This window comes from Marinobacterium litorale DSM 23545 (genome assembly GCF_000428985.1).
Classification (GTDB): Bacteria; Pseudomonadota; Gammaproteobacteria; order Pseudomonadales; family Balneatricaceae; genus Marinobacterium_D; species Marinobacterium_D litorale.
This window is the reverse complement of sequence record NZ_AUAZ01000003.1, coordinates 110995-167697: the sequence shown is the minus strand read 5'-3', so window position 1 is coordinate 167697 and position 56703 is coordinate 110995. Positions and strand designations below refer to the sequence as shown.

Annotated in this window: 57 protein-coding genes and 1 riboswitch (2 of these 58 cut by a window edge); of the genes, 33 read left to right on the top strand and 24 right to left on the bottom strand. The window is 57.3% G+C overall.

The features are described from left to right. Both G403_RS0103840 and G403_RS0103835 read right to left on the bottom strand, forming a co-directional pair. Positions 1–930, bottom strand: partial view of an argininosuccinate synthase gene (locus G403_RS0103840; RefSeq protein WP_027852816.1) — the 5' portion only. It extends 297 nt beyond the left edge of the window; only the first 930 of its 1227 coding nucleotides appear in the window; its start codon is at positions 928–930; the stop codon falls past the left edge of the window. 110 nt (positions 931–1040) lie between these two features. After that, the gene (locus G403_RS0103835) at positions 1041–1907 is read right to left on the bottom strand and encodes a flagellar protein MotY (protein ID WP_027852815.1); all 867 of its coding nucleotides are present in this window, start codon (positions 1905–1907) and stop codon (positions 1041–1043) included. A 185-nt stretch (positions 1908–2092) separates the two neighbouring features. Here G403_RS0103835 and rnt point away from each other — a divergent pair, with 185 nt between their 5' ends. Beyond that, positions 2093–2737 carry a ribonuclease T gene (gene rnt, locus G403_RS0103830; RefSeq protein WP_027852814.1) on the top strand — a complete coding sequence of 215 codons (645 nt, stop codon included), beginning with the start codon at positions 2093–2095 and terminating at the stop codon, positions 2735–2737. A 78-nt stretch (positions 2738–2815) separates the two neighbouring features. Here the strand turns inward: rnt and G403_RS0103825 are convergent, their stop codons facing one another. Together G403_RS0103825 and grxD are read right to left on the bottom strand one after the other, a co-directional pair. After that, the gene (locus G403_RS0103825) at positions 2816–3418 is read right to left on the bottom strand and encodes a peroxiredoxin (RefSeq protein WP_027852813.1); all 603 of its coding nucleotides are present in this window, start codon (positions 3416–3418) and stop codon (positions 2816–2818) included. Positions 3419–3540: 122 nt separating this feature from the next. Beyond that, complete coding sequence (gene grxD / locus G403_RS0103820) at positions 3541–3891, bottom strand: Grx4 family monothiol glutaredoxin (protein ID WP_027852812.1); 351 nt, start codon at positions 3889–3891, stop codon at positions 3541–3543. 275 nt (positions 3892–4166) lie between these two features. Here grxD and G403_RS0103815 point away from each other — a divergent pair, with 275 nt between their 5' ends. The 8 genes from G403_RS0103815 to G403_RS0103780 all read left to right on the top strand — a co-directional run bounded on the left by G403_RS0103815 (position 4167) and on the right by G403_RS0103780 (position 11473). After that, positions 4167–5360 (top strand): aspartate aminotransferase family protein, encoded by a 1194-nt coding sequence (locus G403_RS0103815; protein WP_027852811.1) that lies wholly within the window; start codon positions 4167–4169, stop codon positions 5358–5360. 58 nt (positions 5361–5418) lie between these two features. Then, complete coding sequence (gene argF, locus G403_RS0103810; RefSeq protein ID WP_027852810.1) at positions 5419–6330, top strand: ornithine carbamoyltransferase; 912 nt, start codon at positions 5419–5421, stop codon at positions 6328–6330. 108 nt (positions 6331–6438) lie between these two features. Continuing rightward, positions 6439–7356: a LysR family transcriptional regulator gene (locus tag G403_RS0103805; protein ID WP_027852809.1), complete on the top strand. Its 918-nt coding sequence runs from the start codon at positions 6439–6441 to the stop codon at positions 7354–7356. A 119-nt stretch (positions 7357–7475) separates the two neighbouring features. Further along, positions 7476–8831, top strand: coding sequence for a class II 3-deoxy-7-phosphoheptulonate synthase (locus G403_RS0103800; protein WP_027852808.1), 1356 nt, complete (start codon positions 7476–7478; stop codon positions 8829–8831). Beyond that, on the top strand, positions 8828–9154 hold the full coding sequence (locus G403_RS0103795; protein WP_027852807.1) for a YqcC family protein: 327 nt from the start codon (positions 8828–8830) through the stop codon (positions 9152–9154). The genes G403_RS0103800 and G403_RS0103795 overlap by 4 nt, the downstream gene beginning before the upstream one ends. Positions 9155–9226: 72 nt before the next feature. Further along, a complete protein-coding gene (locus tag G403_RS25820) occupies positions 9227–10723 on the top strand; it encodes a DUF1538 family protein (RefSeq protein WP_027852806.1) in 1497 nt (498 codons plus the stop codon). Further along, positions 10720–11073, top strand: coding sequence for a hypothetical protein (locus G403_RS0103785; RefSeq protein WP_027852805.1), 354 nt, complete (start codon positions 10720–10722; stop codon positions 11071–11073). Before G403_RS25820 ends, G403_RS0103785 begins: the two co-directional genes overlap by 4 nt. 13 nt (positions 11074–11086) lie before the next feature. Then, on the top strand, positions 11087–11473 hold the full coding sequence (locus G403_RS0103780) for a CBS domain-containing protein (RefSeq protein ID WP_027852804.1): 387 nt from the start codon (positions 11087–11089) through the stop codon (positions 11471–11473). 21 nt (positions 11474–11494) lie between these two features. On the opposite strand, the gene G403_RS0103775 is transcribed toward G403_RS0103780, so the two are convergent. Continuing rightward, positions 11495–13063 carry a cation:proton antiporter family protein gene (locus tag G403_RS0103775; RefSeq protein WP_027852803.1) on the bottom strand — a complete coding sequence of 523 codons (1569 nt, stop codon included), beginning with the start codon at positions 13061–13063 and terminating at the stop codon, positions 11495–11497. 232 nt (positions 13064–13295) lie between these two features. On the opposite strand from G403_RS0103775, the gene G403_RS0103770 reads away from it, so the two are divergent. Next, positions 13296–14375: a DUF3549 family protein gene (locus tag G403_RS0103770; protein WP_051298509.1), complete on the top strand. Its 1080-nt coding sequence runs from the start codon at positions 13296–13298 to the stop codon at positions 14373–14375. Here G403_RS0103770 and G403_RS22120 read toward each other — a convergent pair. From G403_RS22120 to purU, 3 genes are read right to left on the bottom strand one after another with little or no spacing between them, the layout of a single operon-like run. Further along, positions 14361–15203 carry a replication protein P gene (locus G403_RS22120; protein ID WP_027852801.1) on the bottom strand — a complete coding sequence of 281 codons (843 nt, stop codon included), beginning with the start codon at positions 15201–15203 and terminating at the stop codon, positions 14361–14363. The genes G403_RS0103770 and G403_RS22120 overlap by 15 nt on opposite strands. Beyond that, complete coding sequence (locus G403_RS0103760; RefSeq protein WP_027852800.1) at positions 15121–16005, bottom strand: DnaT-like ssDNA-binding domain-containing protein; 885 nt, start codon at positions 16003–16005, stop codon at positions 15121–15123. Before G403_RS0103760 ends, G403_RS22120 begins: the two co-directional genes overlap by 83 nt. Before the next feature lie 51 nt (positions 16006–16056). Further along, the gene (gene purU / locus G403_RS0103755; RefSeq protein WP_027852799.1) at positions 16057–16911 is read right to left on the bottom strand and encodes a formyltetrahydrofolate deformylase; all 855 of its coding nucleotides are present in this window, start codon (positions 16909–16911) and stop codon (positions 16057–16059) included. Positions 16912–17089: 178 nt separating this feature from the next. Between purU and G403_RS0103750 the strand changes: the two genes are divergently transcribed. From G403_RS0103750 to G403_RS0103730, 5 genes are all read left to right on the top strand, one after another. Further along, the gene (locus G403_RS0103750) at positions 17090–18622 is read left to right on the top strand and encodes a thymidine phosphorylase family protein (protein ID WP_027852798.1); all 1533 of its coding nucleotides are present in this window, start codon (positions 17090–17092) and stop codon (positions 18620–18622) included. Further along, on the top strand, positions 18619–19512 hold the full coding sequence (locus G403_RS0103745; RefSeq protein WP_027852797.1) for a ribose-phosphate pyrophosphokinase: 894 nt from the start codon (positions 18619–18621) through the stop codon (positions 19510–19512). The genes G403_RS0103750 and G403_RS0103745 overlap by 4 nt, the downstream gene beginning before the upstream one ends. A gap of 119 nt (positions 19513–19631) precedes the next feature. Further along, on the top strand, positions 19632–20369 hold the full coding sequence (gene nfsA / locus G403_RS0103740; RefSeq protein ID WP_027852796.1) for an oxygen-insensitive NADPH nitroreductase: 738 nt from the start codon (positions 19632–19634) through the stop codon (positions 20367–20369). 79 nt (positions 20370–20448) lie between these two features. After that, the gene (locus G403_RS0103735; RefSeq protein ID WP_027852795.1) at positions 20449–20772 is read left to right on the top strand and encodes a hypothetical protein; all 324 of its coding nucleotides are present in this window, start codon (positions 20449–20451) and stop codon (positions 20770–20772) included. A 70-nt stretch (positions 20773–20842) separates the two neighbouring features. Then, the gene (locus G403_RS0103730) at positions 20843–21859 is read left to right on the top strand and encodes a GTP-binding protein (RefSeq protein ID WP_027852794.1); all 1017 of its coding nucleotides are present in this window, start codon (positions 20843–20845) and stop codon (positions 21857–21859) included. Positions 21860–21925: 66 nt separating this feature from the next. On the opposite strand, the gene G403_RS0103725 is transcribed toward G403_RS0103730, so the two are convergent. Continuing rightward, a complete protein-coding gene (locus G403_RS0103725; RefSeq protein ID WP_027852793.1) occupies positions 21926–22138 on the bottom strand; it encodes a cold-shock protein in 213 nt (70 codons plus the stop codon). 775 nt (positions 22139–22913) lie between these two features. Here G403_RS0103725 and G403_RS0103715 point away from each other — a divergent pair. Continuing rightward, on the top strand, positions 22914–24908 hold the full coding sequence (locus G403_RS0103715; RefSeq protein WP_027852791.1) for a methyl-accepting chemotaxis protein: 1995 nt from the start codon (positions 22914–22916) through the stop codon (positions 24906–24908). On the opposite strand, the gene G403_RS22115 is transcribed toward G403_RS0103715, so the two are convergent. Next, entirely contained in the window at positions 24905–27157 is a 2253-nt protein-coding gene (locus G403_RS22115; RefSeq protein WP_051298503.1) for a YgiQ family radical SAM protein, read from the bottom strand. The genes G403_RS0103715 and G403_RS22115 overlap by 4 nt on opposite strands. 175 nt (positions 27158–27332) lie before the next feature. Here G403_RS22115 and G403_RS0103705 point away from each other — a divergent pair, with 175 nt between their 5' ends. The 4 genes from G403_RS0103705 to G403_RS0103690 all read left to right on the top strand — a co-directional run bounded on the left by G403_RS0103705 (position 27333) and on the right by G403_RS0103690 (position 31942). Beyond that, on the top strand, positions 27333–28085 hold the full coding sequence (locus G403_RS0103705) for a transporter substrate-binding domain-containing protein (protein ID WP_036232452.1): 753 nt from the start codon (positions 27333–27335) through the stop codon (positions 28083–28085). Between the two features lie 12 nt (positions 28086–28097). Next, positions 28098–29741 (top strand): GGDEF domain-containing protein, encoded by a 1644-nt coding sequence (locus G403_RS24315; protein ID WP_051298500.1) that lies wholly within the window; start codon positions 28098–28100, stop codon positions 29739–29741. A gap of 132 nt (positions 29742–29873) precedes the next feature. Then, the gene (locus tag G403_RS0103695) at positions 29874–31574 is read left to right on the top strand and encodes an ATP-binding protein (RefSeq protein WP_027852789.1); all 1701 of its coding nucleotides are present in this window, start codon (positions 29874–29876) and stop codon (positions 31572–31574) included. A gap of 2 nt (positions 31575–31576) precedes the next feature. Then, positions 31577–31942 carry a hypothetical protein gene (locus G403_RS0103690; protein WP_027852788.1) on the top strand — a complete coding sequence of 122 codons (366 nt, stop codon included), beginning with the start codon at positions 31577–31579 and terminating at the stop codon, positions 31940–31942. 7 nt (positions 31943–31949) lie between these two features. Here G403_RS0103690 and G403_RS0103685 read toward each other — a convergent pair whose 3' ends face one another. The 9 genes from G403_RS0103685 to G403_RS0103645 form a co-directional block, all read right to left on the bottom strand. Continuing rightward, positions 31950–32339 (bottom strand): c-type cytochrome, encoded by a 390-nt coding sequence (locus G403_RS0103685; protein ID WP_027852787.1) that lies wholly within the window; start codon positions 32337–32339, stop codon positions 31950–31952. 178 nt (positions 32340–32517) lie between these two features. Continuing rightward, positions 32518–34023 carry a fumarate hydratase gene (locus tag G403_RS0103680; protein ID WP_027852786.1) on the bottom strand — a complete coding sequence of 502 codons (1506 nt, stop codon included), beginning with the start codon at positions 34021–34023 and terminating at the stop codon, positions 32518–32520. A 139-nt stretch (positions 34024–34162) separates the two neighbouring features. After that, positions 34163–35047: a prenyltransferase gene (locus G403_RS22105; RefSeq protein WP_084403921.1), complete on the bottom strand. Its 885-nt coding sequence runs from the start codon at positions 35045–35047 to the stop codon at positions 34163–34165. 8 nt (positions 35048–35055) lie between these two features. After that, a complete protein-coding gene (trhP, locus tag G403_RS0103670) occupies positions 35056–36417 on the bottom strand; it encodes a prephenate-dependent tRNA uridine(34) hydroxylase TrhP (protein WP_027852785.1) in 1362 nt (453 codons plus the stop codon). 19 nt (positions 36418–36436) lie between these two features. Further along, positions 36437–37024: an RNA 2',3'-cyclic phosphodiesterase gene (gene thpR, locus G403_RS0103665; RefSeq protein WP_245578194.1), complete on the bottom strand. Its 588-nt coding sequence runs from the start codon at positions 37022–37024 to the stop codon at positions 36437–36439. A 66-nt stretch (positions 37025–37090) separates the two neighbouring features. Next, entirely contained in the window at positions 37091–37972 is an 882-nt protein-coding gene (locus G403_RS0103660; protein ID WP_027852783.1) for a hypothetical protein, read from the bottom strand. A gap of 113 nt (positions 37973–38085) precedes the next feature. After that, positions 38086–39729 carry a chaperonin GroEL gene (gene groL / locus G403_RS0103655; RefSeq protein ID WP_027852782.1) on the bottom strand — a complete coding sequence of 548 codons (1644 nt, stop codon included), beginning with the start codon at positions 39727–39729 and terminating at the stop codon, positions 38086–38088. Positions 39730–39787: 58 nt separating this feature from the next. Next, positions 39788–40081, bottom strand: a complete 294-nt coding sequence (locus tag G403_RS0103650; RefSeq protein WP_027852781.1) for a co-chaperone GroES — start codon at positions 40079–40081, stop codon at positions 39788–39790. 228 nt (positions 40082–40309) lie between these two features. Further along, positions 40310–40807: an FxsA family protein gene (locus G403_RS0103645; protein ID WP_027852780.1), complete on the bottom strand. Its 498-nt coding sequence runs from the start codon at positions 40805–40807 to the stop codon at positions 40310–40312. Between the two features lie 286 nt (positions 40808–41093). On the opposite strand from G403_RS0103645, the gene G403_RS0103640 reads away from it, so the two are divergent. The 3 genes from G403_RS0103640 to G403_RS22095 all read left to right on the top strand — a co-directional run bounded on the left by G403_RS0103640 (position 41094) and on the right by G403_RS22095 (position 43732). Then, positions 41094–41855 (top strand): SDR family oxidoreductase, encoded by a 762-nt coding sequence (locus G403_RS0103640; RefSeq protein WP_027852779.1) that lies wholly within the window; start codon positions 41094–41096, stop codon positions 41853–41855. Between the two features lie 154 nt (positions 41856–42009). Further along, positions 42010–43413: an AmpG family muropeptide MFS transporter gene (locus G403_RS22100; protein ID WP_051298498.1), complete on the top strand. Its 1404-nt coding sequence runs from the start codon at positions 42010–42012 to the stop codon at positions 43411–43413. Positions 43414–43474: 61 nt separating this feature from the next. Continuing rightward, positions 43475–43732: a PA4570 family protein gene (locus G403_RS22095; RefSeq protein ID WP_036232446.1), complete on the top strand. Its 258-nt coding sequence runs from the start codon at positions 43475–43477 to the stop codon at positions 43730–43732. Positions 43733–43770: 38 nt separating this feature from the next. Here the strand turns inward: G403_RS22095 and G403_RS0103625 are convergent, their stop codons facing one another. Continuing rightward, the gene (locus G403_RS0103625) at positions 43771–44253 is read right to left on the bottom strand and encodes a YajQ family cyclic di-GMP-binding protein (protein WP_027852778.1); all 483 of its coding nucleotides are present in this window, start codon (positions 44251–44253) and stop codon (positions 43771–43773) included. 112 nt (positions 44254–44365) lie between these two features. Here G403_RS0103625 and G403_RS0103620 point away from each other — a divergent pair, with 112 nt between their 5' ends. The 5 genes from G403_RS0103620 to G403_RS0103600 all read left to right on the top strand — a co-directional run bounded on the left by G403_RS0103620 (position 44366) and on the right by G403_RS0103600 (position 49188). Next, positions 44366–45277 (top strand): ketopantoate reductase family protein, encoded by a 912-nt coding sequence (locus tag G403_RS0103620; protein WP_027852777.1) that lies wholly within the window; start codon positions 44366–44368, stop codon positions 45275–45277. Then, the gene (gene ppk2 / locus G403_RS0103615; RefSeq protein ID WP_027852776.1) at positions 45274–46050 is read left to right on the top strand and encodes a polyphosphate kinase 2; all 777 of its coding nucleotides are present in this window, start codon (positions 45274–45276) and stop codon (positions 46048–46050) included. Before G403_RS0103620 ends, ppk2 begins: the two co-directional genes overlap by 4 nt. A 58-nt stretch (positions 46051–46108) precedes the next feature. Further along, positions 46109–46308: riboswitch (cobalamin riboswitch) on the top strand. Between the two features lie 32 nt (positions 46309–46340). Continuing rightward, on the top strand, positions 46341–48263 hold the full coding sequence (locus G403_RS0103610) for a TonB-dependent receptor (protein ID WP_027852775.1): 1923 nt from the start codon (positions 46341–46343) through the stop codon (positions 48261–48263). 51 nt (positions 48264–48314) lie between these two features. Beyond that, positions 48315–48926 (top strand): cob(I)yrinic acid a,c-diamide adenosyltransferase, encoded by a 612-nt coding sequence (locus G403_RS22090; protein ID WP_051298497.1) that lies wholly within the window; start codon positions 48315–48317, stop codon positions 48924–48926. Beyond that, complete coding sequence (locus G403_RS0103600) at positions 48901–49188, top strand: hypothetical protein (RefSeq protein ID WP_027852774.1); 288 nt, start codon at positions 48901–48903, stop codon at positions 49186–49188. The genes G403_RS22090 and G403_RS0103600 overlap by 26 nt, the downstream gene beginning before the upstream one ends. A gap of 5 nt (positions 49189–49193) precedes the next feature. Here the strand turns inward: G403_RS0103600 and G403_RS0103595 are convergent, their stop codons facing one another. The 3 genes from G403_RS0103595 to acuI all read right to left on the bottom strand — a co-directional run bounded on the left by G403_RS0103595 (position 49194) and on the right by acuI (position 52711). Continuing rightward, on the bottom strand, positions 49194–50744 hold the full coding sequence (locus G403_RS0103595; protein ID WP_027852773.1) for an HDOD domain-containing protein: 1551 nt from the start codon (positions 50742–50744) through the stop codon (positions 49194–49196). Positions 50745–50859: 115 nt separating this feature from the next. Further along, positions 50860–51684, bottom strand: coding sequence for a cobalamin-binding protein (locus G403_RS0103590; protein ID WP_027852772.1), 825 nt, complete (start codon positions 51682–51684; stop codon positions 50860–50862). Between the two features lie 43 nt (positions 51685–51727). Continuing rightward, complete coding sequence (gene acuI / locus G403_RS0103585) at positions 51728–52711, bottom strand: acrylyl-CoA reductase (NADPH) (protein ID WP_027852771.1); 984 nt, start codon at positions 52709–52711, stop codon at positions 51728–51730. Positions 52712–52881: 170 nt separating this feature from the next. Between acuI and G403_RS0103580 the strand changes: the two genes are divergently transcribed. Then, the gene (locus G403_RS0103580) at positions 52882–53622 is read left to right on the top strand and encodes a FadR/GntR family transcriptional regulator (RefSeq protein WP_027852770.1); all 741 of its coding nucleotides are present in this window, start codon (positions 52882–52884) and stop codon (positions 53620–53622) included. A gap of 68 nt (positions 53623–53690) precedes the next feature. Next, positions 53691–54299: a Z-ring associated ZapG family protein gene (locus G403_RS0103575; protein ID WP_027852769.1), complete on the top strand. Its 609-nt coding sequence runs from the start codon at positions 53691–53693 to the stop codon at positions 54297–54299. A 36-nt stretch (positions 54300–54335) separates the two neighbouring features. Here the strand turns inward: G403_RS0103575 and G403_RS0103570 are convergent, their stop codons facing one another. Further along, positions 54336–55109 carry a Nif3-like dinuclear metal center hexameric protein gene (locus G403_RS0103570; RefSeq protein WP_036232443.1) on the bottom strand — a complete coding sequence of 258 codons (774 nt, stop codon included), beginning with the start codon at positions 55107–55109 and terminating at the stop codon, positions 54336–54338. An 80-nt stretch (positions 55110–55189) separates the two neighbouring features. Here G403_RS0103570 and G403_RS22085 point away from each other — a divergent pair, with 80 nt between their 5' ends. The 3 genes in view from G403_RS22085 to G403_RS0103555 are tightly spaced (each overlapping or abutting the next) and all read left to right on the top strand, a layout consistent with a single transcriptional unit that may run on beyond the window. Next, entirely contained in the window at positions 55190–56335 is a 1146-nt protein-coding gene (locus G403_RS22085; RefSeq protein ID WP_211232634.1) for a S1C family serine protease, read from the top strand. Beyond that, positions 56325–56606 carry a hypothetical protein gene (locus tag G403_RS0103560; protein WP_027852767.1) on the top strand — a complete coding sequence of 94 codons (282 nt, stop codon included), beginning with the start codon at positions 56325–56327 and terminating at the stop codon, positions 56604–56606. The genes G403_RS22085 and G403_RS0103560 overlap by 11 nt, the downstream gene beginning before the upstream one ends. Continuing rightward, positions 56599–56703 carry the 5' end (the start) of a hypothetical protein gene (locus G403_RS0103555; RefSeq protein ID WP_027852766.1) on the top strand. The gene runs 282 nt beyond the window's last position, so the window shows 105 of its 387 coding nt (coding positions 1–105); the start codon lies at positions 56599–56601; the stop codon falls past the right edge of the window. The genes G403_RS0103560 and G403_RS0103555 overlap by 8 nt, the downstream gene beginning before the upstream one ends.

Below are 56703 nucleotides of genomic sequence, written 5' to 3'. Positions count from 1 at the left end.
CGGCATCAGCTCATCTTTCAGGTGCGCCGCTTCACGATCCAGAGTGATGGATTCGATACCACGGTGAGCGGTCAGCATGATGGTGCCCCCCGGAGTCTCGTAACAGCCGCGCGACTTCATGCCGACAAAGCGGTTCTCGACGATATCCAGGCGGCCTACGCCATTCGCACCGCCCACCTTGTTCAGGTACGCCAGCACTTCAGCCGGGCTCATTTCCTTGCCATCGATGGCAACGATATCACCCTTGCGATAAGTCAGCTCCAGATAGGTCGGCTGATCCGGCGCCTCTTCGGGAGCGACGCTCCAGCGCCACATATCGGCTTCGGCTTCGGCCCAGGGATCTTCGAGAATGCCACCCTCGTAGGAGATGTGAAGCAGGTTCGCATCCATGGAGTAAGGCGACTTCTTCTTGTTCTTGGCGAAATCAACCGGGATATCGCGCTCCTCGCAGTACGCCATCAGCGTTTCGCGGGAGGTCAGGTTCCATTCACGCCAGGGCGCGATCACTTTAACGCCCGGCATCAGCGCGTAGGCGCCCATCTCGAAGCGAACCTGATCGTTACCTTTGCCGGTAGCGCCGTGAGAAATTGCGTCAGCGCCGGTTTCCTGAGCGATTTCCACCAGGCGCTTGGCGATCAACGGACGTGCGATTGAGGTACCCAGCAGGTACTCGCCTTCGTAAATGGTGTTGGCCCGGAACATGGGGAACACGTAGTCGCGCACAAACTCTTCACGCAGATCTTCGATAAAGATCTCTTTGACGCCCAGCGCCTGAGCTTTGGCTCGGGCCGGCTCGACCTCTTCGCCCTGCCCCAGATCGGCGGTAAAGGTCACTACTTCACAGTTGTAGGTGTCCTGCAGCCAGCGGACGATAACGGATGTATCCAGACCGCCGGAATAAGCCAGCACGACCTTCTTGATATCGGACATGTTGCGACTCCAGATCACGAAATGCCGGTCACAGCGACCGGACGAACAAGCGGGAAAGCGCGAAAGTATATCAGATCACCGACACCGGCAGAACCACCGATACCACCTGTTTAGCGGGCGGTGCCGCCCTCGCGCTCCAATCTGACGGTCACGCGTCGGTTACGGGCTCGATTTTCAGCCGATGTATTGGGCACCACAGGATAACGCTCACCATGGTAACGGGTGACGATCTTATCTTCAGGTACTCCAAGCTGTACCAGATAACGCGTCACAACTTCGGCGCGGCGTTTGGAAAGATCCCGGTTCAGCAGCCGCCGGCCCAGGTTATCCGAGTGGCCATCTACATAGATCGACTGAATGCTATCGTCCGCACTGACATACAGCGCAATCAAGTCCAGCCTTTCCCGTGTCGCCGGAGACAACTCGGAAGCTCCCGAAGGGAAGAGAATGGCGGTACGGGCGATCTGTCGGAAGTTGACCGGTAATAAGCCGGCCACGCAATTCAGATAGTCGGTGTAGGCCGACTGAAAGTTAGCCGCGGAGATCCCGACCTTCAGCGTATCGGGTGTTCCATACCAGTTCTCGGTATTGAACGTTGGCGTCATACCGCGAAACAGCGCCGCCAACATGTTTTGCGCCAACTCCGGAGCCACCTCGATCAACCCGGACTCCGCCGGCTCAACCTGCCCCAACACCTGGGGTTCGATACCGGGTTGCCAGTCAGACGCCTCCGCAATCAGCGTTGCGCGGCCGACGACCTGCTCTTTCTGAATCGGTGTCAGGGCGAAGCGGACCGCCTCACCGGCGGGATGTTCAAAAGTCGCTATACCGTATGCCGGGACCTCCTGACGCAAACGGCAGCTAAAGCGTGATGACTCCATCTCCCAGCGCGACTCATCAATTGAGGCCCGAAAGGTAACCGCACCCACTTCTATTGAGGCAAACAGAGCCAGCAGGCTTAAAACAGCTAAACGCATCCACGTTGTTCCACGTATAAATACCGCCAAAACGGAAAAGACCGGACATACTATCGCTTTATCGGCTGCGATACGCGGGGCTTAAGCAACCGCGCTTCGCACCAACGTCATTGGATGCCCATGTCGGGACTGATAGAATGATTGATCAGGCTTTAGCCCGCAACCGAATCAAGTAAGGAACAGGTTTGTCTTCCGCCCCCAAGCACCCTCTTTCAGACCGTTTTCGCGGTTTTCTACCGGTCGTCATTGACGTTGAAACCGCAGGCTTCAACCCACGCACTGACGCACTTCTCGAAGTTGCAGCCGTTACGCTGACCATGGATGAAAACGGCTATCTGATAATCGACAAGAGTTTTGATGCTCAGGTTCAACCGTTCGAAGGTGCCAACCTGGAAGCCGCAGCGCTGGAGTTTACCGGCATTGACCCTTTTGACCCTGAACGGGGTGCAGTGTCAGAGCAGGCAGCCCTGGAGTCGATTTTCAAACCGATCCGTAAATCAATTAAATCACACGATTGTAAGCGGGCTGTTCTGGTAGGGCACAACGCTGCGTTCGACCACGGATTCATTCTTAATGCGTCCGAGAGAGCCGACATTAAACGCAACCCTTTCCACCCTTTTTCGACCTTTGATACCGCAACCCTGGCCGGTTTGGCATTCGGACAGACTGTCCTGGCCCGCGCCTGCGAAGTCGCCGGCATCGAGTTTGACGGTAAGCAGGCCCACTCCGCGCTATACGACACTCAAAAAACGGCGGAACTGTTCTGCATGATCGTTAACCGATGGAAAGATCTGGGCGGCTGGGAAATGGTCTTGGCTACGCGGGACTGAAGCATCCTCCGCCTTTAATGCCATACAGCACCCATAAAAAAACCCGCCGAAGCGGGTTTTTTTAGTTCACGACTCAGCTTAGAGCTTGTCGGACTCTTCAGACAGGTACTTGGCAACGCCGTCCGGAGACGCGTCCATACCCTTGTCACCTTTGTTCCAGCCGGCCGGGCACACTTCGCCGTGCTCTTCGTGGAACTGCAGTGCATCGACCAGACGAATCAGCTCGTCCATGTTACGACCCAGCGGCAGATCGTTCACGATCTGAGAACGCACGTTACCTTCTTTATCGATCAGGAAGGCACCACGGAATGCAACACCGGCATCCGCCTCGACGTCGTACGCCTGGCAGATTTCATGCTTGGTATCCGCTACCAGCGTGTACTTGACCGGCCCGATACCACCATCGGCAACCGGCGTGTTACGCCATGCGTTGTGGGTGAACTGAGAGTCGATGGAAACACCGATCACCTCTACGCCACGCTCTTTGAACGCGTCCATACGGTGATCCAGTGCGATCAGCTCTGAAGGACAAACGAAAGTGAAGTCCAGCGGATAGAAGAAAACCAGACCGTACTTACCCTTGATCGCTTCACTCAGCGTGAAGGAATCGACGATGCTGCCATCACCCAGTACTGCCGCTGCTGTAAAATCCGGTGCTTTTTTACTTACGAGTACGCCCATGTTCTTGACTCTCCTTGCTTCAGTTGAGTGTTTTCAAGCGTTAAATCAGACGCTTATAAATTACCTGAATAGTTGTAAGGGATCTAATAAAGGCAGGCTATCTTGCCGATAAAGGCAGCCTATCAAGCCGAGCCTTCACCCTCGCCCGAGGCCGCCTCTTTCTGGGCCGCCGCAGAAACCAGCTCTTTAAGTTCACCGCTCTCCGACATTTCACAAATAATGTCGCAGCCACCCACCAGCTCACCGTTGACCCAAAGCTGAGGAAAGGTGGGCCAGTTCGCATACTTGGGCAGCTCGGCACGAATCTCCGGCGCTTCGAGAATATTCACGAATGCAAAGCGTTCACCGCAAGCAACCAACGCTTCCGACGCCCGCGAAGAAAAGCCGCACTGCGGAAAACGGGGAGTGCCCTTCATATATAGCAGAATCGTATTGTTTTCGATCTGCTCTTTGATGGTATCGACTACGCTCATGGTTACACCTTGCTGTTTAATTCCTGTGAATCGCGAACCGGTTTTGCCAAATCCGCTTAACATGGCCTCAATATACCCGACCTTTTAACTCGGATAAAGAGTCACCGCGCCGCTGGGATGTCTATGGGGTCGTAAAGAGACAAGTTCAAGTCTCATGTCGCCATTTCCAGTCCCGGAGTAAGGATAAATGATTGCCAAACCCACTACCCCCACATAGAATGCTTGTTTTTTCGGCAGCTGTGGCTGCCTTTTTGCGTTGTAGGGGGATCTGCTCCATGTCGTTCCAGCCACTGATGAATACCTATAACAGGCTTTCAGTCGCTTTTGAGCGCGGCGAAGGCGCGTGGATTTACGACACCGACGGTAACAAATATCTGGACGCACTCTGCGGTATCGCCGTCACGGGTTTGGGCCACGCTCATCCGGCGGTGACCAAAGCGATCAGCGACCAGGCCGCTCGCCTTATCCACTGTTCCAATCTTTATACGATACCGTTGCAGGAGCAGCTTGCAGAGAAGCTGACGACTGTTTCGGGTATGGATAACGTTTTCTTTGGCAACTCCGGCGCCGAAGCAAATGAAGCGGCCATCAAGCTGGCACGACGCTACGGCCACAAGAAAGGCGTGGAGACTCCAACGATTATTGTGATGGAGAACGCCTTTCACGGCCGTACGCTGGCAACATTGAGCGCCACCGGCAACCGCAGTGCCCAGGCCGGTTTCGAGCCTCTGGTCAGCGGCTTTGTACGTGTTCCCTATGACGATATGGAAGCCATTCGCCAGATTGCCGGGAAGAACCCTAATGTCGTCGCCATTCTGGTTGAGCCGGTGCAGGGCGAAGGCGGGGTCCATATCCCTGCCCCGGACTACCTGAACCAGCTCCGGTCGATCTGCGATGAGAACGAGTGGCTGCTGATGCTGGATGAAGTTCAGACCGGCAACGGGCGCACCGGACGTTACTTTGCGTTTCAGCACACCGATATCATGCCCGATGTGGTCACCACGGCCAAAGGACTTGCCAATGGTGTGCCCATCGGTGCCTGCCTGGCACGGGGCGAAGCGGCAGAGCTGTTCACGCCCGGCACCCATGGCACCACCTATGGCGGCAACCCGCTGGCGTGCGCTGCAGCCCTGGCCGTGGTGGATACTATTCAGGCCGACAACCTGTGTAAGCATGCCGACGAGCTGGGCCAGTATATTGTCGATCAGTTTCAACAAAAGCTGGGCGACGCGCCTTATATCAAAGAGATCCGCGGCAAAGGGTTGATGATCGGTATCGAACTCACTGAAGCGGGCTCCGAACTGGCTGTTCTTGCCAAGGTCAAAGGCGTACTGTTAAACGTAACCGGTGGAGGACGGGTCGTGCGTATGCTGCCCCCACTGATTATGAGCCGCAACGAAGCCGACCTACTGATACACACCGTATCTCAGCTGATCCGGGTTTACGCCGGGGACGAGCGTTCAGACTGAACACTGAGACTTCTATCACTGACATCTGGAACCGGCGGCCTGGCCGCCTGTTGATATTATGAGTACTAGACACTTTCTGACCCTGCTGGATCTGACCCCGGCGGAACTACAAGGCGTAATCGAACGGGCTATCGAGCTCAAGCGCATCCGTAACAACGGTGAGATTTATGAGCCGCTGAAAAACCGGGTAATGGCGATGATCTTCGAGAAGGCCTCTACCCGGACCCGAGTCTCGTTCGAGGCCGGCATGGCGCAGTTCGGCGGCCATGCCATGTTCCTGTCAAGCCGCGATACGCAGCTGGGCCGCGGCGAACCCGTCGAAGATAGCGCTCGAGTGATCTCCAGCATGGTTGATGTGGTGATGATCCGTACGTTCAGCCACGAGGTAGTAGAAACCTTCGCTGCCAATTCCCGTGTGCCCATCATCAATGCCCTGACCGATGACTTCCACCCCTGTCAGTTGCTGGCTGACATGCAGACATTCCACGAGCTACGCGGGTCCATCAAGGGCAAGACCGTGGCCTGGGTGGGCGACGGTAACAACATGTGCAACTCCTACATCAACGCCGCACAGCAGTTTGATTTCAGCCTTAACGTAGCGTGCCCCGAGGACTTCGCGCCCAACGCCGAGCTGGTTCTTAAAAACGCCGACCGGGTTCGTGTGTTCAACAGTCCAGAGGAAGCCGTAGACGGTGCCGACCTGGTCTGCACCGATGTCTGGGCTTCCATGGGCCAGGAAGATGAGCAGCGCCAACGTATCCGTGAATTCCGCGGCTATCAGGTCAGCCCGGCTCTGCTGGACGCCGCCAACAAGGATGTGCTGTTTATGCACTGTCTGCCGGCCCACCGGGGCGAAGAGATCAGCGAAGATATGCTGGATGACCCGCGTTGCGTGGCCTTCCAACAGGCAGAAAACCGACTTCACGCCCAAAAAGCGCTGCTGGAATTCCTGCTCGTCACCAGCGCCTGATGTCTCGCCCAGCGAACACCGCCCCTCACCTCGCCAGAGTGCCGGGGGCGGTCTATACTGGCCGAAAGCGCCCGTCTCCGGGGCAGGAGCAGAGAGAGTCAGTCAGGCATGATAGAACTACGTCACTTGAAAACCCTGGCCGCCTTGCGTGACGCAGGAAGCCTTGTCGAAGCCGCCGAACGGGTCCATCTGACGCAATCCGCCCTCTCCCACCAGATCAAGGATCTGGAAGAGCGCCTGAACTGCTCCCTGTTCATCCGCAAAACCAAGCCGATCTGCTTTACCAGCGCAGGCCAGCGCCTGCTGGCACTGGCTGACGATGTGCTGCCGATGATCCGCAATGCCGAACGTGATATTTCACGTCTGGCCGGCGGTGCTGCCGGGCGACTGAACATCTGTATCGAATGCCACAGCTGCTTTGACTGGCTGATGCCTACCATCGATCACTTCCGCCAGAACTGGCCGGAAGTGGAGCTGGACCTGTCCACCGGCTTCACGTTTCAGCCGTTACCGGCTCTGGCCCGCGGTGATCTGGACCTGGTCATCACCTCCGACCCCGAACCGCGTAACGGCCTGCACTATGTCCCCCTGTTCAGCTACGAATCGGTACTCGCCCTGAGCCGACAGCACCGGCTGATCGCCCGCAAGTTTATCCACCCCCGCGATCTGGCGCAGGAAACATTGATCACTTACCCGGTCGACACCAATCGTCTGGATGTCTTCACTCGCTTTCTGGACCCTGAGAACGTGGAGCCGGCGGAAGTACGCACCGCCGAGCTGACCGTCATGATGGTGCAACTGGTCGCCAGCGGACGCGGTGTTGCCGCACTGCCTAACTGGGCAGTGCACGAATATCTGCAGAAGGACTACATCGCTACCCGGCCACTGGGCGAAAAAGGGCTCTGGTGCACGCTGTATGCCGCCATGCGCGATGATCAGAAGGATGTCGACTTCATGACCGACTTTCTGAGTACGGCCCGGGATATCACTTTCCGTAATCTGAACGGTATCCGCTCCGCCTCCTGAGCCACACCCGTTACTCAATTCCCGCTTAGCGCCTTTGTTTGCGGCGCTCGATCACATACACTTACGGCTGCTTTTTAATCCGCCCCCACTGGGCCGTTGTATAAATGGACATCGCTACTATGCAGAACTGGAGCCCCTCAACCTGGAGAGAAAGACCGATCGTGCAGCAGCCGGAGTATCCCGACCGTGCTGCGCTGGACACCGTGGAGTCCACGTTGTCCCAGTACCCTCCCCTGGTCTTTGCCGGTGAAATTCGTTCCCTGAAAGAGGAGCTGGCCGCCGTCAGCCGAGGTGATGGTTTTCTTTTGCAGGGGGGTGATTGCGCCGAGAGCTTCGCGGAGTTCAATGCCAATAAAATCAAGGATACTTTTCAGCTGCTGCTGCAGATGGCTATTGTCCTGACCTTCGCCGGTAGCTGCCCCGTGGTCAAAGTGGGCCGTATGGCGGGCCAGTTTGCCAAGCCCCGCTCAGCCGGCACCGAAACCATCGATGGGATCGAGCTGCCCAGCTACCGGGGCGACATCGTCAACGGTATAGACTTCACAGCAGAGGCCAGAACGCCGGATCCTCAGCGCCTGCTGGCGGCCTACCATCAGGCTTCCGCCACACTGAACCTGCTGCGAGCTTTTGCTGGTGGTGGCCTTGCCGACCTGCATCAGGTTCATAAGTGGAACCTGGGCTTCGTGGCTCAAAGTCCAGCCCATGAAAAGTATGAGCACCTGGCCTCCCAGATCGATCAGACCCTCGCCTTCATGAAGGCGTGCGGCCTGAATCCGGATAACACGCCGCAGCTCAAGGAGACCGCGTTTTTCACATCCCATGAGGCGCTGCTGCTGAACTACGAACAGGCATTGACCCGGCGCGACAGCCTCACCGGTGGCTGGTATGACTGTTCGGCGCATATGCTCTGGATCGGCGATCGCACCCGACAGCCTGACCATGCTCACGTGGAGTTTCTGCGTGGCGTCTGCAACCCGGTGGGTATCAAGGTTGGCCCCAGTACCGACGCGGATGATCTCAAGCGCCTGCTCGATACGCTCAACCCGGCCAATGAACCGGGCCGTATCACCCTGATCGCACGGATGGGTGCCGAAAAGATCACTGAAAAGCTACCGCCGCTGGTGCGAGCCGTGCAGGCCATGGGCGCGAATGTGGTCTGGAGTTCTGACCCCATGCATGGCAACACGATTAAAGCTTCAAACGGCTATAAGACACGCAACGTCAACGCCATCCTGCATGAGATGAAAGGCTTCTTCGAAGTTCACCAGGCCGAGGGCAGCTACGCGGGCGGTGTCCACTTTGAAATGACCGGCAACGAGGTGACCGAGTGTATCGGCGGTGCCTATCAGGTTACCGAGGAAACATTGGCGGACCGCTACGATACCCACTGCGACCCCCGCCTGAACGCGGATCAGTCTCTGGAGCTGGCTTTCATGATTGCCGACACTCTGAAAAGTGCGAGGAGTCAGCGGTGAGTCACGCGCAACAGATACTGAGTCTGCTACTGGAGATCGAGCGTGAAATGCGCTCGGTCAATCTCTGGTCGGAGACTATGCCCCCAGCCGAAGCACTGATGAGCCAACAGCCGTTTTGCGTCGACACCCTGGAATTCCACCAATGGGTTCAATGGTTACTACTGCCACGCCTGGAACAGATTGTGATTGAGCAGCGTACTCTGCCGGAAACCTGCTCCGTTGCCCCCATGGCGGAAGAGGCATTTCGGCAGGTAGATGCCCATACCGATCAACTGGTGATACTGCTCGAAAGACTTGATGAAAGCGTCACCAACGCTCCCTGAACTCCTGCTTCCGCTCGGCTTCCCAGGCTGATAAGTTAAGCTTGTGGGAACGACGGGAGATTTCACACATCTATGCGGTACTTTGAGGCGTTTGGTCTCAGTTTTCTTCATGCCCTGAAGAATCTGCTGCCGATCATTCTGGTGGTGCTGCTTTTCCAGCTGCTGATTCTGCAGCAGATGCCGGACGACAGTCTCACCATGGCCGCAGGGCTGATTATCGTCGCGCTCGGTGTGGCCCTGTTCCTGCAGGGGCTGGAGCTGGGCATCTTCCCTGTCGGTAAAAGCCTGTCCAACCAATTCGCACGACAGGGATCGGTGCCTGTATTGCTGGGCTTCGGCTTCAGTCTGGGTTTTTCGGCGGTGGTGGCCGAACCCGCCCTGATCGCCGTAGCCCAGCAGGCCGAACAGATCAGTGAGGGCCGTATCGATGGCCTGACCCTGCGTCTGCTGGTGGCAGCTTCGGTGGGCGCCGTCACCGCCCTGGGCGTGTTTCGTATTATCTTCGGCCATCCGATCCACCATTATATGATCGTCGGCTATATCCTTGTGGTCATCGTCACCTTCTTTGCACCTCAGGAGATCGTCGGACTGGCCTACGATTCCGGCGGCGTCACCACCAATGTGGTCACGGTGCCGCTGATCGCTGCACTCGGCATCGGGCTGGCCGCCTCGATCCGTGGCCGCAGCCCGCTCAAAGACGGGTTCGGCCTGGTTGCCATGGCTGTCATGGTGCCGATGATCAGCGTGCAGCTCTATGGCACCTGGGTCTACAGCCAGCCGACACCTGCCGAAGGATTTCTTGATAGTGGTGCCGATCACAGCGAAGAACCTTCCCCCCCGGTACTGAAGGTACTGCTCGACCTGGCGACCATGGTGCGCGACGTCCTGCCGATTATTATCACCATTCTATTCTTCCAGTATCTGGTGCTGCGCCGCCCCCTGGCGAACCTCCGGCAGGTGGTCTTTGGTTTCGTGCTGGTGATCGTCGGGCTGTATGCCTTTGTCATTGGACTGAAGTTGGGCCTGTTCCCCATCGGCGCCAGCATGGCAGAACAGCTGGTACAGCAGCATAATCAGCTGTTGATCTATCTGTTCGCGTTCCTAATCGGCTTCGCCACGACAATGGCGGAACCGGCTCTGCTGGCGATCGGCCGCCAGGCGGAAGAAGCGGCTGCCGGCCAGATCCATGCCGGTACAATCCGGATTCTGGTGGCGCTCGGCGTTGCCATCGGCATCACGATCGGCGTCTGGCGGTTGATCCACGGCGACCCAATACACTATTACATTATCGGCAGCTATCTGGTGGTGATCCTGCTGACACTGGCCGCGCCACGCTATATTGTCGCCCTTGCCTACGATCTGGGCGGTGTTACCACATCGGAAGTCACGGTTCCATTGGTCACAGCACTGGGTATCGGCCTGGCCTCCCATATCGAGGGCCGCAGTGTTCTGATCGACGGCTTCGGCCTGATCGCTTTCGCGTCGATCTTTCCAATTATCACGGTAATGCTCTATGCGCTCTGGGGAGAATGGTGCAGCCGGGCAAACCGAACGGAGGATTCTGTATGAAGTTCACGGCTTTGGTCGCCATCGTGCCGGAGGATCTGGAGCAGGAGTGCATCGACAAGGCGCGGGAGCTGGGTGCCGGCGGCATCACGCTGATTCAGGGACGGGGTATCAGCAACGAGACGCGCAAGACGTTTTTCGGCTTCGCCTATGACGGGAATCAATCGGTGTTGCTGATGGTACTGGAGAAGCAGCTATCGCTGGAGGTCCTCAAGGCTTTCGATGCGATCCTGCACGAGGGAGACCCGTCCAATTCGCGCGGTCTGGTATTTAATTTCCCGATCGAACATCTGCGCGGTCTGGATCTGGCGCAGATCCAGAAGTTCGAGCAGCACCTCAAAGATTCGCTGTGACAGGAGAACAGGCATGCTGGTAAAAGACGTGATGGTCCGTGACGTGGTCACGATTTCACCCTTTGCGACACTGCGCGAGGCGATGAGCCTGATGAAACGGCGCGGAATCAAGTCACTGGTCGTCGACAAGAACCATGACCACGACGCCTACGGGTTGATTACCTACACCAATATCGTCAAAACGGTGATCGCCGAGAGTGGCGATATCGATCTGCTCAATGTTTACGACATCTGCGCCAAACCGGCTCTGACCCTGGGGCAGTCGCTGGCGGTGCGCCATGCCGCCGAAATCATGACCCAGCACCGCCTGAAGCGGATACTTGTTGTGGACGATAACCAGCTGGTCGGCCTGGTGACAATGAACGATATGGTGGAGATCCTTCTCCAGGATATCGACTGACCCAAACGTTCCCAACTCGGGTCAGCTATCTTCCAACGCAGCGATCCGGTGCCGGGCCTCCGCGAACACGTGCTCGGCCAGACCCACCCCGGTCTCAGCCATGGTTTGGTAGGTGTGATCGGCCCCGGCCGCGGTAATCTTATCTGCATGATCGGCGAACATACTGTGTGCGACTATCACACCATCAAACCCTGACTGGCGTAGCTGGCGGGCAGCCGTAATCTTAGCCTCCACATCGCTGGCAGCCAGGATCACATAGCGCAGGGCCGGCGCCTTGAGATTCTTCCACAGCTGGACATCCTCAGCATCGGCAAACACTACATGACGTCCGTTGGCCACATGGGACTCCACCTTTGCCGGGTCGGAATCCAGCGCCATCAGAGGCAGACCTTTGGGCCGCAGATGATCATACGCGGCGGTCCCGGTACGCCCCATACCGATAATCAGCACCTGCGCATCGCCCAACGACAGCGGTTGTTCATCCGGGTGAAAGCCCTTGCGCTCAAAGCGAGACAGGCGTGATCCCAGGCGCTCATACAAAGGATGTGCGGCCCGATAGAGCGGTGCGGAAACCACGAACGAGACGGAGACGGCAATCGCCAGCGGAATCAACCACTGGGGCAACACAATACTGGCCACGATCAAGCCGAACTCGCTGTAGTTGGTCAGGCTCAAACCGGAGAGGAAAGCGCTGCGAGCGCGCAGCTTGAACAACAGTAACAGGAAGAAGAAAAGTATACCTTTGAGCGGTAGCAAGGCCCCCATGACAATGGCAAAGATTAACGCATCCTGGTCCGGCAGACCGCCCATGCCGATCTGCAGGAAGAAACCGACCAGGAACACCTCTTTGATGCTCCAAAGCGACTGCGAAAGCTCCCCCGCACGCTTGTGGTTAGCCAGCAATGCACCGAATGCCAGAGCCCCGAGCTCCGAGCTCAGACCCACACTTTCAAAGCCCTCGCCGCCAACCACCAAGGCCAGCAACAAACCGAGCAACACCAGCAACTCATCGTGACCGCTGATATCGAGCAGTTTATAGAGCGCGGGACGCAGCAACGGAATACCGAACACAACCAATGCCCACATTGACGGGGTCTGACCACTGGCCAAGGCCATAACCAGCAGCGCCAGCAGGTCCTGTACGATCAATATCCCGATCGCCACCCGACCGTGAAATGCCCGCAGTTCACGCTTGGATTCCAGCACCTTCGCCGCCAGCACCGTACTGGAGAATGAAAGCGCAATGGCCAACATCAAGGCGGTATACCAGTCCAGACCGATAAAAAAATGCAGCCCGGGGGTAAACAGCAGTATGGAGATCCCGAAGTGAAGCGCACCGCCACCAATGACCTCAGGACGGACCAGATTGCGCAACTTCAGCTTTAAGCCCACGGTGAACAGAAGCAGCAGAACGCCAAGATGGGCAATGTGTTCGAGCACTTCAGTGCCCTCAACCGGTATGCCCGCAACCTGACCGGCACCAACAATAGCAAAACCAGCAGCCAGATAGCCGATCAAGGGGGGCAAGCCCACCATCTTGACGCCTATTCCCAACACGAAGGCAAATACGATCCAGACCGCTTCAAGCACGACAGCTTCCTTAATCAATCAAACAGGTGCCACACCAGGCCGAGACCTGTTAGCACTTCCTAACAAACCGTCTGCATGCTTCACCGGCGCGATGCAGAACCCGCGAGCCAATGTTATCACCAACAATGCGTAAATCGGCACCGTCGTCGCGAAAAAGGTACAGGGCTCAAACTGGCCCCGCACCGATGATCAGCGGTAGAATCCGTTCAGCCGAAATCTGCCAGGAGAGTCCATGCCCGCCGACCATACCCCCTCACAGCCCCTGTTTATCGAATTACTTCGTCACACCGGTGCTGCGATCCGAATCTTCGATATGGGACGCCGTGTCAGCAAGCTGACCACCGACAGCTTCGAGAAGATCGAGCAGGCACGCACCCCCTATCCGCTCCCTTTTCTGCATCATGCCTGGGTTGGCGTACTGATCTGGGAACCGAAACAACCGGAACAAAACGCGATCTGGTTTTTGAAGCTGCCCTTGGATGAACAGGGTTTCCTGGTTCAGGCGGCTCGGGATGACCTGGTGCGCCGGCTGCTTGAGAACGCTCGCAACCGACAACAGGGAACACCAGCGGAGGATGCGCTTAAGGATAATCCCTTCGCCTTTAAACCCGACGCGGAAAAAATGGCGATCTTCCACGCCCTCGCGGCCAAAGCCACAGGAGCCCCGGCATCGGCGTACTTCGAAACGGCCCAGGCGTACTGCCATGGCCAGATCCCACTGGAGCGCTGGACCGACCTGGCGGTTCAGGGGCTGGCCGACCTGGTAATCAGACTCGATGAAAGTGATAACGAACAGGCACTGGCCGCCCGGGTGAAAGAGATGCCTCTACCTGCCCTGAATGCCATTGCCACGCTGCTGGAACACGTCCAACCGCGGGTAGCACTGAGAGATGCATTGATCACGCGCCTCGATACGCTGTTAGCCAGCGACGACGATAACGCCCTGGCCGTTGCTGCGCTGGCTCGCGGGTTATCCAATATCGCCGATGAGCGCTGTAAACAGCAACAGATGTTAAAAATAGTGCAGACAGCCCACGCCAAAGAGCCGGAAGTGATTGTTGCCATTGCGAGCCGCGCCACCAGCGCATTACAGGCGCCCGAGGTCTTACTGCCCTTTCTGGAAGTGCTGGCGGCAGGGAAAGGCGGTCAAAGTGCGTTCAGTCGGGTGCTCGCCGATCTCATGTTTATGCCGGCCATGCGGGCACTGATCATGCAGGCGCTACGTAGCCCACAACGCAGTGAACAGCTGGCTGCGGCTGTTGGAGAGATGTTCGGACAGGGGTTCGCAAACGTCCCATCAGGCCGGCAATGATCCCGGTTTATCCGGCAATTTGAGGCCCGGATGGATTTGTTCCAACCGCGCCTGCGCCTGCGCCTGCAAGCGCTGCCGAACTTTGCTGCCCTTGGGCAGGGTCAGGTAAAACAGCAGACTGCATGCCTCGCTCTCTTCCAGACCATGTTGCTCAGCGAAAGCCAGCATAAAACGCGCCAGGGTACTGTCCTGCTTGTTTTCGATAGCGACGGGGACCGGTAGCTCCAGCTCTTCGCCCTGCCGCACCCGACGACACAGGGTTTCATACTGGTAGGCAAAACGGGGAAAGACCTGGGCTTCATCTTCGCTGCGCAGCTCAAACCAACCGGTGCTGCGCCCTGCGTGATAAACGGCCGGGTGACTCCAGTCATGCTCCATGGGCTGATCGGCATGAAAGCACGCTTCCTGGTAAGCATCCCGGGTCGAGGGCAGGCCGAAATCGCCACCGATATCCCGTAAAATACCCAGGAATTCGGAAATCGTCGGCATCCAGGCCAACGTTTCCTTGCATCGGTTTACGGCCGCGACCAGCTCACGCTCACCATAGCCACGTAGACTCAGCGCCCACTCCCGCTTGGCGATACGCAGCTCATCATCGGTTTCATAACAGCTTTTGTATTTGTAGCCGTAGATCGCCATAAAACGGGCGAAGATCATGTTCACCAGGGTTTTGGTCTGATCCGGGATGCTGTTCTGGTCACGCGCATTGTCACCGTAGCCCGAGCCGGACTCGCGAACCTCTCGCTCACCAGTCGATGTTCTTGATGTCCATCGTGGCTGCGGTAATCCGTTTGCGCTTTTCCCGAGTATCTGATCGGGTGTTTTCATGTTGTGCCGCCCCAGTTGAAGAAGATTCACGCTCCTGCTGATATCGCTGCTCGCGGGCATCCTGGGTTTGTTTCTTCACCCACTCCCGTTTGACCCAGGCCAGAAACTTCTGATCCCAGTTACTCTCCTTGCGATCCTTATCCAGAAAGTAGAGCACAAATTCGTCGATACAGCCCTCTGCAAAATCTGCCGGAATCGCGTATCGGGGCAGGGTCTGATGAAACAGCTCGGAGGGCTGCCAACCGATATACATGGCCTGGAGTTTCTGATTGCGCTGCTCGGCCTGTTCAAAAATCTCCTGCAGCTCATCTTTCTGCTTGCGCCAACCGATACTGCCCCCAAAAGTAGGGGCCGGACCCCGGCGCCGGGCCAGATTGGCAGAGCCGGAATGCCCGGAAGGACGGGCCGGCGGCTCATCGACCACCGGAATCCGCGCCACTGTCTCCGGTGCGCTCACAGCTTCAGGCGCTCTTTGCGCAGCCGTTCGCGGCTCTTGACTCGCTCTGGGTGCCTGTCCCAAACGCAGGCGCAGATTACCCGCACTGCCCCAGGCGATCTGCAGCCAACCCGCATCCACCAGCTGCTCACTGACCTGACGCAGTCTGGCTTCGTCCCAAAAGGGCGCCAGACTCAACCACTGACTGCGTGAGAGCAGCAGCTCTGCCTGCCCCCGCTCATCGGTCATACCGTTACGCTCCACCGCTTCCTGGTAGAGGCCCAGTAACAGGGCGGCTTCCACCCCAACTTCAGCCGCAAGGGAGGGGTAAACCAACATCGGTCTTTCCGGGAAGATAAAACTCATCGGATCAGCATACTCTCCTGACTGCGCTCTTTGCAGTCTAGTCGGACTCAATCAGGCAAACACGACTGTTTTGTTGCCATGGACCAGCACCCGGTCTTCAAGATGCCAGCGCAACCCTCGCGCCAAAGCCAGCTTTTCCACATCACGCCCCAGACGGACCATGTCGTCCGGCAGACTGCGATGACTGACCCGCGTCACCTCCTGATCGATGATCGGGCCCGCATCCAGCTCGGGAGTCACGTAGTGACAGGTCGCCCCAATCAGTTTAACCCCACGCTCATAGGCCTGATGGTAAGGGCGTGCGCCCGCAAACGACGGCAGAAAACTGTGGTGAATATTGATAATACGGTGCGGGTAACGATCACAGACTTCCGTCGGCAGAATCTGCATGTAACGCGCAAGCACGACAGTATCCGCCTCATGCTCTCTGATCAGCTGGTCGACCCGTTCAAAATGAGGCTGTTTGTTCTCCGGGTCCACCGGCACACAGAAATAGGGAATACCGTGCCACTCCACCATGGAACGCAGATCCTCATGGTTGGAGATCACACAGGGGATCTCACAGAACAGCTCGTTGCTGTGGTAGCGATAGAGCAGATCAGCCAGGCAATGGGCCTCCCGGCTGGCCATCAGAATCACCCGTTTAGGTTCACTGGAGTCGTTAATCTGCCACTCCATGTCAAAGGAGTTGGCGATGGGTGTAAACGCCTCTCGCAATCGCTCGAGTGTAAACGGCAGAGAGGCTGCACTGATCTCCACCCGCATGAAAAAGTAGCGATTGACCGGATCAGAGTGCTGGTTGGCATCGATAATCGAACCACCGTGGCTGGAGATGAAATTACTGACCATCGAGACAATCCCCACCCGGTCCGGGCAGGAGAGAACTAATCGGTAGCTACGTTCCATGGGTAAACAGTCCTGCAGAGCCTGAAAACGAAAGGAGCATAGTCTACCAGTCCCGGGCCTGTGTCGGGAGTCCGATGATACCGGCCAGCTCACTGGTGCGATTCGGCACTGTGTGCTCGAAAGCCAACACGGCTCAGGCTACTATGGACCTAAAACGACAGTGACAGGAAGCCCCTCTATGAGTTTTACGCCGGAAAAACTGGCACCGCTTAAAGCCTGCCGTCTCGGTATCGACACCCACCATGAACCCACCCTGTTTTTGCGAGCTGACAGCCCGGTCTGCCGCTCAGAGGGGTTTGAAAGCCTGTCCCGTGTGCAGGTCATCTGCGAAGGTCGTCACATCATCGCCTCTCTTAATATTGTCAGCTCCGATCTGCTAGCTCCGGACCAGGCGGGCTTCTCGGAATCCGCCTGGTCACGTCTGGAACTGCACGCGAACGCGGAGATCTGGCTCTCGCATCCACGCCCGGTGCAATCGCTCTCCTATGTGCGTGCCAAGGTCTATGGTCATGAACTGGATGCCCTGCAGATTCAGAGCATTATCAACGACATCGTCGAGGGCCGGTATGCGGATGTGCATCTGGCCGCGTTTATTACCGCCTGCGGGGATGACGCGCTCAGCGACCACGAAATCACCTGCCTGACCGAAGCGATGGTAAAAGCCGGTAGCCGCATCGACTGGGGACTGGAACAGGTGATCGATAAACACTGTGTAGGTGGTTTACCGGGCAACCGGACAACGCCGATTGTCGTATCTATACTGACAGCCCATGGGCTGACTGTACCCAAAACCTCCTCCCGGGCGATCACCTCCCCCGCCGGGACCGCCGATACCATGGAAACCCTGACCAATGTCAGCCTCTCGCTCGAACAGATGCGCCGGGTTGTGCATGACCGGGGCGGCTGTCTGGCCTGGGGCGGCTCGGTACGCCTGAGCCCGGCAGATGACTTGCTGATTCAAGTGGAGCGTGCGCTGGATATCGACAGCGAAGGCCAGTTGATCGCCTCCGTGTTATCGAAAAAACTGGCCGCAGGCGCCACCCATGTACTGATCGATATTCCGGTCGGGCCCACCGCCAAGGTCCGCAGCCAGGACGCTGCCGAACGCCTGGCCGCAAGCTTCAGAACGGTAGCCGCCAACCTCGGGCTGCAGTTGCAGGTACTGATGACCGATGGCCGCCAACCGATCGGACGCGGTATCGGTCCGGCCCTGGAAGCGCACGATATTTTAGCGGTGTTGAAGAATAAACCTGACGCTCCGCAAGATCTGCTGGAGCGTGCCGTACTGATTGCCGGGACCATGCTGGAGATGGTTGGCGCCGTCGAGACCGGTAAGGGTACAAGCAGCGCGCAGGACGCAATAAGTTCAGGCCGGGCCTGGGAGCAGTTCCAGGGTATTTGCCAGGCACAGGGCGGCCTGCGCGTCCCGCCAGTGGCACCCTACCGCTATGCCCTGGTCGCACCACACGATTGCGAGATCCTCGATGTGGATAACCGCCAGCTGGCAAAGATTGCGAAGCTGGCCGGTGCACCGGCCGACCCCGCTGCCGGTGTTGAGCTGCACGTCAAGATCGGCGACCGGGTCGAACAGAATGCACTGCTGCTGACTATCCATGCGGAAAATGCCGGTGAGCTCAATTACGCCGTCGACTACCTCTGCGACCACAAGCTGGTACTGACGCTCAGTGACGATCAGGAGAATGCTGTATGACCGCGCCTTTACTATTCAACCTGGATTCAGACCCGGACCTGGCAACTCGCCTGCGCAACGCACTCGATGCCGAAGCCGGAGCACTGGAGCAGCGCCACTTTCCGGATGGCGAGAGCTACATGCGGGTCCACAGTGATCCGAAACAGCGTGACTGTCTGATACTCTGTAACCTTTACCGCCCGGATGAGCGCGTATTACGGCTGCTGTTCCTGTCCCATACGCTGCGCGAGCTGGGCGCTCGACAAGTCGGGCTCATTACCCCTTACCTGCCCTACATGCGACAGGATAAACGATTTCACCCCGGGGAATGCGTCAGTTCACGGCCGTTTGCGCAGCTGCTCTCCGCTGCCATCGACTGGCTGGTCACCTGCGACCCCCACCTTCACCGTTACGATTCACTGGATCAGGTCTATACCCTGCGAAGTCAGGTGGTACATGCCGCCCCCATGATTGCCCAATGGATTCGCGACAACCTCAACCAGCCCCTGTTGATCGGACCCGACAGCGAAAGTGAACAGTGGGTTGCCGAAGTGGCCAGGCTGGCTGACGCTCCCTGCCAGGTACTCACCAAGGAACGGCGTGGCGACTACGATGTGAGCGTATCTCTGCCGAATGTGGATCGCTGGCGTAACCATACCCCGGTACTGGTGGACGACATTATCTCCAGCGGACGGACAATGCTGGAAACCATCAGTCACCTGCAGAGTGCGGGCCTGCCGCGGCCAACCATTATTGCCGTGCATGGGCTTTTTGCCGGCGACGCCTACCGCGCCCTCAGCGCTGTTTCAGACGTCGTTACCAGCGAATCGATCCCTCACCCCAGCAACGGTATCAGCCTGTCCGCCGCGCTGGCCGATGCGGCCCGTCACCTGCTCGACGGGCCGGAATGATTCGATCCATGCATGCCTGTTATGCCGACGGGGGACTGGTCCGCAGGAGGTCAAGACTGGCATTATATCGATCCAAAGCGATTTAAGCCGTTTTAACAAGCTGAAGGACCCCGCAATCGATGAACCCGGTAATTGACCTGCTTAAGCAGCACCGCTCCATCCGCAAGTTCAAGGCAGAAGCCGTCGACCAGACAACGCTCAACACGCTGATTGAGGCGGGCCAGAGTGCCGCCACGTCCAGTTTTATCCAGGCCTGCACCGTTATTCAGATTACCAACCCGCAGATCCGCGCTCAGCTGGCCGAATGTGCCGGCAATCAGGCCTATGTTGAAAGCGCGCCTCAGTTCCTGGTGTTCTGCGCCGACATGCAGCGCCATAAACTCGCCTGCGATATGCACCAGGCACCGATGCAGTCCGGCTTCACCGAACAGTTCCTGACCGCTTCCCTGGATTGCGCACTGTTCGCCCAGAATGTCATGGTCGCAGCCGAATCACTTGGCCTCGGTGGCGTATACATTGGTGGTCTGCGTAACCAGATTGCCCGGGTCGCCGACCTGTTAGAGCTGCCGGAGCTGGTTTATCCCGTATTTGGCCTCTGCCTGGGTTATCCGGATCAGGACCCGGAAACCAAACCACGCCTGCCCTTGCCCGTCGTACTCAAGCAGGATCGCTACGATGACAGCGCCGACCGTGAGCGGATAGCCACCTACGACGAATCGGTGCGTCACTATTACCAGACCCGCACCGGCGGCACAAAAGAGATGACCTGGAGTGAACAGATTTCAGGCATGCTCAACAAGGAAGCCAGGCCCCACATGCTGGAGTTCTTGCGCAGTCGCGGATTTCTCCAAAAATAGCCACCAACCGGTGTGGACAGGCCTCGACTCTGGTCTATGATAGGGGTGTAAGCGTTGAATTTGCAGGAGCGATGGAATCATGCCTGAGAGACATATTAACGCCTTGCTGGATGAGTTAGAGAGCCGTTCACGCCAGGTCGCCAACGAGCGTGACGTGACTCTGAAGATCGATCAGGAAGACCTGATCCGCCTCAAGGCCCTGTCCGAGGTGTACGGCCTCACCATCGACGAAGTCACGGCCTGTTTACTGCATCAGATACTTCTCGACGTGGAAGAAAAGATGCCGTACCGGGCCGGAAACCGGATTATCCGGGTAGAAGATGACGAACCGGTCTACGAGGATATCGGACCCACCCCGCGTTACCTGGAAGCCAAACGTCGCCTGGAACAGGATTGCGCCTGACACCCCTTTACCGGATGGGCGAGCAACGCGAAAATAGCACGTACTCAGCCGTTGCAGCAGGAGCGTCGCTATCAAACCCATCCGCCCTATCCCCGTCAACATCATCTCCGGCTATCTCGGGGCCGGTAAATCCACACTGATCAACCACCTGCTGGCCCAGAAGCCTGATACAGAGTACTGGGCCCTGCTGATCAACGAATTTGGCCAGATTGGCATCGATCAGGCGTTGGTTGGGCATGGAACCGGAGCGGACGTCAGCATCCGTGAAATACCGGGGGGCTGCCTGTGTTGCGCACAAGGTCCCCAGCTCAGGGTTGCTCTAACACAGTTAATCGCAAGGCAACGCCCGGACCGATTACTGATTGAGCCCACCGGCCTGGGCCATCCGGCGGGCATCGTGCAACTGCTGAACTCCCCCGGAATCACCGAAGCGGTATCACTGAGAACCATCATTACAGTGGTCGATCCAGCGATTCTCGACACGCCGGAGTTAATTCAAAACCCGGTATTTGCTCAGCAGGTTGAGATCGCCGACTTGATCGCTGTCAGCAAGTCCGATTTGAGGAATCCGGCGCAGGTTGAGGAGGCCTGCGAGCTGTCCCGCAATATGTATCCGCCCAAATGGCGAGTAATCCGGCTACAGCAAGGGAGCCTGCCACCCGATCTGCTCGACCATCCCAGTGCAGCGAGTACACACAAGACCCAATCCGCTCCCCGGCTCACATTGCCAACACAGGATGTTCCTGTGTCACAGCCAGTTTCTCAACCGGAGCCGGGGCAGCCGATTGCGCTGAACCATTCGGAACAGGGGGTACACGCCTACAGCTGGCTATTCCACCCCGATGACTGCTTTGATACCGAACGCACACGACGCTTCTTAACCGCGATAAAAGGGGTAAAGCGGATCAAGGCGGCACTTCGCATCGGCCACGCATGGCTGGGCTATAACAGAGTCATCGACGACGAGCGTGTCTTTCCGCTCAACTGGCGCAGGGATTCCCGGCTGGAAATACTGAGCGATCAACCGCTGGACAAGCGGCATATTGAGGAAGGGCTGCTGGCGTGCCTGAAACAGGCTGAGCCCTGAAGGGGGTTCAGGCAGGGAGGACGGACGCCAGACGCCCGCCACCCTGCTGATTACAGCGTCTCTCGATTAAGAAACAACTGTTACGTTATCAGCCTGCGGACCTTTCTGGCCCTGAGTTACTTCAAAAGTAACCTGCTGATTTTCGTGCAGAGTGCGACGACCGGTACCGTTGATGGCGCGGAAGTGTACGAATACGTCAGGACCGTTTTCCTGCTGGATAAAGCCGAAGCCTTTCTCATCGTTGAACCATTTAACGGTGCCGGTTACGAGCTGTGACATGTTTTGCCTCTTTCTTTTATCTTTCCAAGCCAGCCATTTTGGCTGACGACTTCTTGCTGACCACCATCCCCAGGGTGCTGGCCGTTAATTGGCGCCACGGTGTGTTCGATTCAAGCACCGTCAACCGCCTGGTGACACTCCCGGGGGAAAGCCACCGTTCCGGCAACCGCGTGTGGCTCCACTCGCGGATGCTGAACATGTTGTGCCGCAGTCAGAACCTGCGACCACCTCAGATCGACCGACCTGCCCCGCCATCAACGGACGGAATTCCGGACAAGCCGATAACGTTACGCCGCCAGCAAAGGCAAGCGAACAGCATCTGATCGAATACTTGTTTCAAACGGAAAACCGCGACCGGACGGCCGCCAAAGGCAGGTAAAAAAGTCGCTTCAAAGGCCGTCGGTCCCTGACTTTTGGATCGTACCGGCAAATTATGAAGCTTTGCGGTCAGCTGACCGCGATCTATCTGTAGCATCAAACTGTGTGTAACTCCGAACCAGCATCCCCGCTGGCGGGCCCGACCAACTCTCAACAAACAATCATCCGGTTCTGTACATCCGGCTCCACGACCGCTTGCATAACCTAGCCTGGCACCTGCGTCAGTGGCACTCCTCCACTGATAACACCGTGCCCGGGCCGCCGATCGGAAAGCGACCTTTTCCGCATAATACTCCAGTTCATTTTGATTACAATGGCTCCTTATGCCGAATTACGCAGGATTGATGATTTTTGCCTAGGATTGACTCAAGGCGTTAAACCCCAAGGAGTAAAAAGGATGAAGCTCAGATTCGTACACAAGATATTCCTGCTGATATTGATTCCAATGTTGCTGCTCAGTTTGATCCTGGGACAGCGGATATTGGGTCAGATCGGGACAAGCAACCGACTGGAGCGTCTTGAGCAGTATGCGGAGCTTTCGACTCGGAACAGTACGCTGGTCCATGAACTGCAAAAAGAGCGTGGCGCAACCAGCGGATGGCTGGGTTCCAATGACGGTACCTTCGCCGACAAACTGCGCCAACAGCGACAAACGACCGACCGTGTTCTCCAGCAATGGAACGACTACCGGACCGGACTTGAAGTGGATGACGCCCTTATCCAATCCACGCTATCAAGAATTCAGCAGCAGCTGTCCCGCCTGCAGCAGGTTCGCACCAAAGTCGATGCACGTAACATCCCATTGGGCGATGCTCTGGGTTACTACACCGGGCTGAATCGCGATCTGCTGTCAGTAGCCGCGGAGATCTCCCGAATCAGCAACAGTGTCGAACTCAGCCGTATCGCCAGTGCATTTTTCTCATTTCTGCAGGCCAAAGAAAGAGCCGGTATTGAACGCGCAGTTCTCAGTAACACCTTTGCCGGCGACCAATTCGCCCCGGGGCTGTACGCCCGGTTTCTGACCCTGGTGTCGGAGCAGGATACCTATCTGTCACAGTTCGCCGTCTCAGCGCCTGATGCCCTCGAGGAACAGTGGGCCTCATTGACCAGCCGTCCCGCTTTCAACGAAGTGAGCCGTCTCAGGGCCATCGCCAGGGATAATGCGCAGGCCGGCGGTTTCAACGTCAGCGGACCGGACTGGTTCGAGAAAGCAACGGCACGCATCAACCTGATGAAGGAGATGGAGAACGAAATCGCCGATGCCTTGCTCAACCAGGCCAATATCGACCATGAGACGGCCTGGCGCAGCGTATGGCTGCAGCTGGCCTTACTCATCGGTACTCTGCTATTCATCGGCCTGTGCTCGTTCTGGATCACGCGCACCGTTCAACGCCAGGTCGCCTCACTTGGCGCGACGATGGACCGGGTTCGCAAGGAACACGATCTTTCAGCCCGGGCCGATGTGCTCACGGGGGACGAACTGGGGGATGTGGCTCGAGCGCTCAACCATACCCTGGAAGGGTTTGCGTCGGCGATCAAGGAAGTAACCGTGGCGAGCCGACAGCTCAGCGAAGAGGCACGCAACACCCAGAATACGGTCCGTGAGACACATGCCAGTCTAAACGCTCAGAATACGGAAACGATGCAGGTCTCAGCCGCTATCGAGGAAGTATCCACGGCGATTGCGGATGTGGCCAACAGCACGTCGAATGCATCCGATGCGGCCCGTTCAGCAAACGACCTCGCCGCTGACGGTCACCGCCGGATGCAGCAGGCTTTCAGCGCCATCTCAAAGCTGGGAGAGGATATCTCCCGGGTTGGCGACATGACCCAGCAACTCAAGGTCAGCAGTGGCACAATCTCTGAAGTGATTGATGTGATCAATGCTATTTCGGAGCAGACCAACCTGCTGGCATTAAACGCGGCCATTGAAGCGGCCCGTGCCGGCGAACAGGGAAGAGGCTTCTCCGTGGTCGCCGATGAAGTACGTACTCTGGCTCAGCGAACTCACGACTCTACAGCCAAGGTCGAGCAGATCATCAAGAAGCTTCAGGACCAGACCGACGAGGCAAGTAGCCTGATGGAGGAGAATCAGCGCGATATGGACTCAACCACCGAGCAGATCCGCGAAGTGGGAGAAGCGCTCGATCAGATCGTCAACGCGGTGGAAAACATCACCTCACTTTCGACTCAGATTGCAGCCGCCGCTGAGGAGGAATCGACCGCCATGAATGATATTGGCCGCAGCATCGCGACCATCGATTCAAGTGCGGAAAGGATCAGTGACCACGCGCGCGATCTGAGCGACCATGCGGAGCAACAGGCGCAGATGGCAGAGCAACTCGAGCAGCTGATCAGCCGGTTCCGTTTAGAGCGCCCCCCCAAAACTTAAACGCGGCGCGCTTTGCCGGTGGTGCCGCCAGACGTCTTCTTGGCGGAAACAGGCTTCTTACCCGCCGCTTTACGCGGCTTTCCGGAGCCATTGCTGCGAGGGGGTAAGCCGTTGTGCTGGGTCAGTATCCGCCCCTTGCCCGCTCGCGCTGACTGGCGCGAGTTTTTGCGCCTTGGCGCCTGATACACCTCATCGCCCTGCTCCGCCGGAATCAATTGATGCGCACTTGGCCCGATCAGGTCAGCCCGGCCCATTTCGGTCAGAGCGGCCCGGAGCATCGGCCAGTTGTCAGGGTCATGCCAGCGCAGAAACGCCTTATGCAGACGTCTCTGACGCTCCCCCTTTACCGTCTCGACCTTTTCGCTGCTCTTCTTGTAACTGAGCCGGCGCAGCGGGTTGCGGCCGGAGTGGTACATGGCAGTAGCCGTCGCCATGGGCGAGGGGTAAAACGCCTGAACCTGATCCGCTTTGAAGCCGTTTTGCTTAAGCCATAGCGCCAGATTCATCATATCTTCATCGGTCGTCCCCGGATGCGCCGCGATAAAGTAGGGGATCAAGTACTGCTGCTTCCCCGCTTCCGCGGAAAAACGCTCGAACATCTGCTTAAACGCATCGTAGGTGCCGATCCCCGGCTTCATCATCTTATCAAGCGGGCCGCGCTCGGTATGCTCCGGTGCGATTTTCAGGTAACCACCGACATGATGGGTCACCAGCTCACGTACATACTCGGGATCTTCCACCGCCAGATCATAACGCAGCCCGGACGCGATCAATATCTTCTTGACCCCTTTGAGCCGGCGCGCCTCGCGATAGAGACGGGTCAACGCCGAGTGATCAGTATTGAGATTCTGGCAGATACTCGGGTAAACGCAGGAGGGCTTGCGACAGGCCGCCTCAATCTCCGGGCTTTTACAGGCAATCCGGTACATATTCGCCGTGGGACCGCCCAGATCAGAGATCACGCCCGTGAATCCGGGCACACGATCGCGGATTTGCTCAATTTCACGAATGATCGAATCCTGCGACCGATTCTGAATGATGCGCCCCTCGTGCTCCGTGATGGAACAGAAGGTACAACCACCGAAACAACCCCGCATGATATTCACAGAGAAGCGAATCATCGTATACGCGGGTATCTCCGCTTTGCCGTAGGCCGGGTGAGGCACCCGCGCATAGGGCAGATCAAAGACATAATCCATCTCTTGGGTAGTGAGAGGAATTGGCGGTGCGTTGAGCCAGACCTCCTGATCGCCATGTAACTGCACCAGTGCGCGTGCATTGCCCGGGTTGGTCTCCAGGTGCAGCACGCGACTGGCGTGGGCATAGAGCACCGGATCCTTACTCACTTTTTCGAATGACGGAATTCGAATGACGGTTCGGCTCCGATCGAGGCGACGGCGAACATCGCGAAGCGACTCAACCTCCAGCGGCTGTGCATCGGCAGCCTCCGGCTCCGAGCGCTCACCCTGTTCCAGCTCACAGGCAGGCAGATCCCGGGTGTTCACATAAGGATTGATGATTTTGTCAACTTTGCCCGGCCGGTCGATACGGGTGGAATCGATCTCCATCCAGCCTTCAGGAGTATCTTTGCGAACAAATGCCGTACCGCGGATATCCCGTATCTGATCAATCGACTCTCCAGCGTCCAGGCGATGGGCAAGCTCCACAACCGCACGCTCAGCGTTACCGTAGAGCAGAAGATCGGCACGGGCATCGAGCAGAATTGAGCGACGGACCTTATCCTGCCAGTAATCATAGTGCGCAATGCGACGCAGAGAGGCTTCGATTCCGCCTAGGACGATCGGCACATCTTTATACGCTTCCCGGCAGCGTTGGCTGTAAACCAGGCTGGCACGGTCAGGGCGTTTACCCGCCTGTCCGCCCGGCGTATATGCGTCGTCCGAGCGCTTTTTCCGGTCCGCGGTGTAGCGATTAATCATGGAGTCCATATTGCCGGCCGCGACACCGAAGAACAGCCGGGGCTTTCCCAGCGCCTTAAACGCATCTGCGCTGTGCCAGTCCGGCTGGGCGATAATACCGACCCGAAAACCCTGCGACTCCAGTAAGCGCCCAATTATAGCCATACCGAAGGAAGGATGGTCGACGTAAGCATCCCCGGTCACGACGATAATATCGCAGGCATCCCAGCCCAGACGGTCCATTTCCGCACGGGACATGGGCAGAAACGGTGCAGGATCACCGCCCGCTGAGGAGCGCGCGAGTGAATACAAATCAGCTGGAGTCGACATAACTTAAGAACAAACCGATTGGGAAGTGAAGCGGATACTCAGTATACAGCGTCCGACCTGCCACATACCAATGTAGCACTGTTTATTAGCCACTTTTATTAGCCTTACGATGACGACTTTGCCAGCATAAAGCATTACACTTTGTCTAGTTTTTAACCGCACTTCGGAGCCTTGGATGCCCTTGCTAACGCGTTTGATCGGTCTAGCCTGCTGCCTGACCCTGGTTTCGGCTCAGGCGGCCGAACTGACCGTCGCCACTGAAGGCGCCTACCCTCCCTTCAGTTACTTCGATGCCAACGGGGAGCTGGCCGGGTTTGACGTGGACATCGCTCAGGCGCTGTGTGAGACCATGCAAACCAACTGCGAAATCAAAGCGGTGCCCTGGGTTGAGCTGCTGGATCGGATGGAAGCCGGTGAGCTCGACATGATTGTCGCCAGCATGGCAAAAACCCGCGAACGGTCTGAACGCGTGGATTTCACCCGCCACTACTACCGGTCTCACTCCATTTTTGCAGGTGACCCCAAACGCTTCAGCAAAACCACCCCCGAAGCCCTGACCGGAACTCGGCTGGCCACCGGTCGCAACACCATTCAATCGACCTTCCTTGAACAGCAGTACACTCAGAGCGAAATCGTGCTGACAAGCGACCAGACGGAGGCCCTGGAACTGCTCAAAGAGGACAAGGTGGATCTGGTTCTGTCCGACACCATCAACCTTCTTGATTTTCTGCAGACTCCCGAGGGAGCCCGTTTTGATTTCGTCGGCGGTCCGTTGTCCGCCAAAGCGCTGAAAAGCGAGGCGCATATTGCGGTTCCCAAGGGCCGTGACGCGCTCCGCGAGAAAGTGAACTCAGCGCTGGAACAGATACGGCTGGATGGCAGTTACGACCGCATCAACCGTAAATACTTCCCTTTCAGCATCTATTGATCGCGCATTCTTATGGAAAGCGACAAGCGCCGTACAAAAACGAAGCGGGGACGTCATCCAAGCCTGGCCAATACGCTCCACCTGGGTATTTTCGGTCTGTTTCTGCTGTTTTTGCTATCGGTCTGGCTTGCCATGCCACTGCTGGAAGGTATCGTTACCAAGGCTCAGGAAACCCGCGATACGCACCTGCCAGCGATCACCCGAGGTCAGCACAACGCGCAACGGGCAGAGCAGCTGTACAGCTACATCAACACCCTGTTCTGGGTCGAAGACGATTTTGTTGCACGCCAGGCGCGCCTGCAGGCTCAGGTTCTGGTCCACAGTTTCGCTTTTGAAGCCGAGCCTGAGATCTCCAACCAAGCCAACAGTGTACTGGACCACGTACTGAGCCTGGCAACCACCCGGCGAGAACAGCGACAGATCATACTACGCCTCGGAGATATCGCCATTCAGCAGATCCGGCTCAGCGAAGCGCTGGAGGAGACGCTGAACGCAAACACCAGCCTGGTCAGTCTCAGCCACCAGCTCATGCGTCTGGCAGCAGGCACACGCCATGCGTCGATCCATTCATCAGACTGGGGGGCGTTGATCCGCGTCGCCCAGGCGATTCAACGGGCTCTGGTCAACACCGAAACGTCAGCGCCCACCCCTTCCATTCAAACCCGGTTGGACGCGATCCGGACGCTGCTGTCAGCGCAGCTGGAGTCCCTCAATCGCATGATCATCCTGGAGAAACAGGCGGAAGATTTTCGTCAAGCTTCGCTGGCCGCTCAACAAGCCTTGACCGGCATGCTGAACTCCGACGCAGCCTACCGCACGCAACAGCTCGCCGAGCGTATGGAATCTGATGCCCTTCAGGTAAAAAACTACACTCTCGCCCTGCTGGCACTTTTTGTTGTCTTGGGCAGCCTGCTTCTGTTCTGCTTCAACCGCCTGGTGCTGCGCCCCATCCTGGTCGCCACCCATGCGCTGGAACGCGTCGGCCAGGGCGATGTTCCGCCCCCGTTCAAACACCCGGTACTTTTTTCCGAACTCAATGCAATCTGCGGCAGCGTCAAACGCTATGGCGATATGACGTTAAAGCTGCAACGGGCCAACGAGGAGTTACAGCAGCTGTCGCAGCTGGATGGTCTGACCGGCCTGGGTAATCGTCGGCGGTTTGATACTGCCCTGAATGCGGAGTGGGACCGGGCCTGCCGCCATGGACACAGCCTCTGCCTGATTATTTTCGACATCGATCATTTCAAGCAGATCAACGACCGCCACGGACATCTGTTCGGAGACGACTGCCTGCGCGCGTTCGCGCACCTTCTGGAGCGATCCACCCAGCGAGCCGGTGAAGTCGCCGCCCGGTACGGCGGCGAGGAGTTTATCCTGATCCTGCCTGAGATCAACTTACCTGCTGCGAAGCAGATCGCCGAACGTATACGCCAGGCAGTCCATGACCTGCATCTTGAAACAGACGGTGGCGAGCCCGTCAAAATGACGATCAGCGGTGGCCTGATTCACACTGCCAACGCACGCCTCTGCCCCACTGCCACCCTTCTACGGGAAGTGGACAACGCTCTTTACCAGGCCAAGCGGGAGGGGCGTGACCGTATCGTTACTGTCAGTAACGGCCCCGGCATCACACTCTGTACCGGAGTCGACGACTAGCCCGGTTGTCGTGGACTTTGTGACAAAGGCAACAGCGCAATTGAAATCGCGCCTTTATAAATCAAGGTATTAAGTCTGGCACACTGCTTGCGAAGTAGCTTTGAAACGCTAACCTCAGCAAGGATAAATCCGGTGAAGCTCCAGATCGAACGCTCTGTCGCAACTGAACTCTTCCAGCGCTGCCCCACACTGTCCGATTGGCAGGAACAGCTCAAGCTTGCAAGCCGCGTGGAGATCCCTTTCGAGGTACTGGATACCGATCAACTCGGCGTACTGATCGATATCTACGCGTCGGTTCCGGAGGGTCAGGGCAAATATGCCCAGCTTCAGGGGCTGCTGGAAGCCAGCTCGGACCCGGATCTGCCACGGGTGCCCGATGATCTTGAATTGCTATTGCCCGAACTGATCGCCTACCTGAGCCAGAACGTGGAGCGTGGCTGGCTGTTTCGTTTACAGGGTAACGGTACCCTGCTGCCCTGGACACCGAGCCGTATCGACTATACCCCGGCCGGCAGCGAGGAGCAGGCGCGCATCGTCATCGACTTGAAAGCAAACAGCCGCGCTAAACTGCTGACTCAGCAGCTGATCATCAGTGAGCGCGACCTGAAGGGCCAGACCCTGGTTGAATTGCTGGCCACCAAGGGGTATCTGCGCGAAACCAAAACCTTGCTGGCACGATTTGACCAAGCCACCGAGCTTTACCTGAACTGGCGTTCCAACTTTGGAGAACAGTTCTCGGGACAAGGAACCGGCATCTATGCCGAGGACCCCGCAGCCTCCCATCGCAACACAGACTGGGGACGCAAAACCCAGGTTATCCTCTCCACCAGCGGCAATCCCGCCAAGCTGGTTAACGATGAAGAGATTCTGGCTGAGCGGGAGCTGACCCTGCAACAGAGCGGCCAAATACTTGCGGCACTGGTCAAACGCATTGATCGTCAATCGAGCTTTTCCGATGAGGTGGATAAACGGATACTGACGCTGGCCGAAGCCATACCGCGGTCGATGTTTACCCGAATTCCGGTACACGGTTACATCCTGATGTTCCACTTGGATCTGCATCATCACATCTGGGTGCACGTGGATCACCTGAAACCCTATACCTACCAACCGGAGCTCAAGCACAAACTGGTGCTGCCCCAGGACCATATTGACCTGATCGACATTCTTACCGCGGAGATGGAGATCCTGCTCGACGATATCATCGACGGAAAATCAGGAGGCACCACCGTTCTATGCAGTGGGCCTGCCGGAGTCGGTAAAACACTCACCGCGGAAGTCTACGCCGAGATCATCGGGCGCCCACTGTATCGGGTGCACTCCGGTCAGCTCGGCCTTAACGTGGGCGAGATGGAGAAAAACCTCAAGGATGTGTTGATCCGTGCCCAGCGCTGGGGCGCGGTGATGTTAATCGATGAAGCGGATGTGTATATCAAGCGCCGCGACGATAACCTCACCATGAATGCCGTGGTCGGCGTTTTCCTGCGCGTGCTGGAGTATTTCAACGGCCTGCTGTTCCTGACCACCAACCGGATTGATGATATCGACGAAGCCATCATCTCCCGCTGTATCGCCATGGTCCGTTATGAACATCCCAGCCAGGAAGACCGCCAACGGATCTGGCAGGTAATGGCCGAGCAGTTCAACCTGGGTCTTGAACCCGATATGCCCGGGCTTTTATCAAAGCGCTTTGCCGGTGCCAGTGGTCGAGATATCAAGGGGCTTGCCAAACTGGTTGCCAAATTCTGCCGCTTTCGCAACTGCCCGCCTACTATGGAAGTGTTTGAACACTGTGCCAGCTTCCGTGGACTGGAGATGGAGACCGGCGTTTAACCATGACCGCACTTGTACCCGCCAGCGAATGGGTTCGAAAGCACCCGCTTTCAGCCGCGGAAATCGACTGCATCATTGCCCTCAAGCTTAAAATTCTTGATGGCAAGTGCAAGATGAACGCGGTCGACAAGCAGTTGTCCACGGAGCTCTATCAACACTCTCGGCACTTGCGCGGGCAGCACCTGGGAGAGGCAATGCATCAGTTGATCAAACGCGCCGATGAGAACTTGACCCCGGAACTGGTCGAAGAGATCTATGAGCACCGGGTATTGGCGGAAACCATGATCTCCCGTCCGGTGATGAAGGCGTTCAAGGCACGCTTGCGCGAAGAGGGGCTGCTTCCGCAGAAGGCCCCTGTCGAAAGCTGAGCACGACTTAACGCTTCAGCGTTTTCAAGAATGCGATCAGGTAGTCCTGCTCTGCCCGGTCAGTAATCGATACATGACGCATGCGCGTGCCCGGAACAAGCGCCTCGTTATCGCTGATCCATTTGCGCAGATTTTCCTCAGTCCATACCAGACCTGACTGGGCCAGAGCCTCGGAGTAGTGGAAACGGGGCAGCGAGGCCGCATCACGCCCTACAACGCCGTGCAGGCTGGGCCCGAATGTATTTTTACTCGGGTCCATGGAGTGGCAGGCTTCACACTTATGGAAGACAACGCGCCCGGCTGCCGCCATCGCTTCTTCATCAGCGTACGTTGCGGAGCTGAACAAAGGAGCCAACACCACCGCAAGCCCCAGCGCGGTTTTCTTAAATCCAATCATTTTTCACCTTCCTTCGGTCGGGTTTATCACACCCTCATGACTATATGGGGCCGACCGGCGTTGGGCTTTACTACTTAAGCGCCGGTTTTCTGCTCCCATTTGGGCAAGGCGAAAGTGCTTAGGTGAACCACAGTGACAAAAAAAGCGGCCGAAGCCGCTTTCTCCAATGACGCCCGGATCAGGCGCTGTGCGCGATAATATCTTTCCACTTGGCAGGGCCCGTGTTGTGCACCGACTCGCCTGAGGTGTCGACCGCCACGGTCACCGGCATATCCTTCACTTCGAACTCGTAGATCGCTTCCATACCCAGTTCCGGGAACGCAATCACGTCGGCATGGGTGATCGCCTTGGAGACCAGATACGCCGCACCACCCACTGCCATCAGATAAACCGCCTGGTTGTCCTTGATTGCATCAATCGCAATCGGGCCGCGCTCAGATTTACCGATCATACCCAGCAGGCCGGTGCTTTCCAGAATCTGGCGGGTAAACTTGTCCATACGGGTCGAAGTCGTCGGACCCGCAGGGCCTACCACCTCGTCACGGACCGGATCAACCGGGCCCACGTAGTAGATGAAGCGGCCTTTCAGATCCACCGGCAGCTCCTCGCCGTTGTTCAGCATCTCGACCATGCGCTTATGCGCTGCATCGCGGCCGGTCAGCATCTTGCCGTTGAGCAGGATGGTTTCACCCACCTTCCACTCTTTCACCGCTTCCGGCGTGATCTCATCGAGGTTCACGCGGCGGGTGTTAGCGCCGACCTCGAAGGTCACTTCCGGCCACTCATCCAGACTCGGCGGCGTCAGTACGGCCGGACCGTTACCGTTAAGCTTGAAGTGGGTGTGACGGGTGGCTGCACAGTTCGGGATCATGCAGATCGGCAGAGAGGCCGCGTGGGTCGGATAATCCTTGATCTTAACGTCCAGGATGGTGGTCAGACCGCCCAGGCCCTGGGCACCGATACCCAGCGCGTTGACCGCATCCATGATCTCCAGGCGCAGCTCCTCGACGCGGTTCTGCGGGCCGCGCTCGCGCAGCTCGTGAATATCGATCGGATCCATAAGGGATTCTTTCGCCAGTACTGCCGCTTTCTCGGCGGTACCACCGATACCGATACCGAGCATACCCGGCGGGCACCAGCCAGCCCCCATGGTCGGTACAGTTTTGACGATCCAGTCGACGATGCTGTCGGACGGGTTCAGCATCACCATCTTGGACTTGTTCTCGGAACCGCCGCCCTTGGCCGCCACGTGAACTTCAACCTCATCGCCTTCAACGATCTCGTAGTGAATGACCGCCGGGGTGTTGTCCTTGGTGTTCTGACGCTTGCCTGCCGGGTCAGCCAGGATAGAGGCTCGCAGGACATTGTCCGGGTTCATGTAGGCCTGACGTACGCCTTCATTAACCATATCGGTCACGGACATTTTCGCATCCCACTGCACGTTCATGCCCACTTTCAGGAATACAGTCACGATGCCGGTATCCTGACAGATAGGACGGTGACCCTCGGCACACATACGCGAGTTGATCAGGATCTGCGCCATAGCGTCTTTGGCGGCGGGGTTCTCCTCCTTCAAATAGGCTTCATGCACACCCTGGATAAAATCGATCGGGTGGTAGTAGGAGATGAACTGCAACGCATCTGCGACGCTGCTGATGAAATCATCCTGGCGAATAACGCTCATTCGTGACTCTCCATTCAGGCTCGGGCCAATCAGGCTCGGTTAAAGGACGGCGCGCGCGAGTCTCTCGCTAGCACATCTGATTGGAGCGGAATTATACACCAGTTAAACCGGCGCTGACTGCGGGTATTCAACTAACGGATCAGACCGACAGGCAAAACAGTAACCCGTAGCCCATCACCAACTGGCCAGTGGCCGGGGTTAAGGGACGCCTTTCAGCCGCCGGCCGGGTAAGGTATTTAAGCGGCCGCAAAGCCAGAGGAATTGCCGCGATGAGAACCCAGGGGCGGGTGATCAGTTCAGCGCCCCAAAGCGCCAGCGTTACGATCAGGGTCAGACCAAGCAGCAGGTAATAGAAGCTTCGCGCTCTTGAATAGCCGCTGCGCACGGTCAATGTGCGCAAACCACGTGACCGGTCGGACTCATAGTCACGCAGTTCATTACTGAGCAACAGCAGGGAAACCAGCAGACTGACAGGTACCGAAAGCGCGATTATATCCGGGTCCAGCTCACCACCGGCCGCCACATGCGAACCTGCCACCATCAGCACGCCCATTAACCAGAAGACAAGCACCACGGCCAGTCCTCTGGCCTTATAGTTGACCGGATTCAGGGTATAGCCCAGAGCGCCCACCAACCCCAACAGGAACAGTGGTGCCAATCCCAGTGTTCGATCAATGATCAGATAGAAACCGATGGGCGTAGCCAGAAGAAAACAGCCAAGGCCGATACGGAAATTACGCAGGATACAGGCACGATCCAGGCCGCTTAGGTTGCGCCCGGGCTGCTCGAGATCTGCGTAGTCATTGATCAGATTAACCCCCGCCTGAAGCAGCAAACCGCCGGCCAACACCAGCAAGGCGTTCAGCGGCAAAAGAACCCCTTCATGCCAGGCGGCCGTAATGCCGATCAGGCAAGTCGCGATAGCGACCCCAAAGGAAAAGGGCCGCAAGGCACGCATAAACCGGTACTTGTCGTTCATTGCGGGGGCGTCATAGCTACCGAATGCGGTGTTCGCACTGCTCACCGGGCTGATTACCGGGCCGGTGCATTCGGCAGATCACGCATCAACAGCGCGTGACGCAGGTCTGTATCGATATCGAGCGGGATGCTCACACGATGGCCAGAACCGGGCGCCGCGTCAACGGAGTGCCCCTTCTTGTCATAGAGTTCAGAGAGCTTAAAGCGGCGATTGCCGGCCGGCGTCATCAGCTCCAACGTATCACCCTGCTCGAAGCGGTTCTTGACGTCGATCTGCACCATACCGCGCTGGGTATCGTGATCGAGCACTTCACCGACAAACTGCTGATGAACCCCGACCGAGTTGCCCGTTTCGTAGTTCTGGTATTGATCATGGACATGGCGACGATAGAAGCCCTCCGTGTAACCACGGTTCGCCAGGTTTTCGAGAATATCCATCAACCCCATATCGAACGGTTTTCCGGCCACGGCATCATCAATCGCCTGTCGGTAGGCCTGAGCCGTACGAGCCACGTAATAATGGGATTTGGTCCGCCCCTCAATCTTCAAGGAATCCACGCCCATCTCTGCCAGCTTATGCACATGCTGGATGGCACGCAGATCCTTCGAGTTCATTATGTAGGTGCCATGCTCATCCTCGAAAGCGGGCATGTACTCGCCGGGACGTGACTCCTCCTGCAACAGGAAAATCTTGTCAGACGGTTCGCCTTCACCCAGTGCCGGTTGTCCCGTGGCAGCGCCCTGCTCCGCGGGATCGAACGCTTGCACCGGCACCACATCACCGGACTCATCCTCTTTTGCCTCGTGGGCATCATACTTCCAGCGGCAGGCGTTGGTGCAGGTGCCCTGGTTCGGGTCGCGGTGATTAATATAACCGGACAGCAGACACCGGCCCGAGTAGGCGATACAGAGCGAGCCGTGTACGAACACCTCCAGCTCCATCTCGGGGACGCGGTCGCGAATTTCGGCGACCTCTTCCAGGGACAGCTCACGGGACAGGATTACCCGCTCGATACCCGCCCGGTGCCAGAATTTCACCGACGCCCAGTTCATGGTATTGGCCTGCACCGACAGATGAATCGGCAGATCCGGGCATTTATCCTTGACCATCATGATCAACCCGGGATCGGACATGATCAGGGCATCGGGCCCCATCTCGATCACCGGTTCGATGTCACGCATGTACGTGGTCAACTTGGAGTTGTGCGGCAGGATATTACTGGCAACGAAAAACTTCTTACCCAGATCGTGGGCAATACGGATCCCCTCGGCCAGATTGGCATGGGTAAAATCGTTGTTCCGTACTCGCAGGCTGTAACGCGGCTGGCCCGCGTATACCGCATCCGCACCGTAGGCGAATGCATACTGCATATTTTTCAGCGTCCCGGCCGGGGACAGGAGTTCAGGCGTTCGCATCGTCGACACTATCTTGGTATTAAAGGCTGCCGGTCAACCCGGACAGGGAAATTGAGAACAACGGTGAATAGATCGAACCGCGCTCACCAGGGCGGCTCTGATAGAGCACCACCGAATCAGCACTCAAACGCTGATTCAACGCGGGCCACTCCGTCGGCACCTCGAAACCATTATCCGCCGGTAAGCGCCCCAGCGTTACATGCGGCTTGAAGCCCGCCGCATGATAGTCGATGCCACAGCTATCTACCGCCTTGATCAGCGCATCACGAAGAACCTCCAGCGGAGCAGGCTCCTCTGGCATGGCCGCGACCAATGACAGCTTCCGGTTTACCGGATAATAATCGGTGCGCTCAAGGCATACGCGAAACGGGCTCAGCCCCTGCAGGGCGCTCTGCGCCGCTGCTTCCAGCCGCGTTACCTGCTCCAGGCTCAACGTTTCCATAAACAGAAGCGTCAGATGATAGCCGGCGGAATCGACCCAAAGCGCTTCCAGGCCCCGATCATACTCGCACAGGGTATCGGCATAGTCGGCCAGGCCCTTGGCCACCGAATCCTGAACCGGGATCGCGAAAAAAGCGCGAATGGGCATGCTGTTTACTGTATTCACTGATTTCGAGCTCGATATTGTGCCGCCACTCTCGCCCGGACGCAAATCCAACTGTTTTTGTCGGCTTTAACCATTAAGCGCATTCTGTAACCGGTCCAATCGCTCCTGCAGCTGCAGCAGCCGCTGGCTGAATTGGCGACGTGAGCCGTCAATTGCCTCGATGGAGCGCTCGATAGCCTCTAACCGTTGATTCTGGGCAGCACTCCGGTCTCCCTGATCAGCCAGTTTATCCACTCGATCCGCCAGGGCTCGGTCTCCGGCGAGGCGCTCATCCTTCTCCAGAGAGAGTGCGAAGTTCAGCTCGGCCCCCAGATCACTCAAGCGTTTACCCTGATCCTTAAGTGCGGTGGTTAATGCCTTGACCTCTTTTTCGAGCTGATTGATGGCCACTACGCGCTGAGACAGCTCGCCCACCTGCTCATCCACAGCAGCCAGCTGCTTGCCAGCCGATATCAGGCGCTCATCGATCGCTTGCAGCTCTTTGGCGCGCGCCTCGAAAGACGCCTTTAGACTTTCCAGTTGCGGCTTATTACGTTGATAGGACACGGTCCAGAGCTTGGCAATTTCCGAATCGAAATGTGCATATTTTTCGTCGGCCTGTTTCTCCAGCCGGGCCATACGACTGGTCAGCGTCTGCCCGGCTTCACTGGCACTGTCACTGGTGGTCGCGAGCTGCTGTTCCATCTCGCCCAGACGCGTATTCAACGTATCCAGCTGCTGAGTCTGCGCGGCAATCGTCTGCTGCAGACCGGTGACCCAATAGGCCAACACACCGCCGCCGGCAACCATCAGAAGGAGAATCAGCGTTAGCAGTATGCTACCGCCACTTCCTCTGGGTTCAGTGCTTTTTGGACTGGCCGGCGGCTGAGCGGGCCGCTCCGGGGGCTGAGGTTCTACCTGTCCCTCAAGTCCGGAAAGATCGAGATCGGGCTCTTTACGCTCACTCATAGCAGATTTTGCATCCATCAATACTGGGCTGATCACCCTAGCAGCTTTCCCAAAAACGAAAAAGCCCCGCAACGGCGGGGCTTGTAAGCCTATCAGGCGTTAGCGGGGGCCGATCACATCATGCCGCCCATGCCGCCCATTCCACCCATGCCGCCCATGTCAGGCATAGCCGGCTTTTCTTCCGGGTGTTCAGCAACCATGGCTTCAGTGGTGATCATCAGACCGGCGATGGACGCAGCCGCCTGCAGCGCAGAGCGGGTTACTTTAGCCGGGTCCAGGATACCCATTTCCAGCATGTCGCCATACTCTTCGGTAGATGCGTTGAAGCCGAATGCGCCTTCACCCGCACGTACTTTATCGACTACCACGGAACCTTCGCCACCTGCGTTTCCAACGATCTGGCGCAGCGGTGCTTCCATGGCACGCAGTGCCAGCTGGATACCGATAGTCTGATCGTGGTTATCACCTTCCAGGCCCTGAATCTTGCTCAGTGCACGGATCAGCGCAACACCACCGCCCGGTACCACACCCTCTTCAACAGCTGCGCGGGTTGCGTGCAGCGCGTCGTCAACACGGGCTTTCTTCTCTTTCATCTCAACTTCAGTCGCAGCACCAACCTTGATCACGGCGACACCGCCGGCCAGCTTGGCTACACGCTCCTGCAGCTTCTCACGATCGTAGTCAGACGTGGTTTCTTCCATCTGAACGCGGATCTGCTGAACGCGACCGTCGATATCCGCCTTGGAACCGGCACCGCCAACGATGGTGGTGTTTTCCTTGGTGATGTTAACGCGCTTGGCGGTACCCAGGTGATCCAGAGTCACGCTTTCCAGATTCAGGCCCACCTCTTCGGAGATCACCTGACCGGCGGTCATGATGGCGATATCCTGCAGCATCGCCTTACGACGATCACCGAAGCCCGGTGCCTTAACGGCACAAACCTTAACAATACCGCGCATGGTGTTGACGACCAGAGTTGCCAGCGCTTCGCCTTCCACATCTTCAGAGATGATCAGCAGCGGACGGGAGGACTTGGCAACCTGTTCCAGAGTCGGCAGCAGCTCGCGAATGTTGGAGATTTTCTTGTCGACCAGCAGTACAAACGGGTCTTCCAGTTCGCAGGTCTGGGTTTCCTGTTCGTTGATGAAGTAGGGAGACAGGTAGCCGCGGTCAAACTGCATACCTTCAACAACGTCCAGCTCGTTTTCGAAGCCGGAACCTTCTTCTACGGTGATAACACCGTCTTTACCGACTTTTTCCATCGCGTCGGCGATGATCTTGCCAACTTCAGAGTCAGAGTTCGCAGAGATAGTACCGACCTGAGCAATCGCCTTGTAGTCTTCGCACGGAGAGGACATTTCGGCCAGCTGTTCAACAACAGCGGCAGCCGCTTTGTCGATACCGCGCTTGAGGTCCATCGGGTTCATGCCTGCAGCGACGGACTTCAGACCTTCATTGACGATAGCCTGGGCCAGAACAGTGGCGGTAGTGGTACCGTCACCGGCCACGTCGTTAGCCTTGGAAGCCACTTCCTTGACCATCTGCGCGCCCATGTTTTCAAACTTGTCCTGCAGCTCGATCTCTTTAGCGACAGAGACACCGTCTTTGGTCACGGTCGGCGCGCCAAAAGCCTTGTCCAGTACCACGTTGCGGCCTTTCGGACCCAAAGTAGTTTTAACCGCGTCAGCCAGAATGTTTACACCAGCCAGCATGCGCTGACGGGCATCATCACCGAAACGTACGTCTTTAGCAGCCATTATTCGTCTATCCTGTAATTCAGTATTGTTAACGTTTTCAAGCGATTAAAAGCGACGATCAGTCTTCGAGCACGCCGTAAATTTCGCTTTCCTGCATGATCAGCAGCTCGTCGTCACCGATTTTCACAGTGTTGGAGCCGGCGTACTGACCAAACAGGACCTTATCCCCCACTTTGACAGACGGCGCCTGCACATCACCGTTGTTCAGGACGCGACCGGGGCCGACCGCGACAACTTCACCGCGATTCGGTTTCTCGGCAGCAGAACCCGGCAGGACGATGCCGCTGGCCGTGGTGGTTTCTTCCTCACTGCGGCGAACTACTACACGGTCGTGAAGTGGACGAATTTTCATCTGGTTGTTCTCCTGGTATCTAGGATCCAATGCGATGTTGGTTTTGTTGGTTGGAACCTGGTTGGCCCCAAAAACTTGGTGCCTTCCTAAGTGGGGTCGCGTTACCTGTTTTCAATACCCGAAAAACAATTTTTTTAGTTGTTTTTTGGATAAGCAGGGAACATCGGCCCGATGCTCCTGTATGTGGGGAGAAAGGTGACTGGATTCAAGTCCGGGACTGAAGATTTTTTAACGCAGTGCGGGTGGATCGTTGTCGTCCTTGGAGGGCTTGTCCGGTTCGGAGTCGACAATTTCTCCCTCAATAATATCGCCATCGGCATCGCGACGAGGCCCCGCTCCGCCATGGAACCCGGCTCCCGCCTGAGTACCCACAATCAGTGTGAAGCGCGACTTAAGCATTCTGACAAAGCCCTGACGCAACGGTGGGATCAGGCAGCTGAAACCGATCACATCGGTCACAAAACCCGGGGTTACCAGAAGCGCGCCCCCCACGGCGAGAACAATCCCTTCCACCATCTCCTGACCGGGCAGTTCCTGTCGATCAAGCCGCTGCTGGGCGCGGGCCAGCGTTGCCAGACTCTCATGGCGCAGCATGTTGACGCCGATAAACGCAGACAGCAGCACCAGCCCTACGGTATACCAGCCACCGATCGCCTGACCCACCTGAATCAGGATCGTGATTTCGATAATGGGGACAATAATGAAGAGCAGGAATAGAAAACGCATTCAAAACACCGGTCGTTCTATCAAGGGCAGTGCTTAGGGTACCAGAGAGCGTCATTCAACGGTAACAGCCACTCCCTTCAGTCCGGCAATCATTATGGCACTAAGGTAGCGCTGCACCGACGATACTTTTGCGCGATAGTCAGCGATTTGACTGTCTAGATGGATTTTTCCTCATGCGGCCTGTTTAATGTTGCGCCGCAGCATTTTGCGGCGCACAATTAGTGTTCAGAAAACAGACAACATGCTCTAACCGATCAATCCCAATCGCGAATAGAGGACTGGCGTTATGGATTTGAAAGATAAAGTTATTGTGATCACCGGTGGCGGCCGTGGGCTCGGTCGCGCCATGGCTCTTGAGTTGGCGGGAAAAGGTGCTCGCCTGGCTCTGGTTGACCTTAACCAGGATGATCTGGATACCACGGTTGCTCTGTGCGCCGAAAAAGGCGTTGATGCACGGGGTTACATTGCCGATATCAGTGATGAGTCTGCCGTTGAGAAGCTATTTACCGATGTAGTTTCCGATCTCGGCACGCTGAACGGTCTGGTCAATAACGCCGGTATTACCCGCGATGGCCTGTTCGTCAAGGTCAAGGATGGTGAAGTTGTCAGTCGCATGTCCAAAGAAAACTGGGACATGGTGCTGAAAGTTAACCTGACCGGAACCTTCCTGTGCGGGCGCGAAGCGGCCACCAAGATGATCGAGCTGGGTACCGAAGGCTGCATCATCAACATCTCGTCCATCTCTCGCTCCGGTAATATGGGCCAGACCAACTACACCGCTACCAAAGCAGCGGTGCAGGCCATGGCCGTGACCTGGGCCAAGGAGCTTGCCCGCTACGGTATCCGTGCAGCCTCCATCGCGCCGGGCTACATCGCCACCGAAATGGTTATGGCGATGAAGCCAGAAGCACGCGAAAAGATCGCCGCCGGCATCCCGACCAAGCGTCTGGGTCAACCGGAAGAGATCGCCCGAACCGTCAGCTTTATCTTCGAAAATGACTACGTGGATGGTCGTTGCTTTGAGGTAGACGGCGCTCTGCGCATCTAGTTGCATCTGCCGGAGGGGCTCTCCCCTCCGGCAAGGCCGCCCGCAACTCCCGTTACAACACCCTTTACTGCTTGATTTCCCTGCGACAACCCGCACAATGGGCTCGACTGGCCATGATTTGGCCGCAAAACCCAGCCAGCCTAGCGGAAACTGAATGTCCGTCTCCCGTCGTTCGCGCGAATGGATCAGCGCCCTCGCCATTTATCTGCAGCCACGCCCGATCACGCTACTGTTTCTGGGCTTCTCCTCCGGTCTCCCTCTGTTACTGGTGTTCTCGTCACTCTCCTTCTGGTTGAGGGAAGCGGGTATCGAGCGCAGCAGTATCGGATTTATCTCCTGGGTCGCATTGGCCTATGCCTTTAAGTGGGCCTGGGCTCCACTCGTCGATCGCGTGCAGTTGCCTGTACTGGGTACGCTTCTGGGACGACGCCGCAGCTGGATGTTCCTGGCTCAGCTCGGCGTCGTCGGAGGCCTGGTCGGCATGGCCCTTAACAACCCTGCCGAGCAGTTGACACTGAGTGTCGTACTGGCTGTTGTCGTCGCCTTCAGTTCAGCCACGCAGGATATAACCGTCGATGCCTTCCGTATCGAATCGGGCGATGAGCGTATGCAGGCAGCCATGGCAGCGACCTATATGGTCGGCTATCGGCTGGCGATGATTACCTCCACCGCAGGTGTGCTGGGAATCGCCGCCTTTTTCGACCCCAGTGAATCCACCTACGAGCACCGCCCCTGGCTGATCGCCTATCTGTGCATGGCATTGGCCATGGTGCCGGGCATGTTGACCACACTGCTGAGCCGGGAGCCGACTGCTCCGATCAACGAGGAACTCGAGCTTCAGCGACAGCATGTACAGGTGTGGAGTGCACGACATACCCACCTGCCAAGCTTTATGACCCGTGCAGCAGGCTGGCTGTATGTGGCACTGATCTGTCCATTTGCCGACTTTATCCGCCGCTATCGCTGGCAGGCTCTGCTGATTCTGGCTCTGATCAGCAGCTACCGCATTGCCGACATCGTCATGGGCGTGATTGCAAACGTGTTCTACGTGGATCTGGGATTCACCAAGGCAGAGATCGCCACGGTTACCAAAGTATTCGGCATCGTCATGACACTGACCGGGGCTCTGGCGGGAGGGGCGCTGGTAAATCGCTTTGGCGTAATGAAGATTCTGTTTGCCGGTGCCCTGATGGCAGCGCTGACCAACCTGTTGTTTGCGGCGCTTGCCATGAACGGTCCGCAAATCGAGTTGCTGGTGGTCGTGATATCACTGGATAACCTCAGTGCCGGGATCGCCACCGCCGCTTTTGTGGCCTACCTGTCGGCACTGACCAATATCCAGTACTCCGCCACACAGTACGCACTGTTCAGCTCCATCATGCTGCTGCTGCCAAAGTTCATGGGCGGCTTCTCCGGCGTTGCTGTGGACAACATCGGCTACCCCCTGTTTTTTACGGGCACGGCCATCCTGGGCCTACCGGTGCTCTGGCTTATCTACATGGCAGCACGTCATACGCACCTGGCTCCCCGCTCACAGGTAGAAAAACAGATCGAGTGAAAGTATTGATAATGATAGTTATTCTCATTACTATCTGGTAAAACCAATGAGGAGCTCGATCATGACCTATCAAATTGACGCCTGGCTGGAACGGAAAGACCCTGAACTGCGCGTAACCCTGAAAAACACCGGTGTAGTCCTACTGCACTGGCACAGCGATGAACTGCTCCCCATGCTGAGATCGGGCCAGCTCAACCCACAGGATTTCTGCCACTGCCAGGGCCGCGAGAAGGAGCTTGTCAGAGAGCTGTTCCTACTCGCGTGTATGGACGGCAACAGCTGCGCGCAGTGCCGCTTTGACACCGGGAAAAGGCACTGAGCCCTTTCCCGCGTTTGGATGATACGTGAGCTGACTGACTAGTCACGAAAGTTATTGTACTGCAGTGGAAGATCGATATCGGCCTCCCGAAGCAGGGCCATAACGGACTGAAGGTCATCACGTTTTTTCCCGGTAACGCGCACTTTCTCACCTTGGATCTGTGTCTGAACCTTGAGTTTGCTCTCTTTCACAAGCTTGGTAATTTTTTTGCACATCGCTTGATCCAGCCCCTGCTTGAGCAGCACCTTCTGGGTCGCTTTAACACCGCTCAGATCAGGGTCCTGCGGTTCCATGCACTTAACGTCCAGCTTACGGGCCGTTAACCGTGAACGCAGTACATCCAGCATTTGCTGCAGTTGAAAGTCGACTTCTGCGGTCATAATGACGGTATCGTCCTGCAACTCGAAGCTGGCCGATACACCCTTAAAGTCGTAGCGCTGCTGAATCTCACGGTTGGCCTGATCAACGGCGTTGGTCACTTCGTGCATATCGAGTTCCGATACGATATCGAATGAGGGCATCAATTTCTCCTGAGTTACTCTTTGTTATCGCTAGCATACAACCCGGCCATTGCCGGGGCTGACAAATCAGCAGTAATGGGTTGTATCATACCGTTTTATTCAGGAGGGAAGCATGCATTGGCATATTTTGGGTGCCGGCGCTATCGGGTGTCTTTATGCGGCCCGCCTCGCCAGCGCCGGATGCAGGGTCACGCTGTTGCTGCGCAATAGTCAACGCCTGGACGCGTTTCACGCCGCTGACTCGGCCATTTCGATCAGCCGGGACGGTGAGTACGCTCGCTACGCCGTGGCTGCGCAAACCGTATCCGACGCGGAGCCCGGTATCAGCCACCTGTTGGTAACCACAAAAGCCCACGAAAGTGAGTCCGCCATCTCATCCATCCTCCCCAAAGTGGCCGCCGATGCTCAGGTGGTATTGCTGCAGAACGGTGCCGGGCATCAACACCACAGCGTACAGCTGCTTGCACCACGCCCCGTCTGGGCCGGTGTGACAACCGCAGGCGTGCGCCGCAGCGACAGCTTCACGCTGCTCCCGGCGGGCGCTGGCACCACCCGACTGGGCCCTCTGGCCCGGTGCCCGGCAAGCCTGCCCGACGGCTGGGCGAGGATAGAACCGCCCGTTATTGCCGACGCGCAGATCGAAAACGCGATCTGGCAGAAGCTGGCCGTGAATGCGGCGATCAACCCCCTCACAGCCATTCATGGGTGCCTAAACGGTGATCTGCAGAATGATCAGTATCGCGATACACTGGAAACACTGTGTCGGGAAATTGAGTCTATCGCCACCCGCTGCGGTTATCACCTGTTTGACCGCCCGCTGTATGAGCAGGTACTGGAGGTCGCCAGACAGACCGCGCTGAACCGTTCCTCCATGCTGGAGGATGTCAGTCAGGGTCGCCGGTCCGAAATCGAGTTTATTAACGGGTTTCTGGCCCGGACGGCGCGCGAACAGGCGATTGATGCACCGTTGAACCTGGCACTTTATGAGCAGATCGCGGCACAGGATTCCAAGGAGAGTGCATGAGCAAAACCGACAAGAGATCTAAATCCAAGAAGCTGAAACGCGATGAGTACGAAGCACTCAAACTGGAGCTGCAGATCGAGCTGCTCAAAGTTCAGAACTGGGTGCGTAACAACGGCGAGAAGATTCTGATTTTATTTGAGGGGCGTGATGCCGCAGGCAAAGGCGGCACGATAAAACGCTTCATGGAGCACCTGAATCCACGTAGCGCCCGTGTGATCGCTCTCGAAAAACCCACAGAGCGCGAGAAAGGACAATGGTATTACCAGCGTTATATCAAGCACTTGCCTGCTGCGGGTGAAATAGTCCTGTTCGACCGCTCCTGGTATAACCGGGCAGGCGTGGAACGCGTGATGGACTTCTGCTCACCCTCCGAGTATCTGGAGTTCATGCGGGAAACACCGGAACTGGAAAAAATGTTTGTGCGCAGTGGTGTGCGCCTGTTCAAATTCTGGTTCGATGTCAGCCGGGATGAACAATTCAAACGTTTCCAGTCCCGTCGCACCGATCCGCTCAAACACTGGAAACTGTCACCGATTGATATGGCCTCGCTGGATCGCTGGGATGACTATACCGAAGCCAAGGAAGCGATGTTTTTCCACACCGATACGGCGGATGCGCCATGGACCGTCGTCCGCTCCGATGATAAGAAGCGCGCACGGATTAACGCCATGCGCCACATTCTCAGTAGTCTCCCCTACCCGGATCGCAATCCCGATATTCAAATAGAGCCTGACCCTGAAATCGTGTTACCGGCACGGACCACTCTCAGTTAGGTCAGGATTGCGTTCACGGTCACCGCCCCCTAGAATGCCGCCCCGGAGCGCCCTTTGGGCCTCCGCTCGCGGCAAGGGTGCCCGGCATGGCCGGGATAATCGGGAAGTCTGGTGCAAATCCAGCGCTGCCCCCGCAACGGTAATGAATCGACAGTCACCACTTAACCACTGGCGGATGCTGGGAAGGCGTGGTGCCTTTGCGCAACGAGTTCAAGCACGATTCAAAGCCCGGAGACCGGCCCTGCCAGACACTAACGCCATGCGCGGTGGGCGCATCGACGAGGATTCTCATGCATCTTTCCAAGCTTATGCCGCCTGTTGCGGCAACCCTCGCCCTTTTTCAATTTTCAGCCCAAGCCCAGACTGAGCCCCTGCTGAGTCCACTTGAAGTCACTGTGACCGGCGGACATTCCCTTGCCCGGACGACACAAACGCCCGGACAGGTCGTCACCATTACTCGCGCTCAGATTGAGGCCAGTGGTGCCCAATCACTGGTCGAGGCGCTGCGCGCCAGCGGTGCCGTTCAAATCAGCCAGAACACCACAGGCAACGCCAATGACGGTGTTGTGTCCATGCGCGGATTCGGTGAGAACGCCGGTCAGAATGTGTTGATTCTGGTGGATGGCCGCCCCCTGAACAATCCGACACTGGAAGCCCCGGCCCTTTCCATGGTCAGTTTGAACCAGGTGGAGCGGATAGAAGTTCTGCACGGCAGCGCGGGCACTCTTTTTGGTCAGCGGGCCGTGGGTGGCGTCATTAATATTCTGACCAAGCCTGTCGCAGACCGCCGGCAAGGTAAGGTCACACTGTCACGGGGCAGCCGCGAGTACACCCGTGTTCAAGGCCGCCTCAGTGACCGTTACCAGTCAGGCTTTGGCTATGCGCTCAACCTGGAGCGTGAAAGCACTGACGGCTACCGCGACAACAGTGCGACAGAATATGATCACGCCCGGATTGACCTCTCATACCGCCATCAACAGGGCGAAATTACTTACAGCCACGAATCAATCAACAACAATCAGCGTCTACCCGGCTCCCTGAGCCGTTCTCAGGTCGATATGGACCGGCAACAGTCGATCACACCCAGCGACCGCTTTGATGAGCAACTCAGCGTAGACGCGATCTCGTTTGCTCAGCAACTTGACCAACACCTGCGTCTGGATACTCAGTTAAGTCAACGCGAATCGGACGGCAAAGGCTATCTGTACGGTGACTACTCTCAGGATATGCGCGTACGCTCCTTTACACCTCGGTTGGACGGGCGCTGGTCTCATAACGGTGGCATGCTGAACCTGACCGCGGGCCTGGACCTGACCGACAGTGATTACCTGAGTCAGAGCAGCCTGGGCACGACCGACAGCAGCCAGACCACCCGGGCGGTTTATCTAAGGGCCAGCTACCCCCTTTCGGATAAGTGGGCACTGACCCTGGGCGGCCGCCATAGCCAGGTAAAAGACAGTGCTCAGGGAACCGGCTCTGATCAAACCCAGTCCGCATTCGTTAAGGAGATCGGTATCGATTGGACACCAACAGCAGGTCATCATCTTTTCCTGCGCCGGGACGAGAACCTGCGTTTCGCTACGATCGACGAAAATGGCTGGACACTTCCCGGTATCGACGCCCTGGATCCCCAACAGGGTGTTTCCTGGGAAGCAGGCTGGGACTACACCGGCGCCGAGGGTCGCCTGGCAGTCACCCTCTACCAGCTGGAACTGGATGACGAGATACTCTACGACCCGGCACTGATGGCCAATATCAATCTGGACAGCTCCCGGCGACGGGGTTTGACACTTAGCGCCCAAAGGCAGCTGACTCCAGCATTGCGTATTGGAGGCAGTTACGCCTATACCGACAGTGAACTGACCAGCGGTTCCTTTACCGGTAACCAGGTACCCTATGTGGCAGAACACCGCTTTAGCCTGTTCGGCAATTACCGCATCAATGCGGCCTGGAACCTGTATAGCGATCTTCAGTACACCGGCGAACGATATCTGGCGGGTGATGATGCCAACACTGAGCCCAAGCTGGATGCCGATGTTGTCGTCAACGCATCATTGCGCTGGAACCAGGGCCCCTGGCAAGCCCAGCTGAGCGTCAACAACTTGCTGGATGAGGCGTACCACGCGTATGCGGGTTACTCCAGCTGGAGCGGAGCCTACTACTACCCGGCCGCCCAGCGTAATCTCCTGCTGAGTCTGGGCTACACTTTCTGATAGGACCGCCGCCCGGCAGATCGCCGGGCGGCCATACGTTCGAGGAAGACTATGAGCAACCGCCTGACCCGCCTTTACACGCGCAAAGGGGACCGCGGCAGCACCGGCCTTGCCAACGGAACCCGGGTCGCCAAAACCCATCCCCGCATAGAGGCGTTGGGTGATGTGGATGAACTTAACTCGCTGATCGGACTGTTGGCGGCGGGCCTCTCCGCCGGTGATCCGCTGCAGCCGGAACTCAGCAAAATACAGAATGAGCTTTTTGATCTGGGCGGTGAGCTGGCGGTCGCAGACCCTCAGTATCAGGTGATCAACGCGGTGCGGCTGGAAGCTCTTGAGGAGGAGCTCGATCTGCGTAATGAAACCCTGCCGCCCCTTAAGGAGTTTATACTGCCGGGCGGTAACCGGAGCGCTGCTGAAGCCCACCTGGCCCGAAGTGTCTGCCGTCGCGCGGAGCGTCGAATGGTGGAACTCGCTGCCAGCGAAACGGTCAATGCACTAGCGATCGCCTACCTCAACCGGTTATCGGACCTCCTGTTCGTCTATGCCCGCCTCCTGGCTCGGCGCGATAACGGCTCTGAGGTATATTGGCGTCCGACACAGCCAGAATCCGTCAATGATCAAGAAAAGAGCCGTAATGAAGACCACTCTGCTGACACTTAGTCTGCTCACGCTTGCCCTGGGCAGTTCATCGGCCCGCGCCGACTGCGCCACCCAGCAAACCCTGTGTGAGGCACGCTGCAGTATTGAATACTTCGGTGAAAAGGCCGCTAAAATGGGATGCGAATCCCGCTGTATGGCCGAGCGTGCAGCCTGCAGCACCGGCAAGGGAGCCGAGAAAGCCGTGGAGATCGGGAAGAAAGCCTGGCAGGACACCGGAAAATTCGTCGAAGGCTTCACCGGCGATGATAAAAACGGCGACTAGCCAAATCAGGTTGCGGCGGACTTTACACCCGCATGACGCTGCACCTCCAGCGCCAGCCGCGCCTGCACCAGAAACTGGTTGAAGACCCGAAACGCCATCTCATCGATCACACGCTTTGGGGTGCAATTATCCGCATAGAACAGGCCGATGGGACGCTCGCCCACACGGATGGGTGCCGCGATAAAGCCGGCGGGCCGGATCGTTGTCAGCAGATCCCTGGGGAGACGCTCTGCCCAACCCTGCTCCGTGCAATCGGGTACAAAAAGCGTATTGCCCCGCTCAACCAGACGCACAAACAGTTGCCCTCTGGGTTCGGAGGCGCCCAGCTGCAGTGTGTCACTCAGGGTATCCGCATCCACACCGCGGGTGACCCGAGCCGATAATCTGCGCCTGTCACCACTGAGCAGACAGAAAGAGACCCGTTCCAGCGCCGAGCACTGCTCAATCGCCTCCACCGCCGTTTCAATGATGGCCGAGGCACTGGCTCCGGCACCGAGCATCTCGTTCATACGGGACAGGTAATCCAGCTGCAACTGCCCCAGCCCCGTCACGGCCGGGGCCGACTCGGCAGTAGCCGGTGCCTCACGGGAGAACTGCTCACTGCGCGAGCTGATATAGAAGGCGAGCTTTCGGGAGAGTTCGTCCAGATCATCATCCCCGCTACCCTCAAAGGGGGGCTTCAGGCCTTTGGCAGGTAATCCATATTCGATACTCAGATCACACACCTGCCGAAAGGAGTCGCTGATCGCAGATTCCACATCCTCCTGGCTCAGTCCCGTGCACTCGCATAGCTGGCGCATGCGCTTGCTGTAATCCAGCTCCCGGCCGGTATCCCGGTAATAGATCAGCTCGAGCAGATCATGAGAGCCTGCTGCCAGCATATGGTTCAGGCGGTGAGACGGTTTGAGTTGTTCAGCACTCATCGCGTCCATCGCCTGCACCACATTTTTCGGGAAGCCCCAGCTTTGGGTCAGATCCTGGCCGATATCGCTGAAATGCCCACCCAGCTCCTGTAATTGAATGCTTTCCCAGCGCTCCTTCCCGCGCGCACGAAGCGCCAGCATTTTTCGGTAACGTTCAGGCAGCGTATAGGCGATGACGATCTCGCCCAGCCTGTAAAGCAAACCACAGATATAGCTCTCTTCAATATCCATAGCACCGGAGCGGATCGCAATTTCACGGGCCATCGCGGCGTTTAGAAACGCACTGACCAGCAGGTTATCGATGCCTGTACCCGGCTCGTCGGCGCTGAACGTCTCGATAAGTTTGAGCGTCATCGACAGGTTTTGAATGCGCTCGAAACCGATTAGAACCACCGCCCTGGAAACCACGGAGATGTTACCGTGTCCCCGATTATAGTGGGGTGTGTTCGCTATCTTCAGGAGTTTGGCGGAGAGGTTAGCATCCTTCATCACCGCCATTGCCAGCGCCATGGCATCGGCCTCACGGGACGAACTGATCTGGCGAATACGGTTTACCGTCGCACTGAAAATAGGTAGGTCGCCCAGCTTGCCCAGTTGGGCGTAGACGGCGTTTAGCGTCTGCTGATACTTCACCTGCGCTGCGTATCCTTATCCTATTAAACGGCAATCGTCAGCTCATAGCGTTTTATGTCGCCATGATGCCACGAATTCTTCCAGTATACCGTGAATTGGCGGGTTGGCGGCAGTGCTAGCGAGCGCTTTGTTCAATATAGCGGCAAAGTTGCTCTAATCCATCAAGGAACCGGGGAGTCGCACGGTGCAGCAGATCGGCTTTAACCGTGAAGAGCCGCTGGTTGGCAACGGCCGGTATCCTGTTCCAGGATTGCCACCTGTCGCGCCATTCGGAAGCAACTTCATCAGTGGAAATAATCAGGTCCGGCGCCATGGAAAGTACAGCTTCAACCGATACCTGGGGAATCGGCTCAGGGCGTGAGGCCAGCGGGTTATTGCCCCCGCAAAAGCTGAGCGCCTGACCAATCAGCGTCTTACCACTCACACTCAGCAGCGGTTCATCCCATAGCTGGTAAAAAACCACGGGACGTGACGGGGAGGAGGGACTGGCCGCCATTCCATCCAAGCGGCTTTGTAACCGGCTGGCCAATCTCTCTGCCCGCGCCCGGTGCCCCGTCAGACGACCAAGCTGTGCCAATGCCTCCGGCAACGCTTCCAAATTCGGCGTATCCAGTGCCACGACATTCAGCCCCAGATCTTGTAGACGCCGCAGATCAGCGGGAGGGTTGCCCTCATTCCACGCCAATATCAGATCGGGCTGCAGGGCCAGTATCGCTTCGATATTCAGCTGCTGAAAGTCGCCGACCACGGGTAACTTCCGGGCCGACTCTGGAAAATCGGAATGCGCGACCCGCCCCACGATCTGCTCGCCGGCGCCGACCGCATATAGGTTTTCTATCAGCTCCGGCGAAAGCGCAACGATACGCTCCGGCGCCGCCGCTGCGTGCTGCAACGCCAGAAGCGTGACAAGGACTATGTAGACTGGAAAACTGCGCCGCATACCCACCTCAGTGTTAGAGCAGCGCAGTCTATCTCAATTCGACTTACTCGCCGACCTTGATCAGGGTACGTCCGCGCACTTCGCCCCGAATAATCTTCTGCGCATACTCGGGGACCTGCTCCAGAGTGATCTCCTGGCCCACATCACCCAGCAATGCCAGATCCAGATCACTTTGCAACCGCTGCCACGCCTGCTCACGGCGGGCTGTGGGACAGACCACGGAATCCACCCCCTGCAGCCGCACGTTGCGCAGGATAAACGGCATCACCGAGGTTTCCAGTTCTGGCCCGCCGGCCAGGCCACAGGCAGCCACCGTGCCACCATAACTGGTTTCTGCCAATGCACGTGCCAGAACCTTGCTGCCTACGGTATCGATCACACCGCTCCAAAGCTGTTTTTCAAGCGGCTTACTCGGCGCACTCATCTCTTCACGCGAGCGAATATGGGTCGCGCCCAGACGGTGCAGATAATCGCTTTCCGACTCGCGCCCTGTAGCGGCAGTAACGCGATAGCCGTGTTTAGCCAGCAGAGCCACGGCTACGCTGCCAACGCCTCCGGCCGCCCCGGTGACCAGTACTTCACCGTCGTCAGGCCTCACACCACCCTCTTCGAGCGCCAGCACACAGAGCATGGCCGTAAGTCCGGCGGTGCCAATCAGCATCGCATCCTTTTCCGACATTCCCGCCGGCAGCGGCACCAGCCAGTCCCCCTTGAGGCGGGCTCGCTCGGACATACCTCCCCAGTGACGCTCACCCACTCCCCATCCGGTAAGGATCACGTGCATACCGGGTTGGAAGCGGTCATCTTCGGATGAAATCACCCGGCCCACCAGGTCGATCCCGGGAATCGCGGGAAACTTGTTGATGATGGGCCCTTTTCCGGTCACCGCCAGACCATCTTTATAGTTCAGCGATGAATAGCTGACCTCAACCAGCACATCGCCTTCCGGCAGTGCAGACTCTTCCAGTTCCTGGATCGCGGAAACCGTTTTGCCATCCACTTTATCAAGCACCAATGCCTTGAACATGTGACCCTCCATTACCTTCTAGTTATCTGCCTTACGTTTATTTGTCTTACAAATTAACAATAAGATCCAACGCCGCCGCCTATTTGTCAAGCAAATTAACAAATAGCGTCAGTTATGAAATACTGCCAGTTCTGGCTTTAAGCGTAGCTGTAATTCAAGGGCCCACCGCCATGTCTCTGGAATTTAAACCGGTCAATCAACACGACCTACCTCGTCAGATCGCGGACAGGATCCGCGCCGCGATTACCGATGGAACACTGGGAGTCGATGATCGACTCCCCACCGAGGAGGAGCTGGCGCGGCGTTTTGACGTGTCACGCCCGACCATCCGAGAAGCCCTGAAACGGCTGGCTGCCCAGAATCTGATCCGTTCCCGCCGCGGTCCAACTGGGGGAACGTTTATCAATCAACCCGACATTATGGAGATGGGCCAGGATCTGGGCAGTGCGACACGGATGCTCGCGGCACTCGACAGTTTTTCACTGGAGGAGATCATTCAGTGTCGCCTGGAACTGGAGCAGCTGTGTGTTTCCCTGGCCGCAAGCAACTGCAAGGCCGCGGACCTTGAAGCGATGCAAGCGGCGCTGGCGGATCAGCGGGCAGCACTGTCGCAGCCGGAATCATTCTGTGCAGCGGATGTGGCCTACCACCGTGCACTGGCCAACGCGACCGGGAACCGCTTGCTCGCATTCCTGATGTACGCGGTCATCGAAGCGCTGCAGCCGGTCAGCAATATGGTGGTGTTTCGCTATCCCGAACGAGATCTGATCATCCGTCAGCACGAAGCTTTACTCGATGCATTAAGCGCCGGAAATACGGCGACCGCGCAGGAGCTGATCCAGGCTCAGATCGATACCCTGTCGGAGCAATTGCAACGCGCCCGTAGCGAAAGTCGAAGACGGAGAACATAGGCACAGGGTTCGTATTGGCTTATCCTAATGCTAATTTTCAAGCTACAAGCCCAGAGGAAGGAGTGCCCGTGGAAACCAGTAATGTGATCATGCTCAGTCTTGTCGGCGTTGCGGTAGGACTTGTCATCGGCTACCTGCTTGGTCGTGGCGGCGAAGGTAAAAAGCAGCAGCTGACCGAGGAACTGGATAACGCCCGCGCCGAACTCGCTCGTTACAAGGATGAGGTTACCGAGCACTTTGAAACCACGGCCGAGTTGGTCAACGGTCTGACTGACCAATACCGACGGGTGCACCAGCATCTGGCCACGGGTGCCCAGTCCCTGTGTACCGATGACCACGCCGGCGAAGTTCTGCAGGCCGCGCTGAATCCTCGTCTGACGCAGCAGGAGATCCCGACGGTCACTGACACGGTGGAGAGTGACGAGCCGCAGAACCGTGAGGACGAAGCACCCGGCACAGAAAAAACCGTCGATAACACACAAGAGCAAGAAACGTCCCACGAACCACCGCGAGACTGGGCCCCCAAGGGCGAGGACGAAGAAGGCACCCTTTCCGATAATTACGGTATTAAACCTAAACGCACCGATGAACCTGAGTCCACGCCCCCGGCAGACCCGGCGACTCCGGCAGTTGATGATGAGATAAACGAAGAGAAAAAGTCAGACAGGACCCAATAAAAGCGCTGAAAACCCGCGCTTTTATTGGGCGATCGGTTACACCGGGTTATCGATATCACAAAACCGGTGTTCGATTCCGAAGTGGCGAGCCAGGTGCTCGCCCAGCGCCTGTACGCCGTATCGCTCCGTGGCATGATGCCCGGCCGCGATATAATGAATCCCCGCTTCGCGCGCGAAATGCACCACGGGCTCCGATATTTCGCCACTCAGAAACGCATCGGCTCCCAGCGCCAACGCCTGCTCGATCATTCGGTCTGCCGCACCGGTACAAAATGCCAGCCGCCGGATAGGATGTCCGCCGCCACTGATCAGCTGCGGCGTCCGATCCAGTACATGCGCGACCAGGTCACCAAACTGATCCAGTTGCATCGGCTCCGATAACACGCCGAGATTTCCCACACTCAGCGGATTTCCCGGCTCCAAACCATCCTGGATCTCAACACCCAGTAAACGAGCCAGCCGTGCATTGTTCCCCAGTTTTGGATGTGCATCCAACGGCAGATGGTAGGCAAGCAGGTTGATATCCTGCCCCAGCAGCGTTTTCAATCGTCGGCGTTTGATACCGGTTACACTGGCCCCTTCGCCCTTCCAGAAATATCCGTGGTGAACCAGAACCATATCCGCCTCCCAGGCGACGGCCTCGTCAAGCAACGCCTGACAGGCAGTCACACCACTCAGGATACGCCGAACCAGCGGAGTGCCCTCCACCTGAAGACCATTGGGTGCGTAGTCGCGAAACTTCTCGCTTTGCAGTAGCTGATCGCAATAATCGACGATCCGTTTGGCCTCAACACCTGATTTCTCTGTCATACTCGTTTCCCTTCCACCGGCAAAGATCCGTATAATCGTGCCAATCTTTCGAACACGATCAAGGCTCTTTCGCTTATCTGATGCGTACACTCTCTTTTCTCGGCTGGCCAATTCTGACCGGTGTCCTCGCCGCCGCTCTGCTGCTACAAGTTTACCCGGAGCTCATGCAAAACGGACAGACCCGCGTCGAGATCGTCCAGGCGGACCAACGCCGGAACAGCCTTCAAGGCCCCTACTCCTATGCCGACGCAGTGGACCAGGCCGCTCCGGCAGTCGTCAACATCTACACCCGCAAGCTGGTCGACAGCGAAGACAACCCGATGCTGAACGACCCGCTTTACCGGCGCTATTACGAAGAGGGTAAGCAACCTGACAGCCAGAAGGTGCACACCAGCCTGGGCTCCGGCGTTATCATCAGTGCAGGCGGATACGTGGTGACCAACAATCACGTGATCGAAGGCGCTGACAGCGTCGTCGTCGCCCTGCGCGACGGACGGGAAGCTCTGGCAACCATTGTCGGTACGGATCCGCCCACCGACCTGGCGGTCCTGAAAATCAACCTCAATGAGCTACCTGAGATTACACTGGCACCGACAGACGCCCTGCGCGTCGGTGATGTGGTTCTGGCGATCGGCAATCCCTTTGGCGTGGGACAAACAGTCACCCAAGGCATAATCAGTGCAACAGATCGTAACCGGCTGGGCTTGAGTACCTACGAAGATTTCATCCAGACCGATGCCGCGATTAACCCCGGTAACTCCGGTGGCGCCCTGATCGATCCCGAAGGCCAGCTGGTGGGGATCAACACAGCGATCTTCAGTAAATCCGGGGGATCCGAGGGCATCGGCTTCGCCATTCCCGCAGATCTGGTCACGCAAGTACTGCAAGATCTGATTGAGAAGGGACGTGTAGTACGTGGCTGGGTGGGTGTTGAGGCGCAAGCGCTCAACCCGCGACTGGCTGAATCTTTTGGTCTCCCCGCCAATCAGCGAGGCTTGATCATCGCGGGTATCTATCGGGACAGCCCCGCCCACGCTGCGGGCCTGCAGCCCGGCGATATAATTCTCAAGCTGGATGACGAGCCGATCACGGACGCCGGCCACAGCACGATGAACGCCATCGCCCGGTTACGTCCGGGTGACCAGGCACGTTTCACCATCTATAGAGAGGGCGAAGAGATGGAGATTGCGATCACCACCAGCGAACGCCCGGCCGATGTCCGCTAAGAAAACACGGATACGGCAATGGATTAGGTCCCGGGCGGATAATCCACGCCAGAACTTCGGATTACTGGTGATGGGTTTCGCCCTGTTCACCCTCGGTCTATTGTTAGTGGGTGCAGCCCAGTACGGGCTCACCAACGGCCTTGTTGCCGAACTGCTGGCGCTGGCCGGCTTGCTACTGCTTGGGAGCGGGATCATACTCGCGGCTGTAGGCTATATCAGCCTCAGCGTCCTGCGCATAATACGATTTCTGGACGATGACAGCGATGAGTGAACAACGCCACCCCGATATTGAGGTCTATATCAAAAACCGCCCTCTGGACGCGATTCTGGACTGGCTTGGCGAGCGCTGCAGCGATGTGCGTACCTTG

What these genes read in the sequence shown, in the direction of transcription:
- G403_RS0103835 (WP_027852815.1), bottom strand. Translation starts at nt 1,907, where the DNA reads ATGCGTTTAGCTGTTTTAAGCCTGCTGGCTCTGTTTGCCTCAATAGAA.
- G403_RS0103825 (WP_027852813.1), bottom strand. Translation starts at nt 3,418, where the DNA reads ATGGGCGTACTCGTAAGTAAAAAAGCACCGGATTTTACAGCAGCGGCA.
- grxD (WP_027852812.1), bottom strand. Translation starts at nt 3,891, where the DNA reads ATGAGCGTAGTCGATACCATCAAAGAGCAGATCGAAAACAATACGATT.
- G403_RS0103815 (WP_027852811.1), top strand. Translation starts at nt 4,167, where the DNA reads ATGTCGTTCCAGCCACTGATGAATACCTATAACAGGCTTTCAGTCGCT.
- argF (WP_027852810.1), top strand. Translation starts at nt 5,419, where the DNA reads ATGAGTACTAGACACTTTCTGACCCTGCTGGATCTGACCCCGGCGGAA.
- G403_RS0103805 (WP_027852809.1), top strand. Translation starts at nt 6,439, where the DNA reads ATGATAGAACTACGTCACTTGAAAACCCTGGCCGCCTTGCGTGACGCA.
- G403_RS0103800 (WP_027852808.1), top strand. Translation starts at nt 7,476, where the DNA reads ATGCAGAACTGGAGCCCCTCAACCTGGAGAGAAAGACCGATCGTGCAG.
- G403_RS25820 (WP_027852806.1), top strand. Translation starts at nt 9,227, where the DNA reads ATGCGGTACTTTGAGGCGTTTGGTCTCAGTTTTCTTCATGCCCTGAAG.
- G403_RS0103785 (WP_027852805.1), top strand. Translation starts at nt 10,720, where the DNA reads ATGAAGTTCACGGCTTTGGTCGCCATCGTGCCGGAGGATCTGGAGCAG.
- G403_RS0103780 (WP_027852804.1), top strand. Translation starts at nt 11,087, where the DNA reads ATGCTGGTAAAAGACGTGATGGTCCGTGACGTGGTCACGATTTCACCC.
- G403_RS0103770 (WP_051298509.1), top strand. Translation starts at nt 13,296, where the DNA reads ATGCCCGCCGACCATACCCCCTCACAGCCCCTGTTTATCGAATTACTT.
- G403_RS22120 (WP_027852801.1), bottom strand. Translation starts at nt 15,203, where the DNA reads ATGAAAACACCCGATCAGATACTCGGGAAAAGCGCAAACGGATTACCG.
- G403_RS0103760 (WP_027852800.1), bottom strand. Translation starts at nt 16,005, where the DNA reads ATGAGTTTTATCTTCCCGGAAAGACCGATGTTGGTTTACCCCTCCCTT.
- purU (WP_027852799.1), bottom strand. Translation starts at nt 16,911, where the DNA reads ATGGAACGTAGCTACCGATTAGTTCTCTCCTGCCCGGACCGGGTGGGG.
- G403_RS0103750 (WP_027852798.1), top strand. Translation starts at nt 17,090, where the DNA reads ATGAGTTTTACGCCGGAAAAACTGGCACCGCTTAAAGCCTGCCGTCTC.
- G403_RS0103745 (WP_027852797.1), top strand. Translation starts at nt 18,619, where the DNA reads ATGACCGCGCCTTTACTATTCAACCTGGATTCAGACCCGGACCTGGCA.
- nfsA (WP_027852796.1), top strand. Translation starts at nt 19,632, where the DNA reads ATGAACCCGGTAATTGACCTGCTTAAGCAGCACCGCTCCATCCGCAAG.
- G403_RS0103735 (WP_027852795.1), top strand. Translation starts at nt 20,449, where the DNA reads ATGCCTGAGAGACATATTAACGCCTTGCTGGATGAGTTAGAGAGCCGT.
- G403_RS0103725 (WP_027852793.1), bottom strand. Translation starts at nt 22,138, where the DNA reads ATGTCACAGCTCGTAACCGGCACCGTTAAATGGTTCAACGATGAGAAA.
- G403_RS0103715 (WP_027852791.1), top strand. Translation starts at nt 22,914, where the DNA reads ATGAAGCTCAGATTCGTACACAAGATATTCCTGCTGATATTGATTCCA.
- G403_RS22115 (WP_051298503.1), bottom strand. Translation starts at nt 27,157, where the DNA reads ATGTCGACTCCAGCTGATTTGTATTCACTCGCGCGCTCCTCAGCGGGC.
- G403_RS0103705 (WP_036232452.1), top strand. Translation starts at nt 27,333, where the DNA reads ATGCCCTTGCTAACGCGTTTGATCGGTCTAGCCTGCTGCCTGACCCTG.
- G403_RS24315 (WP_051298500.1), top strand. Translation starts at nt 28,098, where the DNA reads ATGGAAAGCGACAAGCGCCGTACAAAAACGAAGCGGGGACGTCATCCA.
- G403_RS0103690 (WP_027852788.1), top strand. Translation starts at nt 31,577, where the DNA reads ATGACCGCACTTGTACCCGCCAGCGAATGGGTTCGAAAGCACCCGCTT.
- G403_RS0103685 (WP_027852787.1), bottom strand. Translation starts at nt 32,339, where the DNA reads ATGATTGGATTTAAGAAAACCGCGCTGGGGCTTGCGGTGGTGTTGGCT.
- G403_RS0103680 (WP_027852786.1), bottom strand. Translation starts at nt 34,023, where the DNA reads ATGAGCGTTATTCGCCAGGATGATTTCATCAGCAGCGTCGCAGATGCG.
- trhP (WP_027852785.1), bottom strand. Translation starts at nt 36,417, where the DNA reads ATGCGAACGCCTGAACTCCTGTCCCCGGCCGGGACGCTGAAAAATATG.
- G403_RS0103660 (WP_027852783.1), bottom strand. Translation starts at nt 37,972, where the DNA reads ATGAGTGAGCGTAAAGAGCCCGATCTCGATCTTTCCGGACTTGAGGGA.
- groL (WP_027852782.1), bottom strand. Translation starts at nt 39,729, where the DNA reads ATGGCTGCTAAAGACGTACGTTTCGGTGATGATGCCCGTCAGCGCATG.
- G403_RS0103650 (WP_027852781.1), bottom strand. Translation starts at nt 40,081, where the DNA reads ATGAAAATTCGTCCACTTCACGACCGTGTAGTAGTTCGCCGCAGTGAG.
- G403_RS0103645 (WP_027852780.1), bottom strand. Translation starts at nt 40,807, where the DNA reads ATGCGTTTTCTATTCCTGCTCTTCATTATTGTCCCCATTATCGAAATC.
- G403_RS0103640 (WP_027852779.1), top strand. Translation starts at nt 41,094, where the DNA reads ATGGATTTGAAAGATAAAGTTATTGTGATCACCGGTGGCGGCCGTGGG.
- G403_RS22100 (WP_051298498.1), top strand. Translation starts at nt 42,010, where the DNA reads ATGTCCGTCTCCCGTCGTTCGCGCGAATGGATCAGCGCCCTCGCCATT.
- G403_RS22095 (WP_036232446.1), top strand. Translation starts at nt 43,475, where the DNA reads ATGACCTATCAAATTGACGCCTGGCTGGAACGGAAAGACCCTGAACTG.
- G403_RS0103625 (WP_027852778.1), bottom strand. Translation starts at nt 44,253, where the DNA reads ATGCCCTCATTCGATATCGTATCGGAACTCGATATGCACGAAGTGACC.
- G403_RS0103620 (WP_027852777.1), top strand. Translation starts at nt 44,366, where the DNA reads ATGCATTGGCATATTTTGGGTGCCGGCGCTATCGGGTGTCTTTATGCG.
- ppk2 (WP_027852776.1), top strand. Translation starts at nt 45,274, where the DNA reads ATGAGCAAAACCGACAAGAGATCTAAATCCAAGAAGCTGAAACGCGAT.
- G403_RS0103610 (WP_027852775.1), top strand. Translation starts at nt 46,341, where the DNA reads ATGCATCTTTCCAAGCTTATGCCGCCTGTTGCGGCAACCCTCGCCCTT.
- G403_RS22090 (WP_051298497.1), top strand. Translation starts at nt 48,315, where the DNA reads ATGAGCAACCGCCTGACCCGCCTTTACACGCGCAAAGGGGACCGCGGC.
- G403_RS0103600 (WP_027852774.1), top strand. Translation starts at nt 48,901, where the DNA reads ATGAAGACCACTCTGCTGACACTTAGTCTGCTCACGCTTGCCCTGGGC.
- G403_RS0103590 (WP_027852772.1), bottom strand. Translation starts at nt 51,684, where the DNA reads ATGCGGCGCAGTTTTCCAGTCTACATAGTCCTTGTCACGCTTCTGGCG.
- acuI (WP_027852771.1), bottom strand. Translation starts at nt 52,711, where the DNA reads ATGTTCAAGGCATTGGTGCTTGATAAAGTGGATGGCAAAACGGTTTCC.
- G403_RS0103580 (WP_027852770.1), top strand. Translation starts at nt 52,882, where the DNA reads ATGTCTCTGGAATTTAAACCGGTCAATCAACACGACCTACCTCGTCAG.
- G403_RS0103570 (WP_036232443.1), bottom strand. Translation starts at nt 55,109, where the DNA reads ATGACAGAGAAATCAGGTGTTGAGGCCAAACGGATCGTCGATTATTGC.
- G403_RS22085 (WP_211232634.1), top strand. Translation starts at nt 55,190, where the DNA reads ATGCGTACACTCTCTTTTCTCGGCTGGCCAATTCTGACCGGTGTCCTC.
- G403_RS0103560 (WP_027852767.1), top strand. Translation starts at nt 56,325, where the DNA reads ATGTCCGCTAAGAAAACACGGATACGGCAATGGATTAGGTCCCGGGCG.